Source organism: Methylobacterium sp. WL120 (genome assembly GCF_008039465.1).
In the GTDB taxonomy this organism is placed as follows: domain Bacteria; phylum Pseudomonadota; class Alphaproteobacteria; order Rhizobiales; family Beijerinckiaceae; genus Methylobacterium; species Methylobacterium cerastii.
In genome coordinates this window covers 1-48,347 of the sequence record NZ_VRUT01000016.1, presented here as the reverse complement: position 1 = coordinate 48,347, position 48,347 = coordinate 1, and the positions used below count along the sequence as shown (strand labels likewise).

At 70.8% G+C, this 48,347-nt stretch carries 47 protein-coding genes; 20 read left to right on the top strand and 27 right to left on the bottom strand.

Translation table 11 applies throughout. The features are described from left to right. Nucleotides 1-23 precede the first annotated feature (23 nt). Nucleotides 24-749 carry a flagellar type III secretion system pore protein FliP gene (gene fliP / locus FV229_RS05580; protein ID WP_147751015.1) on the top strand — a complete coding sequence of 242 codons (726 nt, stop codon included), beginning with the start codon at nucleotides 24-26 and terminating at the stop codon, nucleotides 747-749. Nucleotides 750-819: 70 nt separating this feature from the next. Then, nucleotides 820-1,071: a DUF4926 domain-containing protein gene (locus tag FV229_RS05575; protein WP_147751009.1), complete on the top strand. Its 252-nt coding sequence runs from the start codon at nucleotides 820-822 to the stop codon at nucleotides 1,069-1,071. Nucleotides 1,072-1,207: 136 nt separating this feature from the next. Here the strand turns inward: FV229_RS05575 and FV229_RS05570 are convergent, their stop codons facing one another. The 4 genes from FV229_RS05570 to FV229_RS27285 form a co-directional block, all read right to left on the bottom strand. Next, nucleotides 1,208-4,594: a hypothetical protein gene (locus FV229_RS05570; RefSeq protein ID WP_246688064.1), complete on the bottom strand. Its 3,387-nt coding sequence runs from the start codon at nucleotides 4,592-4,594 to the stop codon at nucleotides 1,208-1,210. Nucleotides 4,595-4,782: 188 nt separating this feature from the next. Beyond that, the gene (locus FV229_RS05565) at nucleotides 4,783-5,172 is read right to left on the bottom strand and encodes a hypothetical protein (RefSeq protein ID WP_246688063.1); all 390 of its coding nucleotides are present in this window, start codon (nucleotides 5,170-5,172) and stop codon (nucleotides 4,783-4,785) included. A 79-nt stretch (nucleotides 5,173-5,251) separates the two neighbouring features. After that, nucleotides 5,252-5,953, bottom strand: coding sequence for an invasion associated locus B family protein (locus FV229_RS05560; RefSeq protein WP_147751007.1), 702 nt, complete (start codon nucleotides 5,951-5,953; stop codon nucleotides 5,252-5,254). 106 nt (nucleotides 5,954-6,059) lie between these two features. After that, entirely contained in the window at nucleotides 6,060-6,230 is a 171-nt protein-coding gene (locus tag FV229_RS27285) for a hypothetical protein (RefSeq protein WP_187275069.1), read from the bottom strand. 380 nt (nucleotides 6,231-6,610) lie between these two features. On the opposite strand from FV229_RS27285, the gene FV229_RS05555 reads away from it, so the two are divergent. The 8 genes from FV229_RS05555 (at nucleotide 6,611) to FV229_RS05520 (ending at nucleotide 13,442) form a co-directional block, all read left to right on the top strand. Further along, on the top strand, nucleotides 6,611-8,068 hold the full coding sequence (locus FV229_RS05555) for a saccharopine dehydrogenase NADP-binding domain-containing protein (RefSeq protein ID WP_147751006.1): 1,458 nt from the start codon (nucleotides 6,611-6,613) through the stop codon (nucleotides 8,066-8,068). A gap of 72 nt (nucleotides 8,069-8,140) precedes the next feature. Further along, on the top strand, nucleotides 8,141-8,701 hold the full coding sequence (locus FV229_RS05550) for a Uma2 family endonuclease (protein ID WP_147751005.1): 561 nt from the start codon (nucleotides 8,141-8,143) through the stop codon (nucleotides 8,699-8,701). Nucleotides 8,702-8,774: 73 nt separating this feature from the next. Further along, nucleotides 8,775-9,341 (top strand): Uma2 family endonuclease, encoded by a 567-nt coding sequence (locus tag FV229_RS05545; protein ID WP_147751004.1) that lies wholly within the window; start codon nucleotides 8,775-8,777, stop codon nucleotides 9,339-9,341. Between the two features lie 74 nt (nucleotides 9,342-9,415). Then, entirely contained in the window at nucleotides 9,416-9,757 is a 342-nt protein-coding gene (locus FV229_RS05540) for a hypothetical protein (RefSeq protein ID WP_147751003.1), read from the top strand. Further along, on the top strand, nucleotides 9,754-10,626 hold the full coding sequence (locus FV229_RS05535; RefSeq protein WP_246688062.1) for a DUF1206 domain-containing protein: 873 nt from the start codon (nucleotides 9,754-9,756) through the stop codon (nucleotides 10,624-10,626). Before FV229_RS05540 ends, FV229_RS05535 begins: the two co-directional genes overlap by 4 nt. Nucleotides 10,627-10,676: 50 nt before the next feature. Beyond that, entirely contained in the window at nucleotides 10,677-12,668 is a 1,992-nt protein-coding gene (locus FV229_RS05530) for an SDR family NAD(P)-dependent oxidoreductase (protein WP_147751002.1), read from the top strand. 107 nt (nucleotides 12,669-12,775) lie between these two features. Beyond that, entirely contained in the window at nucleotides 12,776-13,105 is a 330-nt protein-coding gene (locus tag FV229_RS05525; RefSeq protein WP_238271584.1) for a PepSY domain-containing protein, read from the top strand. Between the two features lie 73 nt (nucleotides 13,106-13,178). Then, nucleotides 13,179-13,442, top strand: a complete 264-nt coding sequence (locus tag FV229_RS05520) for a hypothetical protein (protein WP_147751001.1) — start codon at nucleotides 13,179-13,181, stop codon at nucleotides 13,440-13,442. Here the strand turns inward: FV229_RS05520 and FV229_RS05515 are convergent. The 4 genes from FV229_RS05515 to FV229_RS05500 form a co-directional block, all read right to left on the bottom strand. Beyond that, complete coding sequence (locus FV229_RS05515) at nucleotides 13,436-14,371, bottom strand: NAD-dependent epimerase/dehydratase family protein (protein WP_246688061.1); 936 nt, start codon at nucleotides 14,369-14,371, stop codon at nucleotides 13,436-13,438. The two genes, FV229_RS05520 and FV229_RS05515, sit on opposite strands and share 7 nt — an antisense overlap. Beyond that, entirely contained in the window at nucleotides 14,368-15,375 is a 1,008-nt protein-coding gene (locus FV229_RS05510; protein ID WP_147750999.1) for a glycosyltransferase family 4 protein, read from the bottom strand. The genes FV229_RS05515 and FV229_RS05510 overlap by 4 nt, the downstream gene beginning before the upstream one ends. 77 nt (nucleotides 15,376-15,452) lie before the next feature. After that, the gene (locus tag FV229_RS05505; RefSeq protein WP_147750998.1) at nucleotides 15,453-17,504 is read right to left on the bottom strand and encodes a protein meaA; all 2,052 of its coding nucleotides are present in this window, start codon (nucleotides 17,502-17,504) and stop codon (nucleotides 15,453-15,455) included. A 304-nt stretch (nucleotides 17,505-17,808) separates the two neighbouring features. Then, nucleotides 17,809-18,237: a hypothetical protein gene (locus FV229_RS05500; protein WP_147750997.1), complete on the bottom strand. Its 429-nt coding sequence runs from the start codon at nucleotides 18,235-18,237 to the stop codon at nucleotides 17,809-17,811. Nucleotides 18,238-18,769: 532 nt separating this feature from the next. Between FV229_RS05500 and ccrA the strand changes: the two genes are divergently transcribed. Next, the gene (gene ccrA / locus FV229_RS05495; protein WP_147750996.1) at nucleotides 18,770-20,068 is read left to right on the top strand and encodes a crotonyl-CoA carboxylase/reductase; all 1,299 of its coding nucleotides are present in this window, start codon (nucleotides 18,770-18,772) and stop codon (nucleotides 20,066-20,068) included. A gap of 166 nt (nucleotides 20,069-20,234) precedes the next feature. Continuing rightward, a complete protein-coding gene (locus FV229_RS05490; RefSeq protein ID WP_147750995.1) occupies nucleotides 20,235-20,534 on the top strand; it encodes an alkylphosphonate utilization protein in 300 nt (99 codons plus the stop codon). Nucleotides 20,535-20,547: 13 nt separating this feature from the next. Here FV229_RS05490 and FV229_RS27280 read toward each other — a convergent pair whose 3' ends face one another. The 8 genes from FV229_RS27280 to FV229_RS05455 form a co-directional block, all read right to left on the bottom strand. Continuing rightward, the gene (locus tag FV229_RS27280) at nucleotides 20,548-20,721 is read right to left on the bottom strand and encodes a hypothetical protein (protein ID WP_187273586.1); all 174 of its coding nucleotides are present in this window, start codon (nucleotides 20,719-20,721) and stop codon (nucleotides 20,548-20,550) included. Nucleotides 20,722-20,937: 216 nt separating this feature from the next. Then, nucleotides 20,938-21,450, bottom strand: a complete 513-nt coding sequence (gene fae, locus FV229_RS05485; RefSeq protein ID WP_147750994.1) for a 5,6,7,8-tetrahydromethanopterin hydro-lyase — start codon at nucleotides 21,448-21,450, stop codon at nucleotides 20,938-20,940. Between the two features lie 222 nt (nucleotides 21,451-21,672). Continuing rightward, nucleotides 21,673-22,521, bottom strand: coding sequence for a triphosphoribosyl-dephospho-CoA synthase (locus tag FV229_RS05480; RefSeq protein WP_147750993.1), 849 nt, complete (start codon nucleotides 22,519-22,521; stop codon nucleotides 21,673-21,675). Then, complete coding sequence (locus FV229_RS05475) at nucleotides 22,521-23,429, bottom strand: RimK family alpha-L-glutamate ligase (protein WP_147751011.1); 909 nt, start codon at nucleotides 23,427-23,429, stop codon at nucleotides 22,521-22,523. The genes FV229_RS05480 and FV229_RS05475 overlap by 1 nt, the downstream gene beginning before the upstream one ends. 253 nt (nucleotides 23,430-23,682) lie before the next feature. Beyond that, the gene (gene mch, locus FV229_RS05470) at nucleotides 23,683-24,651 is read right to left on the bottom strand and encodes a methenyltetrahydromethanopterin cyclohydrolase (RefSeq protein WP_147750992.1); all 969 of its coding nucleotides are present in this window, start codon (nucleotides 24,649-24,651) and stop codon (nucleotides 23,683-23,685) included. Continuing rightward, complete coding sequence (locus FV229_RS05465; RefSeq protein ID WP_147750991.1) at nucleotides 24,587-25,786, bottom strand: ATP-grasp domain-containing protein; 1,200 nt, start codon at nucleotides 25,784-25,786, stop codon at nucleotides 24,587-24,589. The genes mch and FV229_RS05465 overlap by 65 nt, the downstream gene beginning before the upstream one ends. A 7-nt stretch (nucleotides 25,787-25,793) precedes the next feature. Beyond that, on the bottom strand, nucleotides 25,794-26,687 hold the full coding sequence (locus FV229_RS05460) for an NAD(P)-dependent methylenetetrahydromethanopterin dehydrogenase (RefSeq protein ID WP_147750990.1): 894 nt from the start codon (nucleotides 26,685-26,687) through the stop codon (nucleotides 25,794-25,796). Nucleotides 26,688-26,782: 95 nt separating this feature from the next. Continuing rightward, the gene (locus FV229_RS05455; RefSeq protein ID WP_147751010.1) at nucleotides 26,783-27,760 is read right to left on the bottom strand and encodes a beta-ribofuranosylaminobenzene 5'-phosphate synthase family protein; all 978 of its coding nucleotides are present in this window, start codon (nucleotides 27,758-27,760) and stop codon (nucleotides 26,783-26,785) included. Between the two features lie 344 nt (nucleotides 27,761-28,104). On the opposite strand from FV229_RS05455, the gene FV229_RS05450 reads away from it, so the two are divergent. The 6 genes from FV229_RS05450 (at nucleotide 28,105) to FV229_RS05425 (ending at nucleotide 33,491) form a co-directional block, all read left to right on the top strand. Further along, a complete protein-coding gene (locus FV229_RS05450) occupies nucleotides 28,105-29,133 on the top strand; it encodes a formyltransferase (RefSeq protein WP_147750989.1) in 1,029 nt (342 codons plus the stop codon). After that, nucleotides 29,133-30,776, top strand: a complete 1,644-nt coding sequence (locus tag FV229_RS05445) for a formylmethanofuran dehydrogenase subunit A (RefSeq protein WP_147750988.1) — start codon at nucleotides 29,133-29,135, stop codon at nucleotides 30,774-30,776. Before FV229_RS05450 ends, FV229_RS05445 begins: the two co-directional genes overlap by 1 nt. A 33-nt stretch (nucleotides 30,777-30,809) precedes the next feature. Beyond that, a complete protein-coding gene (gene fhcD / locus FV229_RS05440; protein ID WP_147750987.1) occupies nucleotides 30,810-31,763 on the top strand; it encodes a formylmethanofuran--tetrahydromethanopterin N-formyltransferase in 954 nt (317 codons plus the stop codon). After that, nucleotides 31,760-32,554 (top strand): formylmethanofuran dehydrogenase subunit C, encoded by a 795-nt coding sequence (locus FV229_RS05435; RefSeq protein ID WP_147750986.1) that lies wholly within the window; start codon nucleotides 31,760-31,762, stop codon nucleotides 32,552-32,554. Before fhcD ends, FV229_RS05435 begins: the two co-directional genes overlap by 4 nt. A gap of 309 nt (nucleotides 32,555-32,863) precedes the next feature. Beyond that, nucleotides 32,864-33,070 (top strand): hypothetical protein, encoded by a 207-nt coding sequence (locus tag FV229_RS05430; RefSeq protein WP_147750985.1) that lies wholly within the window; start codon nucleotides 32,864-32,866, stop codon nucleotides 33,068-33,070. 82 nt (nucleotides 33,071-33,152) lie between these two features. Further along, a complete protein-coding gene (locus FV229_RS05425; RefSeq protein ID WP_147750984.1) occupies nucleotides 33,153-33,491 on the top strand; it encodes a hypothetical protein in 339 nt (112 codons plus the stop codon). A gap of 7 nt (nucleotides 33,492-33,498) precedes the next feature. Here the strand turns inward: FV229_RS05425 and FV229_RS27275 are convergent, their stop codons facing one another. From FV229_RS27275 to FV229_RS05375, 11 genes are all read right to left on the bottom strand, one after another. Then, a complete protein-coding gene (locus FV229_RS27275; RefSeq protein WP_187273587.1) occupies nucleotides 33,499-33,675 on the bottom strand; it encodes a hypothetical protein in 177 nt (58 codons plus the stop codon). 92 nt (nucleotides 33,676-33,767) lie between these two features. Continuing rightward, complete coding sequence (locus FV229_RS05420) at nucleotides 33,768-34,484, bottom strand: cache domain-containing protein (protein WP_147750983.1); 717 nt, start codon at nucleotides 34,482-34,484, stop codon at nucleotides 33,768-33,770. 251 nt (nucleotides 34,485-34,735) lie between these two features. After that, nucleotides 34,736-35,170 (bottom strand): heme-binding protein, encoded by a 435-nt coding sequence (locus FV229_RS05415; protein ID WP_147750982.1) that lies wholly within the window; start codon nucleotides 35,168-35,170, stop codon nucleotides 34,736-34,738. A gap of 163 nt (nucleotides 35,171-35,333) precedes the next feature. Then, complete coding sequence (locus tag FV229_RS05410) at nucleotides 35,334-36,308, bottom strand: CoA ester lyase (RefSeq protein WP_147750981.1); 975 nt, start codon at nucleotides 36,306-36,308, stop codon at nucleotides 35,334-35,336. Between the two features lie 114 nt (nucleotides 36,309-36,422). Beyond that, nucleotides 36,423-39,182: a phosphoenolpyruvate carboxylase gene (locus tag FV229_RS05405; protein ID WP_147750980.1), complete on the bottom strand. Its 2,760-nt coding sequence runs from the start codon at nucleotides 39,180-39,182 to the stop codon at nucleotides 36,423-36,425. A gap of 180 nt (nucleotides 39,183-39,362) precedes the next feature. Further along, entirely contained in the window at nucleotides 39,363-40,253 is an 891-nt protein-coding gene (gene sucD / locus FV229_RS05400) for a succinate--CoA ligase subunit alpha (RefSeq protein ID WP_147750979.1), read from the bottom strand. Nucleotides 40,254-40,282: 29 nt separating this feature from the next. After that, the gene (locus FV229_RS05395; RefSeq protein ID WP_147750978.1) at nucleotides 40,283-41,455 is read right to left on the bottom strand and encodes a malate--CoA ligase subunit beta; all 1,173 of its coding nucleotides are present in this window, start codon (nucleotides 41,453-41,455) and stop codon (nucleotides 40,283-40,285) included. 233 nt (nucleotides 41,456-41,688) lie between these two features. Beyond that, nucleotides 41,689-42,315 (bottom strand): methenyltetrahydrofolate cyclohydrolase, encoded by a 627-nt coding sequence (fchA, locus tag FV229_RS05390; RefSeq protein WP_147750977.1) that lies wholly within the window; start codon nucleotides 42,313-42,315, stop codon nucleotides 41,689-41,691. Between the two features lie 18 nt (nucleotides 42,316-42,333). After that, nucleotides 42,334-43,194, bottom strand: coding sequence for an NADP-dependent methylenetetrahydromethanopterin/methylenetetrahydrofolate dehydrogenase (locus tag FV229_RS05385; protein WP_147750976.1), 861 nt, complete (start codon nucleotides 43,192-43,194; stop codon nucleotides 42,334-42,336). A gap of 211 nt (nucleotides 43,195-43,405) precedes the next feature. After that, on the bottom strand, nucleotides 43,406-44,344 hold the full coding sequence (locus FV229_RS05380; RefSeq protein ID WP_147750975.1) for a D-2-hydroxyacid dehydrogenase: 939 nt from the start codon (nucleotides 44,342-44,344) through the stop codon (nucleotides 43,406-43,408). 142 nt (nucleotides 44,345-44,486) lie between these two features. Next, entirely contained in the window at nucleotides 44,487-45,698 is a 1,212-nt protein-coding gene (locus FV229_RS05375; RefSeq protein WP_147750974.1) for an aminotransferase class V-fold PLP-dependent enzyme, read from the bottom strand. Between the two features lie 695 nt (nucleotides 45,699-46,393). Here FV229_RS05375 and FV229_RS05370 point away from each other — a divergent pair. Together FV229_RS05370 and FV229_RS05365 are read left to right on the top strand one after the other, a co-directional pair. Next, entirely contained in the window at nucleotides 46,394-47,215 is an 822-nt protein-coding gene (locus FV229_RS05370; protein ID WP_147750973.1) for a UDP-2,3-diacylglucosamine diphosphatase, read from the top strand. Then, nucleotides 47,212-48,282, top strand: a complete 1,071-nt coding sequence (locus tag FV229_RS05365) for a glycosyltransferase family 1 protein (protein ID WP_147750972.1) — start codon at nucleotides 47,212-47,214, stop codon at nucleotides 48,280-48,282. Before FV229_RS05370 ends, FV229_RS05365 begins: the two co-directional genes overlap by 4 nt. The last annotated feature ends 65 nt before the right edge of the window (nucleotides 48,283-48,347 follow it).

The window sequence follows — 48,347 nt, the reverse complement described above, 5'->3', positions numbered from 1 at the left end:
GCCCCCACCCTCAGCTTCGGACCCTGCGCCGCCTCGCCCTGGCCGCCCTCGCGTTCGGGCTCGGGGCGGGTCCGGCCGCGGCCCAGAGCCTCACCGTCGACCTCGGGACGGGCGGCGCGAGCGAGCGCGCGCTGCAGCTCGTCGCGCTCATCACCGTGCTGGCGCTGGCGCCCTCGGTGCTGATCATGGCGACCTCGTTCACGCGGATCGTGGTGGTCCTGTCGATCCTGCGCTCGGCGCTCGGCACCCAGACCGCGCCGCCGACGACGGTGATCGTCAGCCTCGCCCTGTTCCTCACCGCCTTCGTGATGGCGCCGACCGGCCGCGAGGCCTACCGCGCCGGCATCGAGCCGCTGCTCGCCAACCAGATCACGCAGGTGCAGGCCTTCGAGCGGGCCTCGGCGCCGTTCAAGACCTTCATGCTGAAGAACGTCCGCGAGAAGGACCTGAAGCTCTTCCTCGACATGGCCAAGGTGCCGGTGCCGTCGGGCCCCGAGGCGGTGGGCCTCGAGATCGTCACCCCCGCGTTCTTGATCTCGGAGCTGCGCCGCGCCTTCGAGATCGGCTTCCTGCTGTTCATCCCCTTCCTGATCATCGACCTCGTGGTCGCCTCGGTGCTGATGGCGGTGGGCATGATGATGGTGCCGCCGGCGACCGTCGCCCTCCCCTTCAAGCTGATCTTCTTCGTGCTCGTCGACGGCTGGACCCTGGTCGCCGGGTCGCTGGTGCAGAGCTACGGCGGGAGCTGACGCGCGTCGCTCCTGCGTTTCCCGCCCGACGCGATTTGACGACCCGGCCGGCCCGGCCCGTCCTACCGCCATGTCGGTCGACACCATCCATCTCATGCGGCGGACCGATCCCAGCGCTCCGCTGCGGGATCTCGACGACGTGCGCGTGCTGGCCAGCGTCGTGACCCTGGACGGCGACACGATCCCGGCGGGCACCGAGGGAACCGTGGTCGCGGTCTGGGGAGCGGGCGAAGCCTACGAGGTCGAGTTCTCCGAACCGCCCGGCGCACTCGCCACCGTCGGCGCTGCTCAGCTCGCTCGCACGGGGCGCGCGATTGCGTGATCGACGAGGGCTGGTGGCCGGTCCTGGAAATCCCGGACCGCAAGCTGGTCGATTATCGTCTGAACCTCGCTCATCCGATCGGAGGACCCAAAGCGCGCTTCTTCCTGTCCTTCGTGGTCGATCGGTCGCGTGATGCTCAGCCCGGCGGCGCCCCCTGCCCGTCGGCGCGCTTCTCGGCTTCGCCGCGGGGGGGAAGCGCGGTGTCCGGGTAGCGCTTGCGGTATTCGGCCAGGAAGGCCGCCAGCGTCTCGGCGTTCGTCGCCTTCTGCGCGATCTCGCGAAAGCCGGGCTTCCTGGTCGCGTCGGCGCTCGTCAGCAGCGCGAAGGTGCGGGCGTCCGCGCTCTCGGCCATGGCGCCGGCGAACTTGGCCTTCAGCCGCTCCAGCCCGATCGGCTCGCCCGCGAGGTCGTAGGCGATGCCGGCGCGGATCACGTCGGAGCGGGTGGCGTCGTCGAGCGCCTTGCCGGTCCGCCACGCGTCGCCGAGCAGGGCCTCGTGCGCCTCCCCGGCCTCGCGCCAGCGCCGGGCCGACCACAGGATGTCGGCCCGCAGCCGCACCGCATCGGGGCCGGCCTCCCCCTCGATCGTCTCCAGCGCCAGATCGGTCCGCGACAAGTCGGAGAGCGCGCGCGCGCGCAGCAGCGCCCGGGCGCGCCGCAGGTCGCGCGGGAGCTCGGGCAGGTAGGTCCCCTCGATCGCCTCCAGCGCCTTCAGCGGCTTCCCGTCCATCAGGCGGATCGTGGCGAGCTGGGTCGCGACGCTCGACCGGGCCGGGCCGGTGAGGCGGTGGTCGAGCTGGTATTGCAGCAGCTCGGCCGCCGGATCGAGCAGGTCGAGGCCGACGAGCCGTTCGGAGAGGCGCCGCACGATCGCGTCGCCGCGCCGCCCGATCGGGGCGAACTCCTTGAAGTCGAAGTACAAAGCCACCGCGTCCACGCCGCCCAGGGCATCGCCGCGCGGCGAGAGGTACAGGTCGTCGAACAGGGACGCCGCCTCGTCGTGCAGCGCCCGGTTCGACGCGGCGTCCGGCGCGATGGCGTCGATCGCGCGGACGGCGGTGAAGGCCTCGCGATAGCGCCCGGCCGCCATGTAGAGGCGGGCCAGGCCCGCGGTGATCGCGTCTTCGATCTCCCCGCCGTGCCAGGTGATCGCTTGGCGTTCGAGGCGATCGATCGCCTCCGCGGATGTGAGGTTGCCGGCGTCGCGGCCGAGCAGCGTGCCGCGCAGGGCCGCCGCCGCAGCCACCGGGCGCTCGCCCGATTCGGCCAGGCTGTCGTAGGCCTCGAGCGCCGCCTTGGTCCGGTCGGTCGCCTCGTCGATGCGCGCGCGGACCAGGGCGACGCGGTCGCGATCCAGGTGCGACAGGTCGGACGTCGTGAGCAGTACGATCCGCCGCGACGCGGCGTCGATGTCGCCGGTCTCGATCGCCGCTTCCGCCGCAAGCGTGCGGAGCGTCGCCTGGAGGGCGAGCGGGTAGCGCTCGAGCAGCGGCATCGCCTGGGAGAGCCCCTCCTCGGCCTCGCGCCAGCGGCCTGCCTGCCCGTCGGCGACGGCGCGCCACAGCACGGCTTCCGGGTCGCGCGCCAGCGTCCCGGCTGCCAGCGCCTTCCGCACTTCGGCGTTGCGGCCCATGCCGGCGAGCGATGCGGCGCGCAGGATCGCGGCCTCGCGGCTGCTCGCCACCACCGGGTCGTCGGCGCAGGCCAACTCCAGAGTCGTCAGGGCTTCGGCGGCGAGGCCGTTGGCGAGCAGCGTGCGCGCCAGCATCACGCGCATCGGGCCGCGCGTACCGGCCGAGGCCGCGATCGAAGCCGCGAACTGCGTCCGGATCGTCTCGCGCACGTCGCCGAGCCGCGCCTGCTCCCAGGGCGCGCGCTGGATCGCCAAATCCGACACCTCGGCGAGCGGTGCGTCGGGCGGGCGTGCCACGGCCGAGATTGCGAGGCCGCCGTCGCGCCCGACGACGACGCCGTCGAGGTCGGGCCGGACGGTGAGGTCGTCGGCCTGGGCCAGCACGGCGACGCCGAAGCGGCTCGGCAGCAGCTCGAAGTCGACGAAGCGCTGCCGCTTGGCGATGCCCGCGGGCTTCCAACCCCGCGCCGTCACGACGGCGACGCGTTCGCCGTCGAGGTCGAGCCAGGCGGCGCCCCCCGGCTGCGGCAGGCCGATCGCGACGCGGGAGCGCCCGGCGGCATCGGGTAGGCGCGTCGGGGCCAGGGTGTCGCTCGGGCCGAGGTTGTCGCCCGCGATCAGCTCCCAGGCGCCGGCGGCGGCACCGGCCCGCACCGGCACGAGGTCGAGCAGGGCGCCGGCGGGCACCGCGAAGCGAAGCACCGTCTGCCCTCCCATCCGCAGCGGCTCGCCGACGGCGCGCAGGATGCCCGTTCCGGCCGCCGGGAGGGCGACCGGCTCGGCGGTCTCGAAGACGAGGTTGGCGATGCCGCCGCGCTCGAAAAGGGCGACCGGCGGGCGCTTGGCGAAGGGGAAGACCAGGCCGGAGCCGGCCTGACGCTCGGGCGGCTCGGCCAGGGGCGGACGGGCGGCGGCCTCCGAGGCGCCGGAGCGGGAACCGGGCGCCGAAAGGTCGGCCTTGGTGGGGCTCTTGGCTCCCTCACCCTTGCCTCCCTCACCCTTGCCTCCGTCACCCTTGGACGCTTCGCTTTTCGCCGCTTCCTTGGGCTCGGCCTTGCCGGCGCCCTCGGCCCTGGCGGCGTCGAGCTTTACGACCTCGAACGCGGTCGCGTCGGCCTTGGCCGGGTCCTTCTTCGCGACGATGTCGAACACCACGGCGCCGTCGTCGCGGTCGGTGGAGACCGTGAACCCGTCGGCGACCGCGACCGCGAGGCCGGCCGAGGCGTCGTCCGCGGTCGCGGTGAGGCGCGCCATGTCCGGCCGCAGGCGGCCTCGGGTCTCGGACAGGTCGAAGCTGTAGGCGCCGGGCACGCGCAGGCGGGTGGCGCCGCCCTCCGGGTCGATCGTCGCCGCGACGCCCTCGGGCAGGCGCACCGTCAGGCGGGTGAGCGTCGGCAGCTTCGCGACCTCGACGCCGAGCGGGCGGCGCACGGGGGCGGGGTTGCGCGCCTTCAGGGTCGCCTCGGCGGCCCGGGCGCGGCGAGCGAGGTCGGCGACGACGTCCGGCGGCAGGGGCGGCGGCAGGGCGGTCCAGTTCTCGGGCAGCAGGTCGACGAAGACCTTCTCGCCGGCCTCCTGCACGTTGACGCGGATCGGCCGCTGCAGGGCCAGCCGCAGCCCGCTGCCGTCGGGATCGCGCCGGACGGCGGCGAGGTAGCCGGGCAGCTCGGAGACCAGCCGCTCCGGTCCGGCCTCCGTCCGCTCGTCGTAGTTGAGCACCAGCACGCCGCCGGAGAGCCGCGCCTTGATTGAGACCGCGCCGTCGAACGTGAAGGCGATGCGGGCGTAGCCCTGCGCCTCGGTGCCGGAGACGGCGAGGAGCTTGGCGGCCTCGGCCGGAAGCCCGAGGCCTGCCAGCATCGCGAGCGCGAGGCCCGCGCGGCGGGGCATGCGGCGGACCCTTGGTCCCGTCTCGAGCCACCCGCCCATCGATACGCCGCACCCGGGGGCGGCGGGCGCCCCGGACAAGGGACGCAACGCTCCGACGCCGCTGAGGGCCGACACTGCCGGATCGCGGCTAACGCACGCTTAATCGTGGTTTCGGACGCCGTCCCCGCGTGCCTCAGTCGAGACGAGGGTCAGCGTTTCACGATGAGGTTCGGGACGATCCGGCTCGACGGGCCGAACGTCTCGATCGCGCGCCTGCAGTTCGCCGGCACGTCTTTCTGGTAGGTCTCGGAGAACGAGCGCGCGACCATCGCCAGCTCGCCCTGCTCCAGGTCCTTGGGGTCGACCCCGAGGCGCTCGACGGCGCCCTTCAGGAGGGCCGGATCGCCCTGCAGGTCCGGGCATGAGCTGTTCGTAAAGCCGACCAGCCCGGTGAGGCGCGCGGCCATGACGCGCTTCTTGTCCATCGGCGGCGCGTCCGGCATCGAATCGGGCGGGCCGCCGGAGGGAGCGGCCTCCTGCGCGACGAGCGGGGTGGCGAGGCAGGCCAGCAGCCCCGCCAGGATCATCGTGTCGCGCATGCTCGGCCCTCTCGTCGTCTCGCCCGCCCGGGTCGGCGGCCTTGCCGGCCGCTCTCGGTGTCTACCGTCCGTCGTCGGATCAGTTGGTGAAGGCGATCGCCCGGTCCCAGACCGCCGCGAACCCGCCGAGCGGCACCGCGATCGGCTGCGGCTCCTCGTTGCTCGGTTTCACGCCGATCACTTGGAGGGTCTTGGCGGTACGCATCGCGTCGGTGGCGAGCGTCGGGAAGCTGATCGGCACGAGGCAGCCTTCCGCGCTGCACGAGATGTAGGGCGCGCCCTTGCCCAGCACCACGTCGTCGAGCTTGAACGTGACGCCCGGGTCGATCGAGAGGCCGAACGGCATCAGGATCAGGCCCTCCGCCCGCCCGTCCTTCGGCGTCCGCAACTCGAAGGCGAACAGGCGCTTGCCGGTCTTGTTGTCCCCTTGCGACTGCATCAGCATGCAAGCCGTATTCGTCTCGGGCCGTGTGCAGGTGAGGGTCCACTCGCCGTAATTCTCGGTGATCGAGAGGGCGCCCGCGGGCCAGACCGGTGCCGGCTTGGCGGCGGCTTTGGCGTCGGCCGCCGACGCGGGCGTCGTGGCCGGAGTCGCCTTCGGTGCCGGCTTCGGGGCGGGCGGGCGCGGCTTCGGCTTGACCTTGGGGGGCGCTGCAGGCGCGGCGTCCGGCGCCTCTTCCTGCGCGGCGGACGGGACGGCGCCCACGGACAGCGCGATCAGGGAGGCCGCGAGGAGCGCGGCGAAGCGCGCAGAATGGCGAGATGCGCGGATCGGCGACATGCGAGACTAGGCCCCCTCGGCCGACATGGCTTCGAGGAAGGCGCCTAAAGCCCGGTGCGGGTCGGCGCAATCCGGCGCCGCCGGATTTTCCGATGTGGGGGTCGGATCAGGCGTGCGGAAGCGTCTCGGCGGCGCGGGCGCAGCGACGCTCGAACGCGTTGCGGCCTTCGCGACGGAGGACGCGGACCACCGTGAAGGCGAGGGTCAGGAAACCAGGATCGCGATCCTGGGGCTCGTCGGCGGGGGCCGGGACGTGCGCGGTGAGGACGGACAGCATGGACGACTCCGTGCGACCTGCGACCCGGGACGGGTCTCCGATCGATCTTGCGATGCAGCATGCGATCGTTGTGCGGTGCACGCAACGCACCGGTTCGAAGGTCTCGCATGCAGAGGTCGCATGCATGCGCAACACTTCGTCAACACCTCTGCGGTTCGCGCGGGCGCCGTGCGGTTGACCCTTGCGGCACGAGGCGGCACTAGGTCCGGCATCCACGCGGCGTCCTGCGGCGGCCGAGAACTCGGAACGGCAGCGCCGCCGGGCGGCCTGAGGGGACGTCGCGTTCGCGGACGGGCCCGGCCTGTCGCCCCATCGTCACATCGGCCGCCTAACCCGAGCCGCCTCTGCGCGCCGCGCACATCCGAAGGACCGCCCCCGCCATGACCGATACGCCGAAGCCAGGTTCGAACAAGGCACCCGTCCACGGCCGCATCAGCGGGCCCATCGTGATGATCGGGTTCGGATCGATCGGCCGCGGCACGCTGCCCCTCATCGAGCGCCACTTCGAATACGACCACGCCCGCTTCACCGTGATCGACCCCGACGATTCGCATCGCGCGCTCGCCGACAAGCACGGCCTGCGCTTCGAGACGGTGGCCCTCACCCGCGAGAACTACCGCGACGTGCTCACCCCGCTCCTCACCGAGGGCGGCGGCCAGGGGTTCTGCGTGAACCTGTCGGTCGACACCTCGTCGCGCGCGATCCTGGAGCTGTGCCGCGAGCTCGGCGCCCTCTACATCGACACCGTCGCCGAGCCGTGGCCGGGCTTCTACTTCGACAAGGACAAGAGCCAGGGCGACCGCACCAACTACGCCCTGCGCCAGGACATCCTCGACGCCCGCGCCGCCAGCCCCGGCGGCACCACGGCCGTCTCGTGCTGCGGCGCCAACCCCGGCATGGTGTCGTGGTTCGTGAAGCAGGCGGTGCTCAACATTGCGAAGGATACCGGCGTCACGACCCCCGAGCCGAAGTCCCGTGAGGAATGGGCCGCGCTGATGCGCGAGGTCGGCGTCAAGGGCGTGCACATCGCCGAGCGCGACACGCAGCGCGCCAAGCACCCCAAGCCGCAGGGCGTGTTCGTCAACACCTGGTCGGTCGAGGGCTTCGTCTCCGAGGGCAACCAGCCGGCCGAGCTCGGCTGGGGCACGCACGAGACCTGGATGCCCGCGAACGCGCGCGAGCAGGAGAAGGGCTCGCGCTGCGCGATCTACCTGCTGCAGCCCGGCGCCGACACCCGCGTACGCTCGTGGACGCCGACGGCGCAGTCGCAGTTCGGCTTCCTCGTCACCCACAACGAGGCGATCTCGATCTCTGACTACTACACGGTCCGCGAGGGCGATCGGGCCGCCTACCGCCCGACCTGCCACTACGCCTACCACCCGGCCAACGACGCCGTGCTCTCGCTCCACGAGATGTTCGGCAACGCCGGCAAGGTGCAGGAGAAGCACCACATCCTCGACGAGGACGAGATCGAGGACGGCATCGACGAGCTCGGCGTGCTGCTCTACGGCCACAAGAAGAACGCCTACTGGTACGGCTCGCAGCTCTCCATCGAGGAGACCCGCCGGATCGCACCCTACCAGAACGCCACCGGCCTGCAGGTGACCTCTGCCGTGCTCGCCGGCATGGTCTGGGCGCTGGAGAACCCGGAGGCCGGCATCGTCGAGGCCGACGAGATGGACTTCCGCCGCTGCCTCGAGGTCCAGACCCCGTATCTCGGGCCCGTCGTCGGCGTCTACACCGACTGGACCCCGCTCGCCGGCCGCCCCGGCCTGTTCCCGGAGGACATCGACGCGAGCGACCCCTGGCAGTTCCGCAACGTGCTCGTGCACGGCTGAAGCCGGCCGTCCGCGATCGTTGCGGACGCCCCCCGGAATGCTACCATCGCGGCCTCACCGGAGGAGGCCGCGATGGCTGTTGCCCGACGGCGCGACACGCGCATGGGCGTCGCCGAGTACCGGGACTGGGTCGAAGCCAAGCCGGATGGCGAGCGCTGGGGACTGCTCGACGGCGTGCCGGTGCCGATGTCGCCGACGAGCGGGCAGCACCAGCGCATCGTCGCGAATCACGCCCGGCGCCTCGACGACCTCGCCGAGCGGAGGGACGCGCACGCCCTCCCCGGCCTCGCCGTCCTCAGCGAAGCGATGGACGACTTCGCGCCCATCCCCGACATCGTCGTGCAGTGCGGGCCGCTGCCGCGGGACGGCTACACGCGGGACCCGCTCGTCGTCGCGGAGGTGCTCTCGCCGTCGACGATGAGCATGGATCGAGGCCGCAAGACCGACTTCTTCCGGACGGTCGCATCGATCCGGACGTTTCTGATCGTCTATCTGGACGCGCATCGCGTGGAGGTCTGGCAGCGGGACGCCGGCTGGGCGATGCGGATGCTCGGCCAGGGCGAGGCCGTCGACCTTCCCGAACTCGGCGGCACGCTCGCGGTCTCCGACATCTATGCCCGGGTGGAATTCTGATCGTTCGCGGATGACGTCGGTCGCGCGCCGACCCATCTCGTGACATTCTCGCCTACGTGGTTCGGAGGCTCGCATGGCAGTCGCGGCAAAGCGGGACGACCGCATGGGCGTCGCCGAGTACCAGGACTGGGTCGCCGGCCGCCCGGACGACGAGCGCTGGGAACTGCTCGACGGCGAGCCGGTCCTGATGTCGCCGCCGAGCGAGCGGCACCAGACCATCGTCTCCAACCTCGTCAGGCGCCTCGGCGACCTCGCCGACGTGCGAGGCTGCCGCGTCGTCCCGGGCATCGCCATCGTGAGCCGGCACATGGACGACTTCGCGCCGATCCCCGACGTGGTGGTGCGTTGCGGTCCGATCCTCCCGGACGGCTACGCCTCCGATCCCGTCCTCGTCGCCGAGGTGCTGTCGCCCTCGACCATGAGCGCCGACCGCGGCCGCAAGACCGACTTCTACCGCGCCGTCGAAAGCCTTCAGGTCTTCCTGATCGTGTACCAGGACGAACCGCGGGTGGAGGTCTGGCGGCGCCAGGAGGGAAACGCCTGGCGCAAGCAGGCACTCGGCCTCGACGGCGCGATCGAGCTGCCCGAGTTCGGCGGCGCCCTGCCCGTCGCAACCGTCTTCGCCGGTCTGTCGTTCTAGAGCATCCTCCTCACGCGAGCCGGCATCCACCGCGTTCGCCAGTACTTTGACAAACTCCCAGCAGGTCGTCGCCCTTGCCCCATTTCGAAGACTTCTACGCCGACAAGCTGCGCGGCGGCCTCGGCCTCACCGATGCGGAATCGGTGATGGACCTGCGCGGCGCCAACCGGGCCACGGCGGAGGCGTCGCTCAACGAGATGCTGGAACGCAGCCGCTTCGCCAAGGGCAAGACCGTGGCGATCCGCCTCGACCCGCCGCCCGAGGGGGGCGGGGAGACGCTGTTCCAGCCGGCCGGACGCCTGCTGCTGGACGCCAAGCGCCGCGGCTTGGTCGACCGCCTGCAGACGCTGCCGGCCGGCGACGGCCTCGGGTTCTACGTGGCATTGTCCGGGAAGCCGCAGCGCGATCCGGCGTGAGCGGCCCTTCCGGTCGCTCGTCCACCCGCTTTGCGGGGCGCAACACGATCGAGCGCCTGGCCCGCTTCGGCTTCTGCGCCCGCGGCGCCGTCTACTGCGTCGTCGGCGTGCTGGCGGTGCTCGCGGCCGTCGGCGCCGGCGGCAAGGCCGGCGACAGTGCGGGTGCGCTGCGCTTCGTGCTGCTCGGCCCGCTCGGCCCCTGGATCGTCGGCCTGATCGCGCTCGGCCTCTGGGGCTTCGCCGCCTGGCGGCTGGTCGAGGCCGTGACCGACGCCGACCGGCGCGGCACTTCCCCCAAGGGTCTCGCGGTGCGGGGCGCCCACCTGATCAGCGCCGGCATCTACGCCGGCCTCGGCTTGACCGCGGCGAGCCTCGCCCTCGGTCTCGGGCTGCAATCGGACGGCGATGGCCTGCAGGACTGGACCGCCTGGCTGCTGGCGAAACCCTATGGCCGGGTCGCGGTGGCGCTGATCGGCCTCGGCGTCGTCGGGGGCGGCGTCGGCTTCCTGGTGAAGGCGGCGCGGGGCGACGTCACCGAACGGCTCGCCCTCGACGCGTCGCGTCAAGCCTGGGCGGAGCCGGTCGGCCGGTTCGGCTACGCCGCCCGCGGCATCGCGTTCCTGATCATCGGCGGCTTCGTCGTCGTCGCGGCCTGGTACCAGGCCTCCTCGGAGGTGAAGGGCCTGTCCGGGGCGTTCCAGGCGCTGCGCGCCCAGCCCTACGGACGCGTCCTGCTGGCGATCGTCGCGGCCGGCCATGTGGCGTTCGGCGCCTTCGGCCTGATCCAGGCGCGCTACCGGCGGATCGACGCACCCGACATCGACCAGGCCGACGACGCGGTGGCGCGGGCGGTGCGCCCGGGGGCCTGACGCCCGCGTTGACACCGCCCGAGGCGGAGCCGATACCGCCGCGGAACATCATGCAGCAGCGTACCTACAAGACCGCGGTGATGGTGGTCCACGACCTCGTGGCGACCGCGCTGGCCGTGGTCCTCACCTTCGTGTTCCGCTTCACCGGCGACGCCCTCGCCGAGCGCCTTCACGCGCTCCCGGTCCTGCTGCCGCCGTTCCTCGTCGTGGCCGGCCTCGTCTACCGGCAGTTCCGGCTCTACCGCACCAAGTGGCGCTTCGCCTCGCTGCCCGACCTCGCGGGCATCGTCCGCGCCGCGAGCGTGCTCGCCTTCGGGCTGCTGGTGCTCGACTACGTGCTGGTCTCGTCGGACCTGTACGGGTTCTACTTCTTCGGCAAGATCGCCATCGTCCTGTACTGGGTGCTGCAGATCTTCCTGCTCGGCGGCACGCGGCTCGCGTTCCGCTACCTGAAATACGCCCGCTCCAAGCAGTCGAGCGCCCGGTCCGCGACGGTGCCGACCTTGCTGCTCGGCCGCGGCGCCGACATCGAGACCCTGCTGCGCGCCATCGAATCCGGCTCGGTGCGCAAGCTCGCCCCGCGCGGCATCCTCTCGCCGCGCACCGACGAGGCCGGGCAGACCATGCGCGACGTGACCGTGCTCGGCGGCTTCGCCGACCTGGAGCGGGTGGTCGGAGAGCTGGCCGCCCGCGGCCAGCCGGTGCGCCGCCTCGTCGCGACGCCGAGCGCCCTGGCGCCGGAGGCCGAGCCCGACGACCTGATCGCCCGCGCCCGGCGCCTCGGCTTGCCGCTCGCACGGGTCGTCAGCCTTGGCGAAGGCATGCGCGACGCCGAGCTGGCGCCGCTGGAGATCGAGGACCTGTTGCTGCGCCCGACCGTCGCGATCGACCGGCCGCGGCTCGAACGGTTCCTCGCCGGCAAGCGCGTCCTCGTCACCGGCGGCGGCGGCTCGATCGGCTCGGAAATCTGCGCCCGGGCGCTCGCCTTCGGCGCCTCGGCGCTGATGGTGGTGGAAAGCTCGGAGCCCGCACTCCACGGCATCCTGAGCCAGCCGGCCCTGCTCAACGCCCAGGCCGAGGTTGCCGGCTCGCTCGCCGACATCCGCGACCGCGAGCGCCTGCACGCGGTCTTCACCGAATTCCGCCCCGACTACGTCTTCCACGCCGCCGCCCTGAAGCAGGTGCCCTACCTGGAGCGCGACTGGAGCGAGGGCGTCAAGACCAACGTGTTCGGCTCGATCAACGTCGCCGACGCGTCGGTGGCGGCCGGCGCCCGCGCCCTGGTGATGATCTCCACCGATAAGGCGATCGAGCCGGTCTCGCAGCTCGGCGTCACCAAGCGCTTCGCCGAGATGGTGGCGCAGGCCCGCGACGCCGAGCAGGCGGCGATCCCCGGCCACCCGACCCGGCTGATCGCCGTGCGCTTCGGCAACGTGCTCGGCTCGGTCGGCTCGGTTGTGCCGGTGTTCAAGGCTCAGATCGCTCGCGGCGGCCCCGTCACCGTCACCCATCCCGACATGGTCCGCTACTTCATGACCGTGCGGGAAGCCGCCGACCTCGTCCTCACCGCAGCCTCGCATGCCGACGGCGAGGCGCGCAGCCTCGTGCCCGGCGCGGCCGACCAGCGCGCGGCGGTCTACGTCCTCAAGATGGGCCAGCCGGTGAAGATCGCCGAGCTCGCCGAGCGCATGATCCGGTTGGCCGGCTTCGAGCCCGGCGCGGAGATCGAGCTGGTGTTCTCCGGCGCCCGGCCCGGGGAACGCCTGAACGAGATCCTGTTCGCCCGCGAGGAGCCCCGCGTCAGCCTCGACGGGATCGACGGGGTGATGGCGGCCAAGCCCGTCTTCGCCGACCGCGCCCGCCTCGACGCCTGGACGGCATCCCTGCGCGAGGCGGTGGCGCGCGGCGACCGGGCCGCCGCCGAGGCGGTGTTCGAGGCGGCGATCCCGCATTTCCGCGAGCGCTTCGACAAGCCGGTCGAAGCCGCCCCGGCGAGCCCGGACCAGCGCGCGACCGGAACAGTCCATGCCGAGCCCTGTTGATTCGCGAACGTCCCGGTCGGGAACTATTCCTCGCCACGCAGATTGAGGCGACGACCGAACCGAGCGCAGTTTCCGAACAGGGAGCGTGCCGAGAGAAGGACGAAGCAATGCGGACGAAGACGGTACTCGCTGGCCTGATGATGGTTGCCGGACTGGGAGTCGCCGGGCTCGCCGCCCCCGCCTCGGCTCAGGGCATCCAGATCGGACCCGGCGGCGTCCGCGTCGACCCCGGCTATCGCGAGCGCGGCCCGCGCGACGACGTCGACCTCAGCCGCGGCGAGGCGATCCGCATCGCGCGCCGCCAGGGTCTCACCGACGTCGACAACGTCGATCGTCGCGGTCCGCGCATCATCGTCCGCGGTTCGGACCGGCGCGGCGACGACATCACCGTGGTGGTGGACAGCCGCTCGGGCGACGTGATCGACGTCCGGCGCTGACATCGGCGCCTCGGCATCGTAACAAAGACCCCGGCCGCGAGGCCGGGGTTTTCTTTTGGCCGAGGCCTGATCGATGATGTCGTCCCGCGCCGGTGCATTCGTCGTCGCCGTCTCGGTGGTGACCTTCGGGTCCGTCGCCGCCCGGGCCGAGAGCTGCCGCGCCAGCGTCGGCGAACGCGACTCCGCCCGCCTCGTCGAACGCTGCCTCGCCGTCTCGCCGGCAACGCACCCGCCCTGCAACGCGTCCAACGCTTGCGCGCTGATCGAATCCGAGATCGTCCGCAGCTGCCGCCTGTTCGACGACGGCACCGCGCCCGCATTCTGCCGGGACTACTGATTTGCGGACGCGTGTCCCCGCGCGAGCCGGGCGAGGCCGTCGCGGGTCGTGCCGGCCGGCGCCCAGCCCAGCGCGGACAACCCGACGCTGCGCGCGACGAGGTTCTCGGCCATCCGCGAGAACAGGGCCTCGCGCCCGGTGAGCCGGCAGGCGAGCCCGATCGCGGCGGAGGGCAGCGGAACGAGGCCGGGCCTCCGGCCGAGTCCGGCGCGCAGGGCCGTCAGCATCTCGGGCAACGTCTGGGCATCCGGGTCGGCGACGACCAGCGGCCGGTTCGGCGACGTGTCCGTTCGCAGCACCGCGTCGATCGCGCCCGACAGGCTCTCGACCGAGACCAGCGATCGGCGCCCGGCGAGCGATGCGAGCGGCAGCGGATACGGCGAGCGCGCGAGCCGCACCAAGGCGGCCATGTTGCCCTTCACCCCCGCGCCGTAGACGAGGACGGGCCGCAGCGCGACCCAATCGATGCCGATGGCGGCGAGCGCCCGCTCGGCGTCGAGCTTGGACCGGCCGTAGGCGTCGGTCGGGGCCGGGTCGTCGGCCTCCGTCACGATGCCGGGCGCGGTCGGGCCGGTTTGCGCGCGGATCGAGGACAGGAACACGAAGCGGCGCACCCGCGCGCGGGCGGCGGCGTCGGCCAGGCGCTGCGTCGCCTCGGTGTTCAGCGTGCGGTAATCGTCCTCCGGCGCGCCCGACATGGCGTGCGCGAGCCCGGCCGAATGGACCACCGCGTCGACGCCGGCCAGGGCCGCCGCCATGTTCATCGGCCGGGTCAGGTCGCCGACGACGGCGCTCGAAGCGCCCTCCGGCATCGCGTCGACCGGGCGGCGCAGGAGCAGGCGTACGCGGTAGCCCCGCGCGGTCAGGTCCCGCAGGACATGGCGGCCGATGAAGCCGGTCGCCCCAGTCAGCGCGATCAGTTGGCTCAAGGCACCCTCGTTCCGTCTGCCGTCGGCGCCCGCGAGAAGCGGATCAGCAGGGCCGCGACCAGGCCACATCCCGCCGCCAGCGCACCGAGCGTGACGACCGGCGACGGCCAAAGCAAGGTCGCGGCCGCGAGGGCGGCGAGGGCGAGGTTGAGCGCGAACACCCGCCCGACCACGCCGCCGACCGTGAGGCCGTTCGTGGTGGCCCGCTGGTAGAAGTGGCTGCGATGGGCCTGCCACACCGGCTCCCGCCGGGCCGCGCGCCGGATCAGCGTCAGGGTGGCGTCGGCGAGATAGTAAAGCGGCAGCAGGATCGCCGCGGCGAGCCCGCCTTCCAGGGCGAGCCGGTACAGCAGCCAGGCGAGGATCAACCCGAGCGGCAGCGAGCCGACGTCGCCGAGGAAGAGTTTTGCCACGGGGCGGTTGAACGGCGCGAAGCCGAGCATCGCTCCGAGCAGGGCGGCGGCGACCAGGATCGCGGCCGGCGGCAAGGCGCCGAACCCGCCGAACAGGGCCAGGGCGGCGGCGACGGGCACCGTCTCGGCCACGCTCATCCAGTCGAGCCCGTCCATGAAGTTGACGAGGTTCACGAACCAGATGCCGGCGAGCACCGCCAGCGTGCGCTCCACCGACGGCGGCAGGGCCGGAACCAGCCGCCCGTCGACGCCGGCCACCACCCCGCCGACCACGACGGCCTGCAGCATCAGCCGCGCCCAAGCCGGCAGCGGCTGGATGTCGTCGACGGCGCCGACGAGCGCCAGCACCACGGCGCCGAACCCCAGCACCAGCACGTCCCAGCTCGCTTCCGGCGCGGCGATTAGCAACCCGGTGACGGCCAGCGTCGCCGCGACGACGGCGATCCCCCCGCCCTGGGGCGTCGGCTCGGTGTGGCTGGAACGGGCGTTGGGCCGGGCCAACGCGTAGCGCACCAGCAGCGGTCGCAGCCGGACGATCAGGCCGGCGCTGAGGGCCGCCGCCATAGGAACTGCGATGAGGGGAGCGAGCATGACGCCGCTCTACGCCGGCCGGCCCGACGGGTGAAGCCGCCGGGCGCGCATGGCCTCGCCCCGGCGGCGTCGCCGCCTCAATAGACCTGCGCGGCCTCGTCCTTGGCGGCGCCGGCGGTGCGGTTGGTCTTGTCGATCGAGCGCTCGACCACCTTGCAGAGGCCGATCATGATCGTGTCGATGACGTAGTCCTTCGGGGTGTAGACCGCCGAGACGCCCATGTTCTTGAGCACGAGTTCGTCGTCGGGCGAGATGATGCCGCCGACGACGAGGGGGATGTGGTCGAGGCCGGCCTCGCGCATCTTCGCCTTCACGTCGCGCACCAGGGGCACGTGGCTGCCCGAAAGGATCGAGAGCCCGACCACGTGGGCGGCGGTCTCCTTCGCCTTCGCGACGATTTCGGCCGGGGTCTGGCGGATGCCGTCGTAGGTCACGTCGAAGCCGACGTCGCGGGCCCGGAGCGCGATCTGCTCGGCGCCGTTCGAGTGGCCGTCGAGGCCGGGCTTGCCGACGACGAGGCGCGGCTGCTCGCCGAGGCGCTCGCCGAGGTCGGCGATCAGGAGCTTCGCCTCCTCCGCCGCGCCGGACGAGACGGTCTGCAGGGTGACGCCGGTCGGCGCGCGGTACTCGCCGAACACTTCGCGCAGACGCTGCCCCCATTCGCCGGTGGTGACGCCGGCCTTCGCGGCGGCGATCGAGACCGGCATGATGTTGGCGCCCGAGCGCGCGGCGGCTTCCAGCTCCTCGAGCGCCTTGCCGACGGCGGCGTCGTCGCGCTTGGTGCGCCATTCGCGGATGCGGGCCTCGGCCTCCATCTCGACGGTCTCGGACACGGTGAAGATCGCGCCCTCGCCCGCGGTCAGCGGCGAAGGCTCGCCCTGCTGCCACTTGTTGACGCCGACGACGATCTGGTCGCCGGCCTCGATCGCCGAGATGCGGCGAGCGTTGGATTCGACGAGCGAGCGCTTGAGCGCACCGGTCTCGACCGCCGCGACCGCGCCGCCGATGCCGCCGATGCGCTCCAGCTCGGCTCGGGTCTCGACCTTTAGGGCCTCGACCTTGGCGTCGATCACCTTCGAGCCGTCGAAGATGTCGTCGTATTCGAGGAGGTCCGTCTCGAAGGCGAGGATCTGCTGCATCCGCATCGACCATTGCTGGTCCCACGGGCGCGGCAGGCCGAGCGCCTCGTTCCAGGCCGGAAGCTGCACGGCGCGGGCGCGGGCCCGCTTCGACAGCGTCACCGCCAGCATCTCGATCAGGATGCGGTGGACGTTGTTCTCAGGCTGCTGTTCCGTAAGTCCGAGACTGTTGACCTGCACGCCGTAGCGGAAGATGCGCTTCTTCGGGTCGTCGATGCCGTAGCGCTCCTGGGCGATCTCGTCCCAGAGTTCCGAGAACGCCCGCATCTTGCAGATCTCGGTGACGAAGCGCAGGCCAGCGTTCACGAAGAACGAGATCCGGCCGAACACCTCGGGGAAGCTCTCGGGATCGAAATCGGGGTCGTCCCGCACTGTGTCCAGCACCGCGATGGCGATGGCGAGCGCGTAGGACAGCTCCTGCACCGGCGTCGCCCCGGCCTCCTGCAGGTGGTAGGAGCAGACGTTCATCGGGTTCCACTTCGGCACTTCCTTGGTCGTGAACAGGATCACGTCCTTGGTCAGCCGCAGGCTCGGCGCGGGCGGGAACACGTAGGTGCCGCGCGAGAGGTATTCCTTGATGATGTCGTTCTGCGTGGTGCCCTGCAGCCCCGAGAACGGCGCGCCCTGCTCCTCGGCCACCGCGAGGTAGAGCGACAACAGCCACGGCGCCGTGGCGTTGATCGTCATCGAGGTGTTCATCTGCTGCAGCGGGATCTGGTCGAACAGGGTCCGCATGTCGCCGAGATGCGCGATCGAGACGCCGACCTTGCCGACCTCGCCGCGGGCGAGCTCGTGGTCGGGGTCGTAGCCGGTCTGGGTCGGCAGGTCGAAGGCCACCGACAGGCCGGTCTGCCCCTTGGCCAGGTTGCCGCGGTAGAGCGCGTTCGACTCCTTGGCGTTCGAATGGCCCGCATAGGTGCGGATGATCCAGGGCTTGTCGCGCTGAGGCTTGTCGCGCTTCACCTCGTCGACGCTCGCGCTCGCGCTCATGTCACCCGTCTCCGCTGATTTGTTCGTCGCGCGGCCCGCTCGCCCCGCCCCTTGCGGCGCACCGTAGCGAAGCGGCCGCGAGCCGTCATCACATGCCGGGCGTCGGCTTTCGTTCCCGTGGCGCGCTGGATGCGCAAAATACTGAGGGCGGCCGCTAAGGAAATTTGAGGACAGGCACGTGCTAGTGGTCGAAATCTTACGGATGGTACCCACGCCCTGGGGCCGCTATCGACCCTTTGCAGAAGGTCAGAAGGTCTGCTCCGAGGCAGCTTGGTGGACGAGGACCTACGACTGGGTCGCGTGGTTAGCGGCTCTTGCGAGCAACGGCCGTCCACTCCTCCTGCGAGAACAGTGCGCGACGCGTGATCGTCGTGAGAGCGAGACACGGCAGCGTAGACAGTACCATCAGGCCAAACCAAGCCCGAAGTTGCATCCCATCTGTAAGCACAACGACGCAAGATGCTCCGGCGTTTAAGAGCATAAATGTGCTCATATGCTGGAGATCAGCGTAATCTTCTAGGCGTAGGAACTTGTCTCCAGCTCGATGGACTATGATCAACACGATAATCGACCAGACACAGCCTCCGCTGATAGCTTGCGCAGCGCTCGATGAAAGGTTGAAGGGATAGCCGATCAACAGCACCGTCAAGGCGGTAAATACGATCAGAATAGGGATCAGCACGCCTAGCGGACGCGCCTTCGCCCAGCCGAGCTTACTCGTGAGATCCTTCATAGGTAACCACCTCCTCAGGTCGCGAGATTAGGTCCATCCTATCGCTACGGCGATCAAAAGCTACAACGGGTCCATGGCGCTCGATGGCTGCTAAAGGTTGGCGGTGGAACGTCCGGTTCTGGCCGAGAGTCCAAGAGCCGCTTTCCACCCTTCTCGGACGTTCAAGGATGGGTACCAAGCCTCAGATTTCCACCATTAGAATCGGTGCGCGCTGCTGGCAGGGGGCGGCCTGTCCAGGGATCGGTGATTGGCTACAGGTACCAGGTGCAAGCCGACTTCTTTCACCGAGGTCTCGAGCGTTCAGACGAAGTGCACGGTCCGCGAATAGTTTTTGGTCGGCCACCAAGTTAATTTTGTATCCAGCGCGCCTCGGCCTAAGCCGGCTCCATTTTTCTTGTCGGTCGCCGGGTTCCTGGCCTTTTGGACGACTTGCAGACCCTTGGACGCCCTCTGCTTCGTCGTTATAGCGCTAAGCCGGAACCGCGGCGTCGTCAGAACCGCGCGTGGACACGAAACGATCAGGAGAGCGACGATGGCTGCCAGCGCGGCATTGCAACCGGCCGGTGCCGGGACGGGCGAGGTCAAGGACCTCTACGAGATGGGCGAGATCCCGCCGCTGGGCCACGTGCCCGCCAAGATGTACGCCTGGGCGATCCGCCGCGAGCGGCACGGGCCGCCGGAGCAGTCGCACCAGCTCGAAATCCTGCCGGTCTGGGACATCGGCGACGACGAGGTGCTGGTCTACGTCATGGCCGCCGGCGTGAACTACAACGGCGTCTGGGCCGGCCTCGGCGAGCCGATCTCGCCCTTCGACGTGCACAAGGGCGAGTACCACATCGCGGGCTCGGACGCCTCCGGCATCGTTTGGAAGGTCGGCGCCAAGGTGAAGCGCTGGAAGGTCGGCGACGAGGTCATCGTCCACTGCAACCGCGACGACGGCGACGACGAGGAGTGCAACGGCGGCGACCCGATGTTCTCGCCCTCGCAGCGCATCTGGGGTTACGAGACCGGTGACGGCTCCTTCGCCCAGTACTGCCGGGTGCAGTCGCGCCAGCTCATGGTCCGCCCGAAGCACCTCACCTGGGAGGAGGCGGCCTGCTACACGCTGACGCTCGCCACCGCCTACCGCATGCTGTTCGGCCACGCGCCGCACACCGTGCGCCCGGGCCAGAACGTCCTCGTCTGGGGCGCGTCCGGCGGCCTCGGCGTGTTCGCGGTGCAGCTTTGCGCGGCGTCCGGCGCCAACGCCATCGCGGTGATCTCCGACGACACCAAGCGCGACTACGTCATGAGCCTTGGCGCCAAGGGCGTGATCAATCGCAAGGAGTTCGATTGTTGGGGCCAGCTGCCGAAGGTCAACTCGCCTGAGTACAACACCTGGCTCAAGGAAGCCCGCAAGTTCGGCAAGGCGATCTGGGATATCACCGGCAAGGGCAACGACGTCGACATCGTGTTCGAGCACCCGGGCGAGTCGACCTTCCCGGTCTCGACGCTGGTCGCCAAGCGCGGCGGCATGATCGTGTTCTGCGCCGGCACCACCGGCTTCAACATCACCTTCGACGCCCGCTACGTCTGGATGCGCCAGAAGCGGATCCAGGGTTCGCACTTCGCCCACCTCAAGCAGGCGTCGGCCGCGAACCAGTTCGTCCTCGACCAGCGCATCGATCCGTGCATGAGCGAGGTCTTCCCCTGGGATAAGATCCCCCAGGCCCACACCAAGATGTGGAAGAACCAGCACGCTCCCGGCAACATGGCCTGCCTCGTCAACGCTCCGCGCGCCGGCCTGCGCACGGTCGAGGACGTGATCGAGGCGGGACCGCTCAAGCGCTGAGCCCCCACGCGGGCCGGCCAAGCGGCCGGCCCGCTCTCTGATCCCTTGGCGGCCGGGCGGCCAGCCCGCTCCCCGGGCGGCCGCATGGCCGAACAGCGTCCCGCACCTCTTGTCTCCGCCCGGTCTGGCATCGAGAAGGGCCGAGCTTGGGCGGGAGGGAATGGACGTGGCTGGCGACGACGAGTCTTACGTGTACGACGAGGCTACCGGCGAGTGGTTGCCGCCGGGCGCGGCTGCCGCGACCTCCGCGTGGGCGGAGGTGCGCGACGCCTCCGGCAACCTGCTGACTGATGGCGACTCGGTCACACTGATCAAGGACCTGAAGGTCAAGGGCGCCAACCAGACCCTGAAGCAGGGAACGGTGATCCGCTCGATCCGGCTGACGGACGATCCCGAAGAGATCGACTGCCGCCACGACGCGATCAAGGGGCTCGTCCTGCGCACCGAGTTCGTGCGCAAGCGATAGCCTGCCGACGGCGCTACCGCTTCGTCTCGGTCCCCGGCAGGTGGCGCCCGTAGCTTTCCTGCTTGGTCGCCTTCTCGGTGATCAGGTCGGCATAGGCCTGCCGCATCTCCGGGGAGACCGAGACCGTGCGCGCCTTCTCGGCCTTGCGCTTGGGCGCCTTCTTGAAGGTGTTGTTCGTCTCGCTCATGCCGGGCCTCGCTTCGGGATCGTTGGGATCGGCGTGCCCGGGTCGGGATCGCCCGCGGCAGGCCCATCGCAAGGGAACGCGACAGACGAAAGAAGGCGGGGCGGCTTTCGCCGTCCCGCCTTCGTGTTTCTATCGTCCGAGGAAGATAGAGGCCAGTCGCTGGAGCAGGCCCCGCGGTGCGGGCGGAGGCGCGCTCTGCCCAGGACTGTCCCCGATCTAAGCGTTCGCGGCGAAGGGGTGGGTCGCGGACTTGCGCTGTTCGGTAACCGTGGCGGCCTTCGGCTCGCCGGAGACGGCGCGCTGGATCGACAGCTTGGTGGCCTCGTAGTTGTACTTCTGGATCTTGGCGTCGTCGGCCGCCTCCCAGTGGATGAACACGCCGACCAGGATGAACAGGTCGTCGGCCTCGTCGGCGGGGATGATGCCCTCGGCGACGGCGTCCTGCACGGCCATGGCGACGCCATGCTGCGCGGGGCCGAACATCTGGACGGCCTGGCGGGCGTCGTTGATGGTCACCTTGTTGAACATCAGGGTGTTGGGCTTGCACGGCAGGTTCGGCGCGATGACCGCGAGCAGGCTGGTGAAGCCGTGCTTGTTGTTCACGAGGCCGTTGCAGAAGGCCGTCTCGGCCGGCGAACCGCGCGGTCCGATGATCAGGTCGATGTGGGCGACCTCGTTGCCGTCGCCGACGAGGGCTTCGCCGACCTGGACCTTGGTGATCTTTGCCATTCGGGTTTTCTCCCTGGATTCCAAACTCGAGGACCGCGGCCCGTCGAGTCGGGCGCGGCCGGAAGCCATCCTTGTTCGCGACGCCCGGCCTTGGAAAAGCCGGGCCGGTTAGCCCGGATAGCGGCGCGGACCCTACAGCGCGGTCCGGCCCGTCACAACCCATGGCAACGCGCTGGAATCGATATTAAAAGTGCGGCCCGGCGCTTGACGCGGGGAACTTTTTCAGGCGACGCGCGCCGCGTCCGCCAACCGGGCGCCGGCGGATGCCAGCGCGTCGGCGAAGAGCGTCGCCACCGTGAAATCCGCGCTGGTGCCGGGATTGATTCCGGCTGCCTTCCAGGCCGCGTCGAGGGCGAGCAGCGGCGCGACCGGACGGGTGCGCAGATCGAGCCCACCCAAGGCCGCCACGGCCTGCGCGCGAACGGATTCAGCCCGCTCCGCCCCGTGCTTGCGCGCTACGTGGCTGTCGGGAAAGGCCTGCAGGTAGGCCAGATGCACGGCGGTGGTGCACCAGGCCGGATCGAGCCCCTGCCCGCGTGCGCCCGCCAGCGCCGGAAGCCCGACCGCGAACAGGTCGCCGAATCCGTCGACGTAGGCGCGGGCGATGCGGTCGCGCGGCGCCGCCTCTTCCATCGCCGCGCGCAACGAATCCGGGGCCGGCGCGGCCACGTCGTGCCGGGCGGCCTGGCCTAGCCCGCCGGGGTTGGCGAGGCGGATCGCCTCGAAGACGCCCTGCGCATCTGCCGGTTCGAGCCCGGCCAGCACCGCGGCCACGGTGCTCGCGCGCTCGGCGGCCACCGCAAGCGGCGCGCAGAGCAGGAGGATGCCGAGGTTCGTGTTCTGGCCGACCGCGGCAAACGTCGCCGCAACCGCATCGCGGACCCGTGCGCCGACGCCGGTCCCGGCACCCGCGAGTGCCGGTGCCGAGGCGGCGGCGCTGGCGACGAAGTCCGACACCGCCATCCGGTGCCCGGCCGCGTAGGCGTGGACGTTGCCGGGCTTCAGGGCGTCGAGCTCGGCCAGGCACGCCGCCTGGTACAGGGCCGCGATCGTCGCCGGCGCGAGGCGCATCAGGCGACCACGAGGCGCGGCCGGTGCGCGGCGCGGACGGCGGCGAGGAAGCCGCGCACGACGGCGCCGGCGATGTCGACCTCGCAGACCTTCTGCAGGCCCGACCACGCCGGCATCGAGTTCACCTCGAGCACGAGGAAGCCGCCCTCCCCGTCCTCCACCAGGTCGATGCCGGTGTAGTCGACGCCCACCGCGGCGGCGGCGGCCTCGGCGAGCTCGGCGGCGCGCGGCGGCATCGCCCAGGACAGGGGCCGGCCCCCGAGGTGGACGTTGGTGATCCAGCCGTCGCCCTCGCGGATCATCCCGGCGATGGCGCGGCCTTCGCACACGAAGACCCGGTAGTCGCGCCACAGCCCGTCGCTGCGGGGGACGTAGCGCTGGAGGTAGTAGACCCGCGAGACCGCATCCTCCGGCGGCAGGTCGTCGGGCCGCTCGATGAGCTGCAAGCCCTCCCCTTGCGAGCCGAACAGCGGCTTCAGCACCAGTGGACGGCCGGGACCGGCCTCGCGCGCGACCACTTCGGCGGCGGCGGCACGCTTGGAGACCACGAAGGTGTCGGGCGTCGGCAGGCCGGCGCGGGCGATCATCAGGCTGGTCGCCGCCTTGTCGACGGAGCGCTCGATCGCGACGGGGCCGTTCCAGACGGTGACGCCGGACGCGACGAGCGCATGCAGCACGCCGAGGCGCATCGTCGTGGCCTCGAAGGTGCCGCCGGCGATCGTCCGCAGCAACACGCCGTCGGGCAGCGTCTCCGGGAAGCCCGGCACCCGCAGCGGCTCGCCGCCGCCGGTGACGATCGCCACGTCGGCGAGCGAGAACAGCACCGGCTCGACCCCCTGCGCGCGAAGCGCCGCCAGGAGCCGGGCCTTGTGCCAATTGCCGTTGTCGGCCGCGAGCGCGATGCGCATGCTGTCGTTCACCCTAACGATGGTCCAAGCCGCCGGCTCCGCCGACCCGCAGCGCCCTCTTGCTCCACGCCGTCATCCCGGGGCCGCGAAGCGGAGCCCGGGATCCAGAGCCGCCGACGGCGCCCGAGCTTGCCGCCTCGGCGGATCTGGATTCCGGGCTCGCCTGCGGCGCCCCGGAATGACGGTGGCGGGGAAACCCAGGGAGAGCCGTAGGCAAGGGCCACCGTTTCGAGAAAGCCGGCCTCGTCCGATGCTACGCGAACGACGCCTCGACCAGCTCCGGCATCAGCTTGCCGCCGCGGAAGGTGGCGCCGGTGCGGATCGAGGTGACGATCGCCTCGGCCGGCGAGAACAGCGCGCCGTCGATCTTGTAGAAGTCGCCGTTCACCCGCGAGAAGATCTCGGCGAAGGGCGCGCCGTGGTCGCTCGACGTGGTCGAGGGCAGCTGCTCGGCGAGCTGCTTGGCCTCCGCGTCGTCGGCGTCGACGTAGAGCTGGACGCGGCCGCCGTAGATGATCGCGTCGTTGGTGCGGCCCATCGCCTTGATGAAGTCCGGGTGCTGCGGCGAGAGCGGGGCCGAGCCGATGCCGTCGACGATCCGGTGCAGGTCGAACCCGACCGTGTGCGCCTTGTGCAGGGCGACCTCGAGGACGCGGGCGACGACCTGGGTCGCGCCGGCGAGGCTCTGGGTCGGCGCGAAGATGAAGGTCAGGTCCTCCGGCCGCAGGGAGCAGGCCTCGGCGACTTTTGCGACGACGCTCGCGGGCGGGCCGCCGGCGGCTTCGAGCACCAGGGCCGTCTTCGCGGCGGTGTCGCGATAGCCGAGCTCCTTGTAGAGGTCCTCGACCACGGCGACGGCGCGGCCCGGGCCGGAGCCCAGGGCGAAGAAGCCGGAATCGCCGTCCTCGTCGGCCAGCGACCAGCCGGCATACTGGCTGCCGAGGCAGGCCAGCACCGGGTCGGTCGCATGCACCACCACCGAGTACGGCCAGGACGGGATCGGGCCCGACGGGCTGATCGAGACGGTGCCGAGGCCGCCGAGGCAGATCTCGGCGATACGGCGGCCGGCCTCGATCGAGCCGCGGGCCGAGGCGCCGGCGTCGACCATGCGCGCGCCGCCGGGCTCTTGCGTGACCGACAGGCGCAGCACGTCGGCGTCAGCGACGAAGCGCTCCACCAGGGGCGTCGCGAGGGCGTTCAGGCTCGGCTGTTTGGTGCTCATGTGTTTCCTCCTCGGACAGCCGGTCGCGCAAGCTGGCGATCCGGGTCCTCAATTCTTGTCGTGCCGCCGGCCCGTCCGGCCCCCCCGCCAGGACGGTGCAGAGCGGTGCGTCCCGCGTCACGCGTGTCCCGGCGCGGGGCCGGTCCCGCACGTGGTCCGGCCAGGCGACCGCCGGGATGACGGCGTGATCCCGCGCCGCGTAACAGATCTGGGACGCCGCCGCATCCTCCGGGGTGGGTCCGAGGGCGGGCGCCGCTCCGAGGCAGGCCGCGACGTGGGCGGCAAGCAGCGGCACGCCGCGGCGGTCGAGGACGTCCAGGGTGGCGCCCGGGCGCGGGTTGATCTCCGTCAGCCGCCAGCTCGTGCCGTCGGACAGGACGTCAGCGCTGGCGAGGCCGCGCAGACCGGTCGCGCGGACGAGGCGCCCGGCCGCCTCCACGATCGCCGAGACGATCGCAGGGGCGAGCGGCGACGCCTCGTTCCGCCCCGGCGCCAGCGCGCCGGCGTAGCGGTGGGGGCGCAGGGGCGAGGCTACGCTCCATTGTTCGGTGAGCGCGAGCACGTGGACCTCGGACGCGTCGGCGAGAAAATTCAGGGCGAAGGCCCGCCCCGGCACCCGCGCCTGGAAATACGCGCCCGGCGGGGCCGGCCCGCGGGTCGCGGGCCGGATGTGGCCCCCGCCCGAACCGCCGGCGCGCTTGAGCAGCCACGCCTTCGGTTCGTCGAGCCGCGCCAGCGTCACGGCCGGATGGGGGATGTCGAGACTTCGGCAGAGGGCCGCGAAGCGCAGCGGGTCCTTCAGGGCCGAGACGGCGGCGGCGCTCGCGCCGAGCAGGCGATGACGCGCGCCGATCGCGTCGATCAGAGCCGGCGCCGCCTCGAACCCGCTTCCCAGGATCACGCCGATCGGCCTACCTCCGGCCGACGCCGACAGCTCGTCGAGGCGCGCGAGCACCGCCGCCCCGAGCCGACCGGTGCCGAATCGGCCCTCCAGCGGGCGATGTGCTTCGGCCAGCTCCAGCGTGTCCGAATCGGCGAACAGGTCGGCGACGAAGGGACGGAGCCCGGCGCGGCGCGCGGCCTCGGCCAGCGCGCGGCCGGATTGCGCCGCGATCAGGACCGCGTCGCCGGCCATGCCGAGGTCAGCCGGCGACCTCGACCGCCAGGGTGTAGGCGTCGCGGAAATCGAGGCAGAGCGGCGTCTCCGAGGCGAGCATCCGCCCGAACAGCTGCTTCTGCGTCTGGTACTTCACGTTGCCGACCGCGAGCGCGCCGATGCCGACGCCCTTGCCGACCGGTAGCGCCACGTCCACCGCGTTGACGTCGATCCCGGCGATCCCGGCCGGGGGCACGGCGTTGACGTCGGAGGCGACGAGCAGGTTCGGCGCGAAGCTCAGGTCTTCGGCCGAGAGGATCGGGATGCCGGCGGGGCCGGCCGACAGGATCACGTCGGCGTCGGCGATCGCCCTGCGGCGGTCGTCCGGGGTGGTGCCGTCGACGGCGCCGACCTCGATGCCGAAGCGCCACTTCATGGTGAAGGCGATCTTCGAGACGCGCTCCTCGCCGTCGTGCCCGACGATCACCGTCTTCGCGCCTTCGAGCGCGCCGATCACCGCGGCGACGTAGGCCACGACGCCGGCGCCGCCGAAGATGACGATGCGCTTGTCCTTCAGGCCGGTGCCGAATTTTTCGCGCAGCGCCCGCGAGACCTGCGCCACCATCGCCGCACCGGTGGTGAAGGATCCGGCCGGGTCGGCGAACAGGTGGTTGGCGAAGGGCGGCACGAAGGCCTTCTTGGCCCGGTCCATCATATCGAGGGCGTCTTCGGCGTTCTTGCCGCCGATGAAGATGCCGGTGCGGGCGCCGTCGCCGGGCGCGCGCGAGAAGATCGAGTCCTGGGTCAGCGAGACCACGTCGGGCAGCGTCACGTCGGTGTAGGTGACGATGGTCTCGAACCCGGCATCCACGGCCATGTTCACGTCGAACGGGCTCATGTGCTTGAGCGGCGTCAGCATGTGCAGGATCGAGCGGGCCATGGCGTTTCCCTGTCTGGTGCGAGGAGCGTCGTTCGACGTCGTTGTGAGTCGCAATCGCGGCTCGTGGTCAAGCGTAACGGGTCAGCCGTGACGCATCATGCGTCCGCGATCTCGGCGCCCACGTTCCGGCCGCGCGCGATCAGGAAGCGCAGCGGGCCCGGCCGCGCCAGCCCGGCGACGAGGGCGTTCGCCTCGGCCTCCGAGGGCATCAGCGCGAAGCCGGTCGGGCCCCAGGAACTCTGGCCGTAGCCGGCCACGCCCTGGTCCGCGATCGTCCGCAGCGCCTCGGCGACGGCGGGGCTCGCGTAGCGGCCGCCCTGGTGTGGAGCGAAGTGGTCGCCGATCAGCCGCTGGATCTGGGTGATGCCGGCGCCGAAGCCCTGGGGCTCGGCGAGCACCGCGGCCGGCATCACCTGCATCAGCACGATCCGGCAGATTTCCGCGGCCTGGCGCTCGGGGAAGCGCGGCAGCTCGGCGAAGGCGCGCTGCTCGCGCGAGCCGTGGATCCCGGTGGCGCTCTCGTCCAGGATCAGCACCACGCGCCACGCCTCCGGATAGGAGAGCCGCGCGATCACCGGTGGTGGCGCACCGGTGGCGTCGCGTCCGCCGTCGACGATGAGGCCGCCCTCGGTGAAGGCCGACAGGCCGACACCGGAGCGGTTGCCCCGATCGAGCGCGTTCGAGAAGTCTTCCGCCGAGAACGGCTTGCCGGAGAGCTTCGCCAGGGCCGCGGCGACGCTGAGCGCGAGCTGGGTGCCGGAGCCGAAGCCGGCATGGGCGGGGATCGCCTCCTCCACCCGGATCGCCACCGCCTCCGGCACGCCGAGATGGCTCGCCGCCGCCTGGACGTAGCCGCGCACGCGCGCCTCCTCCGGGCCGGTGACGCTCAGCGTCTCGGCCGCGGTCGCGGTCAGGCGCACGGCGGGGGCGTCGATCGCCAGGCCGATGCTGCCGAAGCGGCGGCCGAGGCCGCCATGCAGGTCGAGGAACCCGAAATGCAATCGCGCCGGCGCGTGGACGCGAACGGAACGCGACACGGCGGCCCAGGATGGGCTGCGGGCGGAATCCGACATGTCGATGCCTTCCGCGATGCCTGCCGCCTTCGCCACGCCGCCTCGCCCTGTCGTCGCTCCGAACCTCCAGGAATGGTCCGCGCGGAAGCCGGCTTCTCCCATGGAGGCGCCCCGCCGGGCAACCGCCTGACGGAGCCGGGCGCCCGCAAATCGCGGGCAAAGGGTTGCCTGCGGCGTGCGAGCGATGCAAACGTGCCTTCCAGCGCAGGCATTCCGAGTGCCGCCTGGGCGGGATCGCATCCCGTTCGGGCAGGCCATTCCGGCTTCGACGGCTTTTCCGCCGTCCTCCCCGGTCTTACGGCGACGATCTGCGACGCCTCAAGAAACGGTTCGGGTGAGGACGCATGACAGCCTGGGTGAAGGGTGACGCGACCGATGCGGAGGGCGCCATCGCGGCCGCCGCCGCCTTGCTCGCCGCCGCGCACGCACCGGTCTTCGCCGGCCTGAACGCCGACGTCGCCGCGATTCGCGCAGCCTACCGCCTCGCCGGCACGATCGGCGCCTCCCTCGACACGCAAGGGGCCGCCGGGACCTATGCCGACCTCGGCGCGCTCGCCCGCGTCGGTGCGATGACGACGACCCCGGCCGAGGCGCGCGGGCGCGCCGACGTGGCGCTCGTCGTCGGCACGAAGGCCGACGCCGCCGCCCTCGTTGCCGCCCTGCGCGGCGGCAAGCCGGTGCGCGGCCGGGCGGCCGGAGCCGACCGCCAGGTGCTCTCTGTCGGGGGCGCCTCCGCTGAGACCCTGGCCTCCGACCTCGCCCTGCTCCGCGCCTACGCGAAGGGCCACCTGAAGGACGAGTCGCCGCTCAACGGGATCGCCCGCGCCCTCTACGCCGCACAGTACGGCGTGGTCCTGTACGACCCGGCCGAGCTCGGCGAGCTCGGCGTCGAGATGTTGCAGGGTCTGGTGCGGGACGTGAACGAGGTCACGCGCTGCTTCGCGCTCTCGCTCGGTGATTCCGACCAGGACCGCGCGGTCGTCCAGGTCTCGGCCTGGACCACGGGTCAGGCCCCGCGCACGGGCTTCGGTCGCAAGGTGCCCGAGCACGATCCCTGGCGCTTCGACGCCGCGCGCCAGGTCTCGGCCGGCGAGGCCGACGCCGCGCTCTGGCTCTCGTCGCTTCCGGCCGCGCGCCCCGATTGGCTCGACGCACTGCCCTCGATCGCCATCGTCGGCGAAGGCAGCCCCGAGGCCGCGCCCGGCACCGCCGAGATCGTCATCGCGGTGGGCGTGCCCGGCGCAAGCGCGGGCGGCGTCCTCTGGAACGAGGGCCGCGCGGCCCTGACCTACCGGCCCGGCGCGGGCGGTGGCCCGTCCGCCGCCGACGTGCTGGCGCGCATCGAACACCATATCGCTGGGAAGGATTCCTGATGCTGATCCGGATCCAGGGCGGCCGGGTGGTCGACCCCACGGCCGCCCGCGACGGCGTCGGCGACGTCTGGGTCGAGGACGGTCGCGTCGTCGCCCCCTCCGAGCGGACGCCCGACCGCACCGTCGACGCGACGGGCTGCGTGGTGATGGCCGGCGGCGTCGAGGTGCACTCGCACATCGCCGGCGGCAACGTCATCACCTCGCGGCTGCTGCTGCCGGACCTCTACGTCAGCGAGACGGCGCCGAACGGCCACCCCTTCGCCCATGCCGGCGGGGCGGCGGCCTGGATCGGCGCCGCCTACGCCAAGATGGGCTACACCACCGCCGTCGAGCCGGCGATGCCGCCGACCCACGCGCTGGCGACCCAGCTCGAGCTCGCCGACATCCCGCTCCTCGACCGCGGCGCGCTCGCGGTGATGGGCAACGACGACCAGCTGCTGCAGCTGCTGCGCGAGGGCGAGAGCCGCGACGCGGTGCGCGATCTCGTGGCGCTCAACGTGGCACAGAGCCGGGCGCTCGGCGTCAAGTGCATCAACGCCGGCGGCGCCTCCGCCTTCAAGGACGGCGTGCTGAAGCTCAGCCTCGACGACGAGATCCCGGTCTACGGGCTCTCGACGCGCAAGATCATGGGCTCGCTTCTCGACGCGGTCGAGGAGATCGGCGTGCCGCACCCGCTGCACGTCCACTGCAACAACCTCGGCCTGCCGGGCGCCGACGACAGCTTCGTCGAGACGCTGGAGGCGGCGGAAGGCCGGCGCATCCACTTCGCCCACGCGCAGTTCTACGCCTACGGCGCCGCGGACCCGGCGAACCCCGGCACCGGCGGCTTCCGCTCAGCCGCCCGCCGCATCATCGACGCGATGCACGCGAACCCGCACGCGACGCTCGACATCGGGCAGGTGGTGTTCGGCCAGACCGTCACCGTCTCGATGGACATCCTGCGCCAGTTCGGCGGCCGCAAGGGCGCCAACCCGAAGAAGTGGGTGCTGAACGCGGGCGACGCCGAGGGCGGCGGCGTGGTGCCGTTCCTCTACAAGCCGCGCGGGCCCACGAGCTCGCTGCAATGGGCGATCGGCCTGGAGATCATGCTGCTCTCGAACGAGCCCGAGCGCACGATCCTGACCACCGACCACCCGAACGGCGGCCCATTCACTGCCTACCCGCGCATCATCCACCTGCTGATGGACAAGGAGGAGCGCGACCGCGAGATCGCGACCTTGCCCAAGGTGGTGCACGAGCGCTCCTCGCTGCCCGAGATCGAGCGCGAGTATTCCTTCTCCGAGATCGCCGAGCTGACGCGCTCCGGGCCGGCCAAGCTGCTGGGCCTCGCCGACCGCGGGCACCTGCGCGACGGCGCGCGCGCCGACATCGCGGTCTACCGCGAGGACAAGAACCGCACCGCGATGTTCGCGAGCGCCAAGCTCGTGCTCAAGGACGGGGTGGCGATCGTCGAGGACGGCGAAATCGTGAACTGGCATGTCGGCCGTTCGCTCTCGCTCGTCGTCGAGTCCGACAAGGCGATGGAGCGCCGCGCCGACGCCTACCTGCAGGACCGGTTCGGCCAGGGCCTCGACAGCTTCACTGTCCCGGATGCGGCCTTCCCCGAGGCCGAGGTGTTCGAGGACGTGGCATGCCGGGCATGAACGAGCGGCTTCGCGTGAGGGACCTGAACCCGAATGTCTGACCTCACCCTCAACGGCATCCGCGTCGAGGACACCTTCGCGGAGGCGTTCGACGTCGCCGGCACCGCGATCGTCGTCACCAACGACACCGCGAAGTGGGCGATGATCGCCGCCACCACGATGACGGGCTTCGCCACCTCGGTGATCGGCTGCGGCGCCGAGGCCGGGATCGACGCCGAGCTCTCGCCCGAGGAGACGCCGGACGGTCGCCCGGGCGTGCGCATCCTGCTGTTCGGCTTCGAGCCGAACGGGCTGAAGGAGCAGCTCCTGAAGCGCGTCGGGCAGTGCATCCTCACCTGCCCCGGCACCGCATGCTTCGCCGGCGTCGAGGGGCCGACCAAGATCAAGCTCGGCGGCGCGATCCGCTACTTTGGCGACGGTTTCGCCATCGCCAAGCGCCTGCCCGACCACACCGGCAAGATGCGCCGCTACTGGCGCATCCCGGTGATGGACGGCGAGTTCCTGTGCGAGGATTCGGTGCGCGCGGTCGACGGCGCGGTCGGCGGCGGCAACCTGCTGTTCCTCGGCCGCAACCACGCCGAGACCCTGAAGGTGGCCGAGGTCGCCGTGGAGGCCGCGAAGGCGATCCCCGGGGCGATCCTGCCCTTCCCCGGCGGCATCGTCCGCTCCGGCTCGAAGGTCGGCGCCCGCACCAAGGGCATGATGGCCTCGACCAACGACGCCTACTGCCCGACGCTGAAGGGCCGGGCCGGCTCGGCGCTGCCGGCCGAATGCGGCGTGGTGCTGGAGATCGTCATCGACGCGCTGACCTCTCAGGGCGTTTCCGATTCGATGCGGGCGGCGCTGCACGCGGCGACCGAGGTCGGCGCGCAGCACGGACTCGTGGCGATCACCGCGGGTAATTACGGCGGCAACCTCGGGCGGCACCATTATCGCCTTCGCGATCTGCTTGAAAAGAATCCTGCCGTGAAGGAGACCGAAGCGTGAGCGTCCTCTCCCTGCGGCAGGCGCCCCCCGAGCGCCTCGACTTCCTCGACATCGCCCCCGCGACCCTGGCCGCGCTGTCGCAAGGCGAGGCCGAGCGCCTGCCGATCGGCACGACCCGGCGCGGCCTCGTCCTCGGCGACTGCTTCCAGGTGTCGCTCGACGGCGGCGACAGCCTCACCATCGAGGGCGGCCACGAGCGCCTCGACCGCGTCGGGGCCGCGCTCGGCCAGGGTACGATCCGCGTCGTCGGCGATGTCGGGCAGCGCCTTGGCGAAGGCATGGCCGGCGGCACGCTCACCGTCACCGGTGACGCCGGACCCTACGCGGGCACCGGCGCGACCGGCGGCACCATCACGATCGAAGGCGATGCCGGCGACCATGCCGGCGGCGCGGTCTACGCGGCCAAGGCCGGGCTCGACGGCGCGACGCTGATCGTCAAGGGCACGGCCGGCCGCCACCTCGGCGACCGCATGCGGCGCGGGCTGATTCTCGTCGAGCGGGCCGGCGACCACGCCGGCTCGCGGATGATCGCCGGAACGATCGCGGCGGGCTCCGTCGGCGACCACCCCGGCTTCGGCATGCGCCGCGGCACCCTCCTTCTCGGCAGCCACGGCCGCCTGACGCCGACCTTCGTCGAGACCGGCACCCACGACCTCGTCTTCCTCCGCCTCCTGGCACGCTCGCTCCAGCGCCTCAGCCCGCGCCACGCCGAGATCGCCGCCGGCCCGCTCCGCCGCTACTCCGGCGACCTCGCGACGATCGCCAAGGGCGAGATCTGGGCGGCGGCTTGAAGCGCGGCCCCTCTCATGGGGGGGGCATGTCGCATTCACACCGCGTCGAACGCCTCCGCCGTGGCGACTGGATCGCAGGTCACGTATCGCGGCCCCCTCTCCCCGAACGGGAGAGGGGACCCACGTTCGATCCGGTGACGCATTGGGATACGTGAAGGCGAGCCTCCGAATGGGCGGATGAGCCGCGCTGGACATGCGGTGATTCGCGTCGGTGCGCCGCGAGATATCTCCGTTTGCCGTGCCGCGGCGGCGCCTTAAGGTCGGCGCAACCCGGCCACGGAGCCGGGACGATGCGAGGACGCCCCGCCGATGTTGATCCTGCTGTCCGCCTGCCTGCTGTCGCAACCGACGCAGTGCCACGACGACCAGATCCCGATGTCCTACCAGGGCACCAACCCGTTCATCTGCCTGCGGCACGCCCAGAGCGTGCTGGCCGAATGGCAGGCGGCCCACCCCGAGCTCCACGTCGCGAAGTGGCGCTGCGCAGTGCGCGGAACGGTGCCGAGGGACCTGTGAGCGGCGTCCGCCGAAGCTGAACGGTTGCCGACCCACGCGCTCGCGCACGGTTCAGACTCGGTCGATCATCCTCCGGACTTCGATGGCCGCCGGCCACGCACTCCGCGAGGACATGTCGTGTCGCTTCTCCGTTTTCGTCTGGCCGGGCTCTGCGCCTTGGCGCTCGCCGGCCAGGGCCTCGCCGCCGCCGCGCGGGCCGCACTTCACCGCCGGGCCGGACTTCGAGCCGCCCGAACGCTGCCGCAGCTTCGTGAAGCGCCGAATCGACGCGTACGGCGAGGAGGTTTTGCGCCGGGTTCGCGTCTGCGACGAGCCCGGCGGTTACGACGAGGGCCCACGGCGGCGGCCGGTGTTCTACGACCATCCGCCGCGTCCGCCGGCCGACATCCCGGATCGCGAATGGGGCGGTCCGCGCTGGTAGCCGGGCGTCAGGCGCGGATCGGCGCCTTCTTCAGCGCCGCGGCGAAGGCCTTGAGCTGGCGGTTCAGGTCCGCTAGCTCGTTCAGGGCGATGGTCTTGTGGCCGTCCTTGACGGCGCGCTCGATGTCCTCGACCTGCGAGGCTGCGAGGCGCCGGAGTGCGGTGGCGACTTGGTCACGGGTCAACGGCGCCTCTCCCGGCACGACGCTTGGGGGAAATTCGGTGATAGGTCGACAGGCTTAACCGTTGGTGTGCGGGCCGCCTGCCGAGGCGCGGATCAGTCGTCCGGCGTCGTCGTGGGCGGCGCCAGGGCGGCCTGCGCCGCCTGCAGCCCGGCGCGCGCCTTCTCCATCGCCACCGCCTTCGCGCCGGCCTCGGCGTTCAGCGCTTCGAGGAAGGCCGTCCAGTCCTCACGCAGCGCCGGCGGCATCGCGCCGTCCAGCCGGTCGCGTAGGTGGGCGGCGCGAGCGCCGGGGCTGTCCGTCGGCGCGGCCGCATCCGACTCGTAGATTCCGACGCCGCAGACCTGGTCGCCGGCGCGGGTGTAGTAGGTGGTCTTCGGAAGCGCGACGGTGCTGCCCGGCTTCGGAAAAAGGTAGCGGATCGCTGAGACCTGTCCCGGCGCCGCCGTCTCCATCATCGTGCGGATGAAGTAGGTGCCGTCGCTGTCGTGCAGGTCGCGGACGTTCTGGCCCTGCAGGACCGGGTTGGGGTGGGCGCTCATCACCCCGTCCGGCCCGACGCAGAACACGTAGGTGTCCGCGGTGCGGAAGCCCGCCTCGCCCTTGGTAAAATGCGCGAGCGCCGCCGGCTTGTCGGCCGCGAGCGCGGCGACCACGTGCTTCAGCATCCATTTGGCGCTCGCTTCCGCGCCGACGTCGCCACAGGACGTCGGCGCCTCGCCGTCGCCGCAGGCGCGGGCGCCCTGGGGCGAAGCCGCCAGCCCAAGGGCGACGAGGAGGGTCAAGGCGAAGGTCGAACGGAACGGTCCCATCGGTCGTGCCTCGACGGTCGAGCGGAGGCACCTGCGCGGCGAAGGCACCATCGCAAGGGAGCCTCGCGCAAAGGAGCCTCGATTCGTCCGGCCGACGACTGTTCACCGTCGGCCTGGACCTGCTGATCGACAGCTTCCATCGATTTTTTCAAATCTTCAAGCTCGAAATGCAGGCATCGCGCGGCCGAAAAACAATGCATCGTCTTCGACGGCGCCACCCTTCTTAAGAAGGGCGGCGCCGCCTGCTGGGATCAGGTCCGCCAGGGGTGGGCCGGAAGCGCGGTCTTGCCGATCGCGCTGGCGCCGGCCTCGGCCACCGCGTGGTCGTCTTCGACGGTCGAGCCGCTGACGCCGATGGCGCCCGACATCTCGCCGTCCGCGTCGACGATCGGGATGCCGCCGGGGAAGGTGATCAGCCCCTCGTTCGAGTGCTCGATGCCGTAGAGGGGCTTGCCCGGCTGCGACAGCGCGCCGATCTGGCCGGTCATCATGCCGAAGAACACCGAGGTCTTGGCCTTCTTCTGGGCGATGTCGATCGAGCCGACCCAGGCGCCGTCCATCCGGTAGAACGCCTTCAGGTTTCCGCCGGAATCGACGACCGCGATGCACATCTGGGTGCCGAGCTCGGTCGCCTTGGCCTTCGCGGCAGTGATCGCGGTCTCCGCCTGCTCGATGGTGACGTGCATGGTGTTCACTCCCTGTTGGCGCCCCCAGGCCGGGGCGCGTCGTCCCCGCGGGGTCGGCGGGGATACCAATCGACAACGGCCGGGTTTGCGCCCGGTGCCGAAAACGAGGACGGCCGCCCCGGTTGGTCCGGAGCGGCCGCGGATTGATCGACGTCTGCGGTCCTTACTTGGCCGACATCGCGTTGGCCTTCTCGATCAGCGCCTCGGCCATGCGGATCGAGGCGATGTCGATCAGGCGGCCGTCCAGCGAGACGGCGCCGCGGCCTGCCTTGGCGGCCTCTTCCATGGCCACGAGGATGCGGCGGGCCTTGGTCACCTCGGCCTCGGACGGGGTGAACACCTCGTTGGCAAGGTCGATCTGCGAGGGGTGGATCGCCCACTTGCCCTCGTAGCCGGCCGACGCGCAGCGGCGGGCAGCGGAGGTGTAGCCGTCGGGATCGGAGAAGTCGCCGAACGGGCCGTCGATCGGGCGCAGGCCGTAGGCGCGGCAGGCGACCAGCATGCGCTGCTGGGCGAACAGCCACGGGTCCTGCCAATGGGTCTCGCGCTTGCCGCTCTCGTCCTTGTCGGTGAGCACGCTGTAATCGGGGTTCACGCCGCCGATGACCTGGGCGCGGGCGCGACAGGAGGCGGCGTAGTCGGCCACGCCGAAGGACATCGCCTCGAGGCGCTTGGAGGAGGTCGCGATCGCCTCGACGTTGGCCATGCCGAGCGCGGTCTCGATCAGCACCTCGAAGCCGAGCTTCTTCTCGCGCTTCTTGGCCTGCTCGATCTGCGTCACCAGCACGTCGATCGCGTAGACGTCGGCCGGCACGCCGACCTTGGGAATCAGGATCATGTCGAGGCGCGGGCAGGCTTCGACGATCTCGACGACGTCGCGGTACATGTAGTGGGTGTCGAGACCGTTGATGCGGATCATCATGGTCTTCGTGCCCCAATCGATGTCGTTGAGGGCTGCAATGATGTTGGTGCGGGCCTTCTCCTTGTCGTCCGGCGCGACCGCATCCTCGAGGTCGAGGAAGATCACGTCGGCGTTCGAGGTGGCCGACTTCTCCATGAAGGTCGGGTTCGAGCCGGGCACGGCGAGCTCGGAACGGTGGAGCCGCGGGGTGGCCTGCTGGACGAGGGTGAAGCTCATGGGTCTCTCCTGGTGGGGTGGATGTCGTCGGAGCGCGGGCGCAGCTAAGGGGCCCGCGCGTCGTGTTTCAACATGGGCCGCGTCGCACCGCGCGACAGGCCCGGCGGAACGTTTTCAGCCGGTGGCGCCGAAGCCGACGGCGATGCAGTTGATCGAGAGCAGCAGGGCGGACTTCACCGCCTCGCGCTTGTCTTCGTCGGCCTCGGCGCGGAAGCGGCGCAGCAGCTCGACCTGCTCGCGGCCGACCTGATTGATCGTCGGCAGGCGCCCGGTGAGCCTGTCGCGGAACAGCGGCGCGCGCTCGGCCAGCTCCCGGCCGCCGGTGATCCGCAGCACCATCTCGCGCGTCAGCGCGTACTCGGCCTCGATCATCCCGAAGATGCGCTCGCGAATCTCGGGGTCGGCGACGAGGCCGGCGTAGTCGCGGGCGATGCCGAGGTCGACCATCAGCAGCGTCTTCTCGACCTCGTCGAGGATCAGCCGGAACAGCCGGCATTCCTGGAACAGGCGCTTGAGCAGCGCCTCGCCTGGGTCGCCGCGCACGTCGAGGAAGCTGCGGATGCCCGATCCGACGCCGTACCAACCGGTGACCACGTGACGGTTCTGCGCCCAGGCGAACACCCAGGGGATCGCGCGCAGGTCGCTCAGCGACTTCGCGCCGAAGCGCCGCGCCGGTCGCGACCCGATGTTGAGCAGCGCGATCTCGTCCAGCGGGCTCGCCGACTGGAAGTAGTCGACGAGGCCGTCGGCCTGGAGAAGGTTGACGTAGGCCGCGCGCGAGGCGCCCGACAGCGCCTCGAGGGCGTCGTCGAACTCGTGCCGGGGCTGGTTCGCCCGCTGCCGCTCGGATTGCAGCGCGTGCTCGAACACCGAGGCGGCGAGCAGCTCCATCTGGTAGGCGGCGGTGCCGCGGTTGGCGTACTTGAACGAGACCACCTCGCCCTGCTCGGTGGTGCGGAAGCGGCCGTTGATCGAGCCGGGCGGCTGCGCGTCGATCCCGCGCTGGGTCGGCACGCCGCCGCGGCTCACCGAGCCCCCGCGCCCGTGGAAGAAGGCGATCGGCACGCCGGCTTCCTTGCCGAGCGCCGTCAGCTTGGACTGCGCCTTGTACAGCTCCCAGTTCGAGGCGACGAAGCCGCCGTCCTTGTTCGAATCCGAGTAGCCGATCATCACCTCCTGCACGCCGCCCTGCCAGCGGGTGGAGCGGCGCACCACCGGGACGGCGATCAGCTCCTTCATGATCGCAGGCGCCGCGCGCAGATCCTCGATGGTCTCGAACAGCGGCACGATCGGCAGCGGGCAGATCTCGGTGCCGGCCGCGTCGAGGTAGAGCCCGGCCTCCTTGGCCAGCAGGTACGCGCCGAGGATGTCGGGGACGGAGCGGGTCATCGACAGGACGAAGGCGCCGAAGGCCTCGCGGTCGAGGGTGTCGCGCATCTCGCCGACCAGCGCGAAGGTGGCCAGGGTCTCGCGGGCGTCGTCCGGCAGGCCCTCGAAGGAGGTCTCGCCGGTCCGCGGTCGCGCCAGCTCGGCGACGAGCCAGGCCTTCCATTCCGGCGTGTCGAGGTCCGGCGGCGCCTTGCCGCCGTTCTGGCGGGCATAGAGCGCGTGCAGGGTCTTGGTGGTGCGGGTGGTGTTCTCGCGCAGATCGAGCCGGACGGTGGAGAATCGGAAGATTTCCACCATCCGCCGCACCGGCCGCACCAGGTCGGTGGCGAGCGAGGTGCACTTGGCGTCCGAGAGTCCCTGCTCCAGGGTGCGCAGGTCGTTGATCAGGCCGTCGGCGCTCGGGTAGTCCGGGCCGTTCGCGCGGCCGCCCTCGTTGCGCCGGATCGTCGCCTCGAGCTTGCGCAGGATGCAGGACAGGTACTGGCGATAGGCCTCGCCGGGGTTCCGGCCGGCGATCGCCTTGGCGTCGCCGCTCTCGGACAAAGCCCGCGCGAGCTCGGCCCGGAAGGTCTCGGGGACGGGCATCGAGCGCTCGGTGAGCGAGAGCACACGGCCGAGATGGAGCACGCCGTCGCGGTAGCGCTTGAGCGAGGCGAGCGCGTTCCACTTCAGCGTCTCGCGGGTGACGCTTGCGGTGACGTAGGGGTTGCCGTCGCGGTCGCCGCCGATCCAAGAGCCGAACTGGAAGAAGGCCGGCACCTCGAACTTTTCATCCGGGTAGTACTGCGCCAGCGACTCCTCGAGCGAGTAGACCACCTCCGGCAGCATCTCGAATAGGGTCTCGTCGAAGAAGTGCAGGCCCCAGGAGACCTCGCGCTCGACGGTGGCCTTCTCCAGGTGCAGCTCGCCGGTCATCCAGACGAGCTCGATCTGGTCGCGCAGCTCGTTCATCAGGCCGTTGCGCTCGCGCGTGGTCCAGCGCGGCAGTTCGAGCTCGCGCAGCACGAGGTAGATCCGCCGGAACTTCTCCAGCACGGTCACGCGCTTGCCCTCGGTGGGGTGGGCGGTGATCGTCGGGCGGATGCGCAGGTCCTTCAGCAGTGCATGGATTTGATGCGCGGGGATGCCGCTGGCCGATGCCTCGGCCAGCACCTTGGCGAACGAGCCGCCGAGCGCCGAGCGGCCTTCCGTGCGCTCGACGTGCCGGCGCCGGCGCATGGCGACGTTCTGCTCGGCGATCGACAGCAGCTGGAACCAGATGCCCTGCACCTGGAGCGCGCGGGCCAGCATCTCGGGCGTGAAGGTCGAGATGTCGGCGGTTCCGTGCAGCACCGCCTCGAGTTCGGGCTCGTGCCGGCGCGCCACGTCAAGCAGCGCGTGGAACAGGATGTCGAGCGCCTCTTTGGACGAGGTGCCGGTGATCACCGGCGGCGCGAAGGCGTTCTCTTCGGCATGGCTGAGGGACGCGTGGAGGGTCTTTGGCATCGGATCAAGCCACCTGGGGCGGATGTCGTTCTGGCGGGGGTGGCACCGCGCGGCCCCCTCTCCCGTCCGGGAGAGGGTTGGGGTGAGGGATGCAGGTCCATCCGGCGAGGGCATCCCCCTCATCCGGTCCCTCACCGGACGGGTGAGGGGACCCGCACTTTCAGGTTCGCGCGTCGAGCGTTACGCCGCCCGGCGCATCACCTCGGCCACGGTGTCGCCGAACGAGCCGGGGTCCGGCGCCACGGTGAGGCCGTAGGAGCGCATGATCTCGGCCTTCTCGGCGGCGCTGTCGCCGGTGGCGGAGATGATCGCGCCGGCATGCCCCATGCGGCGCCCCTTCGGCGCCGTGAGGCCGGCGACGAACCCGATCACGGGCTTGGAGAAGTTCGCCTTGATCCAGGCCGCGGCCTCGGCCTCCTGCGGGCCGCCGATCTCGCCGATCATCAGCACGGCCTCGGTCTCCGGGTCCTGCTCGAACAGGGCGAGGTGGTCGAGGAAGGACGATCCGTTGATCGGGTCGCCGCCGATGCCGACCGAGGTCGAGATGCCGATGCCGTGCGCCTTCATCTGCGAGGCGGCCTCGTAGCCCAGCGTCCCCGAGCGCGAGATCACGCCGACGTTGCCCTTCAAGTAGATGTGGGGCGGCATGATGCCGAGCATCGACTTGCCGGGCGAGATGATGCCGGCGCAGTTCGGGCCGACCACCATGGTGCGGCGCTCCTTGGGATAGCGCATCAGGTAGCGCTTCACCCGCATCATGTCCTGGGCCGGGATGCCGTCGGTGATCGAGCAGACCAGCTTCAGCCCGGCGTCGGCCGCCTCCATGATCGCGTCCGCGGCGAAGGGCGGGGCGACGAAGGTGATCGAGGTGGTGGCGCCGGTGGCCTCCACCGCGTCCTTCACGGTGTTGAACACCGGCAGGCCGAGATGGGTCTTGCCGCCCTTGCCGGGGGTGACGCCGCCGACGACGTTGGCGCCGTACTCCTTCATCTCCTTGGCGTGGAAGGTGCCCTTGTCGCCGGTGATGCCCTGGACGATGATCGGGGTGGTCTCGTCGATGAGAATGCTCATGGCGGGTTCCTTCGCTTATCTCACGGACGTCAGTGCTTGGTGCCGTCGCAGGCCTCGACGGCCTTGCGCGCGGCGTCCGACAGGGTCTCGGCGGTGATCAGGTCGAGCCCGCTCTCGGCGAGGATGCGCTGCCCGGCCTCGACGTTGGTGCCGGCCAGCCGCACGATCAGGGGCACCTCGATCTTCACCTCGCGGGCCGCCTGGACCACGCCCTCCGCGACCCAGTCGCAGCGGTTGATGCCGGCGAAGATGTTGACGAGGATCGCCTTCACGTTCTTGTCCGAGAGGACGAGGCGGAAGGCGGTGGCGACGCGCTCAGGCGAGGCGCCGCCGCCGACGTCGAGAAAGTTCGCCGGCTCGCCGCCCGCGTGCTTGATCATGTCCATCGTCGCCATGGCCAAGCCCGCGCCGTTGACGATACAGCCGATCTCGCCCTCGAGCCCGATGTAGCTGAGGTTGTGCTCGGCGGCCTGGGCCTCGCGCGGGTCGCCCTGCGACGGGTCGTGCATGTCGGCGATGTTGCGACGCCGGAACATCGCGTTGTCGTCGAACGACATCTTGGCGTCGAGCGCCAGCACGCGGTCGTCCTTGGTGACGACGAGCGGGTTGATCTCCAGCATCGTGCCGTCGCAATCGCGGAACGCCCGGTAGGCGTTCATGATCGTCTTCACCGCGGCCGAGACCTGCTTGATGTTGAGCCCGAGCTGGAACGCGATCTCGCGCGCCTGGAACTGCTGCAGGCCGACGGCCGGCTCGACCACCACCTGGATCAGCGCCTCGGGCTCGTTCGCCGCGATCTCCTCGATGTCCATGCCGCCGCGCTGCGAAGCGATGACGCGGACGCGCTCGGCCTTCCGGTCGAGGACGTAGCCGAGGTAGAGTTCGCGCTCGAACGGGTCCGCGGTCTCGACGTAGACCCGTTGCACCGGCTTGCCCTCGGGCCCGGTCTGCAGGGTGACGAGGCGCTTGCCGAGAAGCTCGCGGGCGGCGTCGCGAACCTCGTTGTAGGTCCGGCACAGCTTGATCCCGCCGGCCTTGCCGCGGGCGCCGGCATGGATCTGCGCCTTCACCGCCCAGAACGAGCCGCCGAGCTCGGTCGCCGCGTAGACGGCCTGGTCGGCACTGAAGGCGACGGCACCCTTGGGAACCGCGACGCCGAAGCTCGCGAGCAGTTCCTTGGCCTGGTACTCGTGCACGTCCATCGGGCGCCTCCTTCCGTATTGTTCTTCGATACGGTTCTACGCCCTCATTTTACTTTGGGGGAGGCCGATGCCGCATCAAATTTTTTTGCATTCTCGTTGAGTTCGCCTTGATCGGCGAAGGAATGCTTGGATTGTGCTTGCTGCGACGCAGCATATCGCGGCCGCGACGGGTCGCGAACCACGCGGCATCGGATCGACGGCTTCCGTGAGAACGCCGCCGACCCGGACGCGCCTCAGTTCACCTTGGCCTTGACCACGTCGTAGACCTTCTCGTTGAGTTCGCCGGCGTCGCCGAGCAGCCCTTCGAGTTCCTTCAGGCGCGCGTCCGCGAAGTCGCGGTCGTCGAGGCCCTTCGCGTTGACGTAGACGTTGAGGGCGGCGCTGCGCAGGCCGGCATGGGCCGAGAGCACGGCCACGCCCGCATCCGAGATGACGTTGAGGTTGCCCTTGTCGGCCACCACCTCGGCGAGGTCGATCACCGCGCGGCAGGCGCGGCAGCAGGTGAGCGGAACGTCGGTGGCGACCTTGAGCGCCGCCTGGATCTTCTCCGCCCGGGCGGCCTTCTCCTCGTCGGTCGCCTTCGGGAGCCCGTAGGCGCCCATCACCGCGTCGAAGGCGGCGACGTCCTCGGCGATCATGCCGGTGAGCTGCGCCCGCAAAGCCTCGGACTGCGCGAGCATGTCCTTCAGCTCGGCCTCGACCTCGACGTACTTCTTCTTGCCGATGGTGAGGTTGCACACCATCGAGACCAGGGCTGCGCCCATGGCGCCGGAGATGGCGGCGGCACCGCCGCCGCCGGGGGTCGGGGCGGCGCTGGCCAGCCCGTCGAGGAAGGTGGCGATCGTATCGTGCTCGGCCATGCGCCCCACTCCCTTTGTTCAGGCCATCTTCTTGGCGAGGGCGTAGATCTCCTCGGCGTCCAGCACCTGCTCGGTGCTGTCGAAGAGCTGCCCGACGCAGGCGCGGTGGAGCTTCAGCTTGAGGCCGCCGATCCCCAACGCGCCGAACGACTTCTTGCCGTGGCGATCCTTGCCCTTGTCCATGGCGTCGATGCCGCCGAAGCCGAGCGGCGGCTGGGCGTTGTAGTCGGCGACGAACTCGATCGAGGCCTCGTCCTTCCAGGCCGATTCGGGCAGCAGCTCGATGCCGATGGCGCCGGCCGAGAACACGAGGTTCTTGCCCTTGACGATCTCGGCGCGCGAGGCCTCGTCGGGGGTGGCGGCCGCGGTCACGGCGACGCCGAAGCGCTTGTTGACGGCGTCGGCCGCGGCCTGTGCCCGGTCGAACTGCCGGGCGGCGATGACGACCTCGGCGCCTTCCTTGGCCAGCAGCGCGGCCGAGCGCATGCCGACGGGGCCGGTGCCGGCGAGCACGACGGCCTTCTTGCCTTCGAGCGAGCCTGCGGCCTTCGCCACCAATGCGACGCCGGCTGCGGCGGTGGTGTTCGAGCCGTTCGAATCGAGCATGGTCGAGACGCGGAACGGGCCGAAGAAGCGTTTCTTCACCGCGGCGAGGACGGCCTCGCCGGCCGCCATGTTGCCGCCGCCGACGAAGATCGCCGTCGACTTCTTCTCGGAGCCGCCGCGGGTGTAGATCGTGCCGTCGACCAGCGCCCCGACGTTCTCCGGGGTCACGCCTCCGTAGCCGGTGATGTGGTCGGCGCCGCCGTCGTACCCGACGACCGTGTCGAACACGGACGGCATCGCATCGGTGTCGAACAGGAACAGAAGCTTCTTCATGGTGCGTCCTCTCGTCCGCGTCTCGGCGCGGCTGGCGTTTGGTGTTGAATTCGAGGTTCGGGCGCCCTCCCCCGCGACGTCATTCCGGGGCGCCGAAGGCGAGCCCAGAATCCAGAGCCGCGGATGCGGACGGTTGGAACAACCCCTGCGTGTCTAGATTCCGGGCTCAGCTTTGCGGCCCCGCGGTGAGACTTCCGACGCGCTTCGGGGCCTAGACCACGTTCTGCGGCGTGCCGGCGACGTAGGCCTCGACGTTGTCGACGAGCTGGTCGGCCAGGATCTGCATCGCCTCCTTGCTCGCCCAGGCCACGTGCGGCGTGACGATGAGGTTCGGCAGGTCGAGGTCGCACAGGATGTTGCCGTCCTTGGGCGGCTCCTGCACCACCACGTCGAAGCCGGCGCCGCCGATCGTGCCGGCCTTGAGCGCTTCGGCGAGCGCCGCCTCGTCCACGAGGCCGCCGCGAGCGGTGTTGATAAGGATGGCGTGCTTCTTCATCTTCGCCAGCTGCTCGGCGCCGATCATGTTCCGGGTCTCGGGCGTGAGCGGCGCGTGCAGCGTGATCACGTCGGACTGGGTCAGGATCGTCTCGAAGTCGACGAGGCCCTCCTGCGGGAAGACGTCGTAGGCGATGACCTTCATGCCGAGCGCCTCGGCCCGCTGGCCGATCGACTTGCCGAGCGCGCCGTAGCCGACGATGCCGAGCGTCGAGCCGGCGATGTCGTGGATCGGGTAGTCGAAGTAGCAGAACTGGGTGGACTTGTTCCAATCGCCCCGGCGCACCGAGTTGGCGTACGGCACGATCGCCCGCCGCAGGGCGAAGATCAGCGCGATGACGTGCTCGGGCACGGTGTTGAAGGCGTAGTTGCGGATGTTGACGACGGTGATGCCCTGAGCCTTGGCCTGAGCCTTGTCGACCACGTCGGTGCCGGTGGCGGCGACCGCGATGAGCTTGAGGTCGGGGAGCTGCTTCAACGTGTCGGCGCGCATCGGCACCTTGTTGATCAGCGCGATCTCGGCGCCGGCCAGCCGGGAGACGATCTCCTCCGGCGTCCAGGTCGAATCGTATTCCTTGTAGTCGTGCGGGAAGTTGAACGGCCGGACCGTGGCGTCGAGGGACTCGCGGTCGAGGAATACGATCTTCTTCGTCATGGAACGCCTTTCATGCGACGGCCGGATCGGGTCTCAAGCCCGCGACGCGTCGGCCGCGGCGATCCCGATCCGGTTCGAGATGATCCCCTCTCGTCCGGGTGTGCGCGGGGGCGTCGCCGCCCCCGCGCGATAGCCTTCGTCGTCAGCCGCGGGAGAGCGGGTTTTCGCGCAGGTAGCTCGACGCCGCCGCGACGCCCGAGCCCGGCGTGACGTGCACGCCGCAATCGATCATCGCCATCTCGGCGCCGGCGATCGCGCCCAGCAGCGACAGCTCGTTCAGGTCGCCGAGGTGGCCGATGCGGAACACCTTGCCCGCGACCTGGCTGAGGCCTGCGCCCAGCGAGAGGTTGTAGCGGTCGTACGCGTGCTTGATGATCTTGGCCGCGTCGACGCCCTCGGGCGCCAGGATCGCCGTCACCGTGTCGGAGTTCCACTTGGGCTCCTTGGCGCAGGTCTTCAGGCCCCACGCCGCCACGGCCTGACGGGTCGCCTCGGCGAGCACGTGGTGGCGGTGGTAGACGTTGTCGATGCCCTCTTCGCGGATGCACGTCAGAGCTTCGCGCAGGCCGTAGAGCAGCGGCAGCGGCGGGGTGTAGGGGAAGTAGCCGGTGGGGTTCTGCTTCAGCTGGTCCGACCAGGCGAAGTAGACGTGGCCGAGACGGTCGTTGCCGCCCGCGCCGCCGCCCTCGGAGATCTTGATCGCCTTGGCGCTGGCGCAGAGCACGCCGAGGCCGGCCGGCAGCATGAAGCCCTTCTGCGAGCCGGCGATGGCGCAGTCGACCTTCCATTCGTCCATCTTGAACGGCAGCGAGCCGATCGACGAGATGCCGTCGACGAACAGCAGCGCCGGGTGGCCGGCGGCGTCGATCGCCTTGCGGACGGCGCCGATGTCGCTGGTGACGCCGGTCGCCGTCTCGTTGTGGACGACCATCACGGCCTTGATCTTGTGGTCGGTGTCGGCGCGCAGGGCCTCACCGATCTTCTCCGGGTCCGCGCCGGTGCCCCAGGCCTCGTCCTGCACGATCACGTCGAGCCCGAGGCGCTGGGCCATGTCGACCCAGAGGTGGCTGAACTGGCCGTAGCGGGCCGTCAGGACCTTGTCGCCGCGGCAGAGGGTGTTGGCGAGCGCCGATTCCCAGATGCCGGTGCCGGAGGACGGATAGAAGATGATCGTGCCGGCCGCGGAGCCGAACACGATCTTGGCGTCCTGGAACAGGGGCTTCACCAGCGCCGGGAAGTCCGGCGAGCGGTGGTCCTCCGAGGGGACGTGCATCGCGCGCAGCACGCGGTCCGGGATGTTGGTCGGGCCGGGAATGAAAAGGTGGTTGCGTCCGGGGCGCCGCGTTGCAGCCATGGGTGTGTCCTCCGATTACCAAGATACGTTGGCCGGCAAGCCGGCGTCAGGAACGATGCGCCGGCAGGCGGCGCATGGGCGTGTGGTGATCCGTGGGCGTTCTGGCGAGCGGTGTGCCGAACCGGCGCGGCCGGAAGCGCGCGGGAGGGCTGTCCCGCGCGGAACTTCCGCGTCGTCGGTCGGTCGCATCGCCGGGCGTTGCGGAGCGGCGGAACGGTCTTGCACCGCTCGCGGTCGCGGCATGGATCCATGCCGGTCGCCTCCGATAGCCTTCGTCTTCCTTGCGTCGGCCGTGCCCGGTGCGCAAGCCGCACGACGCGGATCCTGCACGCCGGAATTCCGACGACCTTCGACACTGTCCTCCCCGTCGTCCCGCCCCGGGCCACGATTCAAGTCGATCCATCCGGCCGCCCCGCCACGAGGCGAGGCCGGCCGCTCGGGTCGGCGATCCCTTGGCCGTCTCCGGCGCCCGCCTTTCGGCAGGTGATCGCTTTGCATCCATTATGGACACCGAAGCCTCACAAGCAAAACTGGAAAAACTTCCCGGATGGCGAAAAAAAATTGTCGTGCACTGCAACAATCGCGCGAACGACCTTTGTGTTGCTTGCTGCATCGCAGCATCGAACGGATGCCACCGTCATCAAACTGAGACGCGTTTCCGGTTTGGCTCGGCCGAAGACCGCCGGGAGATGCTCGTGGCCGACGACACGGAAGGGACGACCCGCGTCCGCAGCCTGTTCCTCTCAGACCTGCACCTCGGCACCCGTGGCTGCCAGGCCGGGCTGCTGCTGGACTTCCTGAAGGACTACGACGCCGACACGCTCTACCTCGTCGGCGACATCGTCGATGGCTGGCAGCTCCGCTCGGGCTGGTACTGGCCGCAGGGGCACAACGACGTGGTGCAGAAGCTGCTGCGCAAGGTGCGCAAGGGCTCGAGCCTGGTCTACGTGCCGGGCAACCACGACGAGTTCCTGCGCGACTACATCGGCACCACCTTCGGCGGCATCGAGATCGCCGAGAGCCGCATCCACGAGGCGGCCGACGGGCGGCGCTACCTCGTGATCCACGGCGACCAGTTCGACATGGTGGTGCGCCACGCCCGCTGGCTCGCCCACCTGGGCGACGGCGCCTACACCGTCGCGCTGTTCGTCAACACCGGCCTGAACAAGCTGCGCCGGCGCCTGGGCCTGTCCTACTGGTCGCTCTCGGCCTGGGCGAAACTGAAGGTGAAGAACGCGGTCAACTTCATTGGCGCGTTCGAGACCTTCCTCGCCGACGAGGCCCGGCGCCAGGGCGCCGACGGGGTGATCTGTGGCCACATCCACCACGCCGCCGACCGGCGCATCGACGGGTTGCGCTATCTCAACACCGGCGACTGGGTCGAATCCTGCACCGCCCTCGTCGAGCATTACGACGGCCGCATGGAGGTGCTGCACTATCCGACCATCCTCCGAGCCCGCGCGGCGGAGGCCGAGCGTGCGGCGCTTCCGGCGCCGGACCGCCGGGCCGTCGCGTGAGGCTGCTCGTCGCGACCGACGCCTGGGCGCCGCAGGTCAACGGCGTGGTGCGCTCGCTGGAGCGCATGGCCGAGGCCGCCCCCGCGCGCGGCTTCGAGCCGTTCTTCCTGACCCCGCGCGACTTCCGCTCGCTGCCGATGCCTGGCTATTCCGAGATCCGCCTCGCCCTCGCCGGCGCCCGCGGAATCGGCGTGGCCTGGGAGCGGATCGACCCGACCCACGTGCACATCGCCACCGAGGGCACCATCGGCCACGCGGTGCGCCGGCTCTGCATCGCCAAGGGCCGGCCCTTCACCACCAGCTACCACACCCGTTTTCCCGAATACCTCGCCGCCCGCGCGCCGATCCCGGAAGCCTGGAGCTACGCCTGGCTGCGGCGCTTCCACCGAGCCGCCAGCGGCACGATGGTCAGCACCGCCTCCCTCGAACACGAACTCGCCGGCCGCGGCTTCCGCAACCTGATGCGCTGGACGCGGGGCGTCGACACCGAGCTGTTCCGCCCGGCCGAGCCGGAGGCGCCGCCGCCCAAGGCGCTCGACGGGTTGCCGCGTCCGATCTTCCTGTTCGTCGGCCGCGTAGCGGTGGAGAAGAACGTCGCCGCCTTCCTCGGCCTGGACTTGGCCGGCAGCAAGGTGGTGGTCGGCGACGGGCCGGACCGTGCCCGGCTCGCGGCCGCCCACCCGCAGGCGCGCTTCCTCGGCACCCGCACCGGCGCGGAACTCTCCGCCCTCTACGCCGCCGCCGACGTGTTCGTGTTCCCGAGCCTCACCGACACCTTCGGCATCGTGCTGCTCGAAGCGATGGCCTGCGGCCTGCCGGTGGCGGCCTACCCGGTGACCGGCCCCCTCGACGTCGTCGCCGGGACCGGCGCCGGCGTGCTCGACGCCGACCTGCGGACGGCGTGCTTGGCCGCCCTACGCATCCCGCGGGCCCAATGCCGCGCCGAGGCGCTGCGGCGGACATGGGCCGAGAGCGCCCGCCAGTTCTTCGGCAACATCGAGAGCGCGCACGCCCACGCCGCCGACCTCGCCCTGCCGGCGGGCGCCGAGGCGGCGCTGCTCGGCTGATGGGGTGACGGGCCGAACGAGGAATGCGAAGGGTCGCGGCCCCGTGGAGACGCGACCCTTCGCAT

Coding starts and splice junctions, on each gene's coding strand:
- FV229_RS05575 (WP_147751009.1), top strand. CDS start 820: ATGTCGGTCGACACCATCCATCTCATGCGGCGGACCGATCCCAGCGCT.
- FV229_RS05570 (WP_246688064.1), bottom strand. CDS start 4,594: ATGCCCCGCCGCGCGGGCCTCGCGCTCGCGATGCTGGCAGGCCTCGGG.
- FV229_RS05565 (WP_246688063.1), bottom strand. CDS start 5,172: ATGCGCGACACGATGATCCTGGCGGGGCTGCTGGCCTGCCTCGCCACC.
- FV229_RS05560 (WP_147751007.1), bottom strand. CDS start 5,953: ATGTCGCCGATCCGCGCATCTCGCCATTCTGCGCGCTTCGCCGCGCTC.
- FV229_RS27285 (WP_187275069.1), bottom strand. CDS start 6,230: ATGCTGTCCGTCCTCACCGCGCACGTCCCGGCCCCCGCCGACGAGCCC.
- FV229_RS05555 (WP_147751006.1), top strand. CDS start 6,611: ATGACCGATACGCCGAAGCCAGGTTCGAACAAGGCACCCGTCCACGGC.
- FV229_RS05550 (WP_147751005.1), top strand. CDS start 8,141: ATGGCTGTTGCCCGACGGCGCGACACGCGCATGGGCGTCGCCGAGTAC.
- FV229_RS05545 (WP_147751004.1), top strand. CDS start 8,775: ATGGCAGTCGCGGCAAAGCGGGACGACCGCATGGGCGTCGCCGAGTAC.
- FV229_RS05530 (WP_147751002.1), top strand. CDS start 10,677: ATGCAGCAGCGTACCTACAAGACCGCGGTGATGGTGGTCCACGACCTC.
- FV229_RS05525 (WP_238271584.1), top strand. CDS start 12,776: ATGCGGACGAAGACGGTACTCGCTGGCCTGATGATGGTTGCCGGACTG.
- FV229_RS05520 (WP_147751001.1), top strand. CDS start 13,179: ATGATGTCGTCCCGCGCCGGTGCATTCGTCGTCGCCGTCTCGGTGGTG.
- FV229_RS05510 (WP_147750999.1), bottom strand. CDS start 15,375: ATGCTCGCTCCCCTCATCGCAGTTCCTATGGCGGCGGCCCTCAGCGCC.
- FV229_RS05505 (WP_147750998.1), bottom strand. CDS start 17,504: ATGAGCGCGAGCGCGAGCGTCGACGAGGTGAAGCGCGACAAGCCTCAG.
- FV229_RS05500 (WP_147750997.1), bottom strand. CDS start 18,237: ATGAAGGATCTCACGAGTAAGCTCGGCTGGGCGAAGGCGCGTCCGCTA.
- ccrA (WP_147750996.1), top strand. CDS start 18,770: ATGGCTGCCAGCGCGGCATTGCAACCGGCCGGTGCCGGGACGGGCGAG.
- FV229_RS27280 (WP_187273586.1), bottom strand. CDS start 20,721: ATGAGCGAGACGAACAACACCTTCAAGAAGGCGCCCAAGCGCAAGGCC.
- fae (WP_147750994.1), bottom strand. CDS start 21,450: ATGGCAAAGATCACCAAGGTCCAGGTCGGCGAAGCCCTCGTCGGCGAC.
- FV229_RS05480 (WP_147750993.1), bottom strand. CDS start 22,521: ATGCGCCTCGCGCCGGCGACGATCGCGGCCCTGTACCAGGCGGCGTGC.
- FV229_RS05475 (WP_147751011.1), bottom strand. CDS start 23,429: ATGCGCATCGCGCTCGCGGCCGACAACGGCAATTGGCACAAGGCCCGG.
- mch (WP_147750992.1), bottom strand. CDS start 24,651: ATGAGCACCAAACAGCCGAGCCTGAACGCCCTCGCGACGCCCCTGGTG.
- FV229_RS05465 (WP_147750991.1), bottom strand. CDS start 25,786: ATGGCCGGCGACGCGGTCCTGATCGCGGCGCAATCCGGCCGCGCGCTG.
- FV229_RS05460 (WP_147750990.1), bottom strand. CDS start 26,687: ATGGCCCGCTCGATCCTGCACATGCTGACGCCGCTCAAGCACATGAGC.
- FV229_RS05455 (WP_147751010.1), bottom strand. CDS start 27,760: ATGTCGGATTCCGCCCGCAGCCCATCCTGGGCCGCCGTGTCGCGTTCC.
- FV229_RS05450 (WP_147750989.1), top strand. CDS start 28,105: ATGACAGCCTGGGTGAAGGGTGACGCGACCGATGCGGAGGGCGCCATC.
- FV229_RS05445 (WP_147750988.1), top strand. CDS start 29,133: ATGCTGATCCGGATCCAGGGCGGCCGGGTGGTCGACCCCACGGCCGCC.
- fhcD (WP_147750987.1), top strand. CDS start 30,810: ATGTCTGACCTCACCCTCAACGGCATCCGCGTCGAGGACACCTTCGCG.
- FV229_RS05430 (WP_147750985.1), top strand. CDS start 32,864: ATGTTGATCCTGCTGTCCGCCTGCCTGCTGTCGCAACCGACGCAGTGC.
- FV229_RS05425 (WP_147750984.1), top strand. CDS start 33,153: ATGGCCGCCGGCCACGCACTCCGCGAGGACATGTCGTGTCGCTTCTCC.
- FV229_RS05420 (WP_147750983.1), bottom strand. CDS start 34,484: ATGGGACCGTTCCGTTCGACCTTCGCCTTGACCCTCCTCGTCGCCCTT.
- FV229_RS05415 (WP_147750982.1), bottom strand. CDS start 35,170: ATGCACGTCACCATCGAGCAGGCGGAGACCGCGATCACTGCCGCGAAG.
- FV229_RS05410 (WP_147750981.1), bottom strand. CDS start 36,308: ATGAGCTTCACCCTCGTCCAGCAGGCCACCCCGCGGCTCCACCGTTCC.
- FV229_RS05405 (WP_147750980.1), bottom strand. CDS start 39,182: ATGCCAAAGACCCTCCACGCGTCCCTCAGCCATGCCGAAGAGAACGCC.
- sucD (WP_147750979.1), bottom strand. CDS start 40,253: ATGAGCATTCTCATCGACGAGACCACCCCGATCATCGTCCAGGGCATC.
- FV229_RS05395 (WP_147750978.1), bottom strand. CDS start 41,455: ATGGACGTGCACGAGTACCAGGCCAAGGAACTGCTCGCGAGCTTCGGC.
- fchA (WP_147750977.1), bottom strand. CDS start 42,315: ATGGCCGAGCACGATACGATCGCCACCTTCCTCGACGGGCTGGCCAGC.
- FV229_RS05385 (WP_147750976.1), bottom strand. CDS start 43,194: ATGAAGAAGCTTCTGTTCCTGTTCGACACCGATGCGATGCCGTCCGTG.
- FV229_RS05380 (WP_147750975.1), bottom strand. CDS start 44,344: ATGACGAAGAAGATCGTATTCCTCGACCGCGAGTCCCTCGACGCCACG.
- FV229_RS05375 (WP_147750974.1), bottom strand. CDS start 45,698: ATGGCTGCAACGCGGCGCCCCGGACGCAACCACCTTTTCATTCCCGGC.